Origin of the sequence: Telmatospirillum sp. J64-1 (assembly GCF_006980715.1) — a bacterium.
Lineage (GTDB): Bacteria > Pseudomonadota > Alphaproteobacteria > Rhodospirillales > Magnetospirillaceae > Oleiliquidispirillum > Oleiliquidispirillum nitrogeniifigens.
On sequence record NZ_SBHN01000021.1, the window covers coordinates 57,672 to 107,797 of the forward strand.

The 50,126-nt window shown below is 66.2% G+C and carries 53 protein-coding genes (1 of these 53 only partly in view); 18 read left to right on the forward strand and 35 right to left on the reverse strand.

Features of this window, described 5'->3' with window-relative positions; genetic code table 11:
* Positions 1 to 657, forward strand: partial view of a PepSY domain-containing protein gene (locus tag EPD66_RS18205; RefSeq protein ID WP_142849940.1) — the end only. It extends 750 nt beyond the left edge of the window; 657 of the gene's 1,407 nt are visible here — the last part of the coding sequence; its start codon lies off the left edge, out of view; it ends in the stop codon at positions 655 to 657.
* A gap of 230 nt (positions 658 to 887) precedes the next feature.
* On the opposite strand, the gene EPD66_RS18210 is transcribed toward EPD66_RS18205, so the two are convergent.
* From EPD66_RS18210 to fsa, 3 genes are read right to left on the reverse strand one after another with little or no spacing between them, the layout of a single operon-like run.
* Positions 888 to 1,844 carry a tyrosine recombinase XerC gene (locus EPD66_RS18210; protein WP_142849941.1) on the reverse strand — a complete coding sequence of 319 codons (957 nt, stop codon included), beginning with the start codon at positions 1,842 to 1,844 and terminating at the stop codon, positions 888 to 890.
* Positions 1,823 to 2,545 carry a DUF484 family protein gene (locus tag EPD66_RS18215; RefSeq protein ID WP_142849942.1) on the reverse strand — a complete coding sequence of 241 codons (723 nt, stop codon included), beginning with the start codon at positions 2,543 to 2,545 and terminating at the stop codon, positions 1,823 to 1,825. Before EPD66_RS18215 ends, EPD66_RS18210 begins: the two co-directional genes overlap by 22 nt.
* A 5-nt stretch (positions 2,546 to 2,550) precedes the next feature.
* Positions 2,551 to 3,213 carry a fructose-6-phosphate aldolase gene (gene fsa / locus EPD66_RS18220; protein ID WP_142849943.1) on the reverse strand — a complete coding sequence of 221 codons (663 nt, stop codon included), beginning with the start codon at positions 3,211 to 3,213 and terminating at the stop codon, positions 2,551 to 2,553.
* A gap of 97 nt (positions 3,214 to 3,310) precedes the next feature.
* Between fsa and EPD66_RS18225 the strand changes: the two genes are divergently transcribed.
* From EPD66_RS18225 to EPD66_RS18250, 6 genes are all read left to right on the forward strand, one after another.
* Entirely contained in the window at positions 3,311 to 5,527 is a 2,217-nt protein-coding gene (locus EPD66_RS18225; RefSeq protein ID WP_142849944.1) for a primosomal protein N', read from the forward strand.
* Positions 5,528 to 5,822: 295 nt separating this feature from the next.
* On the forward strand, positions 5,823 to 6,377 hold the full coding sequence (locus EPD66_RS18230) for a F0F1 ATP synthase subunit delta (RefSeq protein ID WP_142849945.1): 555 nt from the start codon (positions 5,823 to 5,825) through the stop codon (positions 6,375 to 6,377).
* Positions 6,377 to 7,909 (forward strand): F0F1 ATP synthase subunit alpha, encoded by a 1,533-nt coding sequence (gene atpA, locus EPD66_RS18235; RefSeq protein ID WP_142849946.1) that lies wholly within the window; start codon positions 6,377 to 6,379, stop codon positions 7,907 to 7,909. The genes EPD66_RS18230 and atpA overlap by 1 nt, the downstream gene beginning before the upstream one ends.
* 30 nt (positions 7,910 to 7,939) lie before the next feature.
* Complete coding sequence (locus EPD66_RS18240) at positions 7,940 to 8,824, forward strand: F0F1 ATP synthase subunit gamma (RefSeq protein WP_142849947.1); 885 nt, start codon at positions 7,940 to 7,942, stop codon at positions 8,822 to 8,824.
* Between the two features lie 20 nt (positions 8,825 to 8,844).
* On the forward strand, positions 8,845 to 10,266 hold the full coding sequence (atpD, locus tag EPD66_RS18245; protein WP_142849948.1) for a F0F1 ATP synthase subunit beta: 1,422 nt from the start codon (positions 8,845 to 8,847) through the stop codon (positions 10,264 to 10,266).
* A 15-nt stretch (positions 10,267 to 10,281) separates the two neighbouring features.
* Positions 10,282 to 10,704 carry a F0F1 ATP synthase subunit epsilon gene (locus tag EPD66_RS18250; RefSeq protein WP_142849949.1) on the forward strand — a complete coding sequence of 141 codons (423 nt, stop codon included), beginning with the start codon at positions 10,282 to 10,284 and terminating at the stop codon, positions 10,702 to 10,704.
* 236 nt (positions 10,705 to 10,940) lie between these two features.
* Here the strand turns inward: EPD66_RS18250 and EPD66_RS18255 are convergent, their stop codons facing one another.
* Complete coding sequence (locus tag EPD66_RS18255; protein WP_142849950.1) at positions 10,941 to 11,366, reverse strand: flagellar FliJ family protein; 426 nt, start codon at positions 11,364 to 11,366, stop codon at positions 10,941 to 10,943.
* A 3-nt stretch (positions 11,367 to 11,369) separates the two neighbouring features.
* On the reverse strand, positions 11,370 to 12,698 hold the full coding sequence (gene fliI, locus EPD66_RS18260) for a flagellar protein export ATPase FliI (RefSeq protein ID WP_142849951.1): 1,329 nt from the start codon (positions 12,696 to 12,698) through the stop codon (positions 11,370 to 11,372).
* Between the two features lie 204 nt (positions 12,699 to 12,902).
* On the opposite strand from fliI, the gene ctrA reads away from it, so the two are divergent.
* Positions 12,903 to 13,592 (forward strand): response regulator transcription factor CtrA, encoded by a 690-nt coding sequence (gene ctrA / locus EPD66_RS18265; RefSeq protein WP_142849952.1) that lies wholly within the window; start codon positions 12,903 to 12,905, stop codon positions 13,590 to 13,592.
* Positions 13,593 to 13,662: 70 nt separating this feature from the next.
* Here the strand turns inward: ctrA and EPD66_RS18270 are convergent, their stop codons facing one another.
* The 6 genes from EPD66_RS18270 to EPD66_RS18295 all read right to left on the reverse strand — a co-directional run bounded on the left by EPD66_RS18270 (position 13,663) and on the right by EPD66_RS18295 (position 20,184).
* Positions 13,663 to 14,550, reverse strand: a complete 888-nt coding sequence (locus tag EPD66_RS18270; RefSeq protein ID WP_142849953.1) for a protein-glutamate O-methyltransferase CheR — start codon at positions 14,548 to 14,550, stop codon at positions 13,663 to 13,665.
* 4 nt (positions 14,551 to 14,554) lie between these two features.
* The gene (locus EPD66_RS18275; RefSeq protein WP_255448566.1) at positions 14,555 to 15,730 is read right to left on the reverse strand and encodes a chemotaxis response regulator protein-glutamate methylesterase; all 1,176 of its coding nucleotides are present in this window, start codon (positions 15,728 to 15,730) and stop codon (positions 14,555 to 14,557) included.
* Positions 15,731 to 15,758: 28 nt separating this feature from the next.
* Entirely contained in the window at positions 15,759 to 16,124 is a 366-nt protein-coding gene (locus tag EPD66_RS18280; RefSeq protein WP_142849954.1) for a PleD family two-component system response regulator, read from the reverse strand.
* Between the two features lie 77 nt (positions 16,125 to 16,201).
* The gene (locus EPD66_RS18285) at positions 16,202 to 16,687 is read right to left on the reverse strand and encodes a chemotaxis protein CheW (protein WP_142849955.1); all 486 of its coding nucleotides are present in this window, start codon (positions 16,685 to 16,687) and stop codon (positions 16,202 to 16,204) included.
* Positions 16,684 to 19,437 carry a chemotaxis protein CheW gene (locus EPD66_RS18290; RefSeq protein ID WP_142849956.1) on the reverse strand — a complete coding sequence of 918 codons (2,754 nt, stop codon included), beginning with the start codon at positions 19,435 to 19,437 and terminating at the stop codon, positions 16,684 to 16,686. The genes EPD66_RS18285 and EPD66_RS18290 overlap by 4 nt, the downstream gene beginning before the upstream one ends.
* A 120-nt stretch (positions 19,438 to 19,557) precedes the next feature.
* On the reverse strand, positions 19,558 to 20,184 hold the full coding sequence (locus EPD66_RS18295) for a histidine phosphotransferase family protein (protein WP_185961493.1): 627 nt from the start codon (positions 20,182 to 20,184) through the stop codon (positions 19,558 to 19,560).
* A gap of 135 nt (positions 20,185 to 20,319) precedes the next feature.
* Between EPD66_RS18295 and EPD66_RS18300 the strand changes: the two genes are divergently transcribed.
* Complete coding sequence (locus EPD66_RS18300; RefSeq protein ID WP_142849958.1) at positions 20,320 to 20,511, forward strand: DUF3553 domain-containing protein; 192 nt, start codon at positions 20,320 to 20,322, stop codon at positions 20,509 to 20,511.
* A 95-nt stretch (positions 20,512 to 20,606) separates the two neighbouring features.
* A complete protein-coding gene (locus EPD66_RS18305) occupies positions 20,607 to 20,996 on the forward strand; it encodes a winged helix-turn-helix domain-containing protein (RefSeq protein ID WP_370511897.1) in 390 nt (129 codons plus the stop codon).
* 6 nt (positions 20,997 to 21,002) lie between these two features.
* Here EPD66_RS18305 and EPD66_RS18310 read toward each other — a convergent pair whose 3' ends face one another.
* Positions 21,003 to 23,042, reverse strand: a complete 2,040-nt coding sequence (locus EPD66_RS18310) for an adenylate/guanylate cyclase domain-containing protein (RefSeq protein WP_185961494.1) — start codon at positions 23,040 to 23,042, stop codon at positions 21,003 to 21,005.
* A gap of 209 nt (positions 23,043 to 23,251) precedes the next feature.
* On the opposite strand from EPD66_RS18310, the gene moaA reads away from it, so the two are divergent.
* From moaA to EPD66_RS18325, 3 genes are all read left to right on the forward strand, one after another.
* Positions 23,252 to 24,241 (forward strand): GTP 3',8-cyclase MoaA, encoded by a 990-nt coding sequence (moaA, locus tag EPD66_RS18315; protein WP_221931026.1) that lies wholly within the window; start codon positions 23,252 to 23,254, stop codon positions 24,239 to 24,241.
* Positions 24,242 to 24,331: 90 nt separating this feature from the next.
* Positions 24,332 to 25,099: an NAD kinase gene (locus tag EPD66_RS18320; protein WP_142849961.1), complete on the forward strand. Its 768-nt coding sequence runs from the start codon at positions 24,332 to 24,334 to the stop codon at positions 25,097 to 25,099.
* Complete coding sequence (locus EPD66_RS18325; RefSeq protein ID WP_255448567.1) at positions 25,096 to 26,157, forward strand: AbrB family transcriptional regulator; 1,062 nt, start codon at positions 25,096 to 25,098, stop codon at positions 26,155 to 26,157. The genes EPD66_RS18320 and EPD66_RS18325 overlap by 4 nt, the downstream gene beginning before the upstream one ends.
* 169 nt (positions 26,158 to 26,326) lie before the next feature.
* Here EPD66_RS18325 and EPD66_RS18330 read toward each other — a convergent pair whose 3' ends face one another.
* From EPD66_RS18330 to EPD66_RS18340, 3 genes are read right to left on the reverse strand one after another with little or no spacing between them, the layout of a single operon-like run.
* Positions 26,327 to 27,196 carry a TIGR01459 family HAD-type hydrolase gene (locus EPD66_RS18330; RefSeq protein ID WP_255448568.1) on the reverse strand — a complete coding sequence of 290 codons (870 nt, stop codon included), beginning with the start codon at positions 27,194 to 27,196 and terminating at the stop codon, positions 26,327 to 26,329.
* Positions 27,197 to 27,207: 11 nt separating this feature from the next.
* Positions 27,208 to 28,302, reverse strand: coding sequence for a quinone-dependent dihydroorotate dehydrogenase (locus tag EPD66_RS18335; RefSeq protein ID WP_142849962.1), 1,095 nt, complete (start codon positions 28,300 to 28,302; stop codon positions 27,208 to 27,210).
* Positions 28,268 to 28,642 carry a DUF952 domain-containing protein gene (locus tag EPD66_RS18340; RefSeq protein WP_255448569.1) on the reverse strand — a complete coding sequence of 125 codons (375 nt, stop codon included), beginning with the start codon at positions 28,640 to 28,642 and terminating at the stop codon, positions 28,268 to 28,270. The genes EPD66_RS18335 and EPD66_RS18340 overlap by 35 nt, the downstream gene beginning before the upstream one ends.
* 121 nt (positions 28,643 to 28,763) lie before the next feature.
* On the opposite strand from EPD66_RS18340, the gene EPD66_RS18345 reads away from it, so the two are divergent.
* Positions 28,764 to 29,318 (forward strand): tetratricopeptide repeat protein, encoded by a 555-nt coding sequence (locus tag EPD66_RS18345; RefSeq protein WP_142849963.1) that lies wholly within the window; start codon positions 28,764 to 28,766, stop codon positions 29,316 to 29,318.
* Here the strand turns inward: EPD66_RS18345 and EPD66_RS18350 are convergent.
* From EPD66_RS18350 to EPD66_RS18400, 11 genes are all read right to left on the reverse strand, one after another.
* On the reverse strand, positions 29,313 to 30,188 hold the full coding sequence (locus tag EPD66_RS18350; RefSeq protein WP_142849964.1) for a peptidoglycan-binding domain-containing protein: 876 nt from the start codon (positions 30,186 to 30,188) through the stop codon (positions 29,313 to 29,315). The genes EPD66_RS18345 and EPD66_RS18350 overlap by 6 nt on opposite strands.
* Before the next feature lie 14 nt (positions 30,189 to 30,202).
* Complete coding sequence (locus EPD66_RS18355; protein ID WP_142849965.1) at positions 30,203 to 30,682, reverse strand: 3TM-type holin; 480 nt, start codon at positions 30,680 to 30,682, stop codon at positions 30,203 to 30,205.
* Positions 30,683 to 30,687: 5 nt separating this feature from the next.
* Entirely contained in the window at positions 30,688 to 31,137 is a 450-nt protein-coding gene (locus EPD66_RS18360; protein WP_255448570.1) for a cell wall hydrolase, read from the reverse strand.
* The gene (locus EPD66_RS18365) at positions 31,134 to 31,439 is read right to left on the reverse strand and encodes a hypothetical protein (protein WP_142849966.1); all 306 of its coding nucleotides are present in this window, start codon (positions 31,437 to 31,439) and stop codon (positions 31,134 to 31,136) included. Before EPD66_RS18365 ends, EPD66_RS18360 begins: the two co-directional genes overlap by 4 nt.
* Positions 31,440 to 31,473: 34 nt before the next feature.
* A complete protein-coding gene (gene terL, locus EPD66_RS18370) occupies positions 31,474 to 32,952 on the reverse strand; it encodes a phage terminase large subunit (protein ID WP_142849967.1) in 1,479 nt (492 codons plus the stop codon).
* Positions 32,949 to 33,251 carry a hypothetical protein gene (locus tag EPD66_RS18375; protein ID WP_142849968.1) on the reverse strand — a complete coding sequence of 101 codons (303 nt, stop codon included), beginning with the start codon at positions 33,249 to 33,251 and terminating at the stop codon, positions 32,949 to 32,951. The genes terL and EPD66_RS18375 overlap by 4 nt, the downstream gene beginning before the upstream one ends.
* A 9-nt stretch (positions 33,252 to 33,260) precedes the next feature.
* Complete coding sequence (locus tag EPD66_RS18380; RefSeq protein WP_142849969.1) at positions 33,261 to 33,680, reverse strand: hypothetical protein; 420 nt, start codon at positions 33,678 to 33,680, stop codon at positions 33,261 to 33,263.
* Complete coding sequence (locus EPD66_RS18385; protein ID WP_142849970.1) at positions 33,680 to 35,596, reverse strand: hypothetical protein; 1,917 nt, start codon at positions 35,594 to 35,596, stop codon at positions 33,680 to 33,682. The genes EPD66_RS18380 and EPD66_RS18385 overlap by 1 nt, the downstream gene beginning before the upstream one ends.
* On the reverse strand, positions 35,593 to 36,162 hold the full coding sequence (locus EPD66_RS18390) for a hypothetical protein (RefSeq protein ID WP_142849971.1): 570 nt from the start codon (positions 36,160 to 36,162) through the stop codon (positions 35,593 to 35,595). Before EPD66_RS18390 ends, EPD66_RS18385 begins: the two co-directional genes overlap by 4 nt.
* A gap of 217 nt (positions 36,163 to 36,379) precedes the next feature.
* Positions 36,380 to 36,649: a hypothetical protein gene (locus EPD66_RS18395; protein ID WP_142849972.1), complete on the reverse strand. Its 270-nt coding sequence runs from the start codon at positions 36,647 to 36,649 to the stop codon at positions 36,380 to 36,382.
* Between the two features lie 38 nt (positions 36,650 to 36,687).
* Complete coding sequence (locus EPD66_RS18400) at positions 36,688 to 37,506, reverse strand: phage capsid protein (protein WP_142849973.1); 819 nt, start codon at positions 37,504 to 37,506, stop codon at positions 36,688 to 36,690.
* Positions 37,507 to 37,729: 223 nt separating this feature from the next.
* Here EPD66_RS18400 and EPD66_RS18405 point away from each other — a divergent pair, with 223 nt between their 5' ends.
* Both EPD66_RS18405 and EPD66_RS18410 read left to right on the forward strand, forming a co-directional pair.
* Positions 37,730 to 38,449 (forward strand): chemotaxis protein, encoded by a 720-nt coding sequence (locus EPD66_RS18405; RefSeq protein WP_142849974.1) that lies wholly within the window; start codon positions 37,730 to 37,732, stop codon positions 38,447 to 38,449.
* A gap of 26 nt (positions 38,450 to 38,475) precedes the next feature.
* Positions 38,476 to 39,237, forward strand: coding sequence for an MBL fold metallo-hydrolase (locus EPD66_RS18410; protein ID WP_142849975.1), 762 nt, complete (start codon positions 38,476 to 38,478; stop codon positions 39,235 to 39,237).
* Between the two features lie 88 nt (positions 39,238 to 39,325).
* Here the strand turns inward: EPD66_RS18410 and EPD66_RS18415 are convergent, their stop codons facing one another.
* The 6 genes from EPD66_RS18415 to EPD66_RS18440 form a co-directional block, all read right to left on the reverse strand.
* Positions 39,326 to 39,874, reverse strand: coding sequence for a hypothetical protein (locus EPD66_RS18415; RefSeq protein WP_142849976.1), 549 nt, complete (start codon positions 39,872 to 39,874; stop codon positions 39,326 to 39,328).
* Between the two features lie 221 nt (positions 39,875 to 40,095).
* Entirely contained in the window at positions 40,096 to 40,365 is a 270-nt protein-coding gene (locus tag EPD66_RS18420) for a hypothetical protein (RefSeq protein WP_142849977.1), read from the reverse strand.
* The gene (locus EPD66_RS18425; RefSeq protein WP_255448571.1) at positions 40,352 to 41,935 is read right to left on the reverse strand and encodes a portal protein; all 1,584 of its coding nucleotides are present in this window, start codon (positions 41,933 to 41,935) and stop codon (positions 40,352 to 40,354) included. Before EPD66_RS18425 ends, EPD66_RS18420 begins: the two co-directional genes overlap by 14 nt.
* Positions 41,936 to 41,937: 2 nt before the next feature.
* The gene (locus EPD66_RS18430; protein WP_142849979.1) at positions 41,938 to 42,147 is read right to left on the reverse strand and encodes a hypothetical protein; all 210 of its coding nucleotides are present in this window, start codon (positions 42,145 to 42,147) and stop codon (positions 41,938 to 41,940) included.
* A 99-nt stretch (positions 42,148 to 42,246) separates the two neighbouring features.
* Positions 42,247 to 42,720 carry a hypothetical protein gene (locus EPD66_RS18435; RefSeq protein ID WP_185961496.1) on the reverse strand — a complete coding sequence of 158 codons (474 nt, stop codon included), beginning with the start codon at positions 42,718 to 42,720 and terminating at the stop codon, positions 42,247 to 42,249.
* Positions 42,717 to 43,082 carry a hypothetical protein gene (locus tag EPD66_RS18440; RefSeq protein ID WP_142849980.1) on the reverse strand — a complete coding sequence of 122 codons (366 nt, stop codon included), beginning with the start codon at positions 43,080 to 43,082 and terminating at the stop codon, positions 42,717 to 42,719. Before EPD66_RS18440 ends, EPD66_RS18435 begins: the two co-directional genes overlap by 4 nt.
* A gap of 125 nt (positions 43,083 to 43,207) precedes the next feature.
* Here EPD66_RS18440 and EPD66_RS18445 point away from each other — a divergent pair, with 125 nt between their 5' ends.
* Positions 43,208 to 43,840, forward strand: a complete 633-nt coding sequence (locus EPD66_RS18445; protein ID WP_142849995.1) for a helix-turn-helix transcriptional regulator — start codon at positions 43,208 to 43,210, stop codon at positions 43,838 to 43,840.
* Positions 43,841 to 44,089: 249 nt separating this feature from the next.
* On the opposite strand, the gene EPD66_RS18450 is transcribed toward EPD66_RS18445, so the two are convergent.
* From EPD66_RS18450 to EPD66_RS18460, 3 genes are all read right to left on the reverse strand, one after another.
* Positions 44,090 to 44,707 (reverse strand): GDSL-type esterase/lipase family protein, encoded by a 618-nt coding sequence (locus EPD66_RS18450; RefSeq protein WP_185961497.1) that lies wholly within the window; start codon positions 44,705 to 44,707, stop codon positions 44,090 to 44,092.
* Entirely contained in the window at positions 44,697 to 46,286 is a 1,590-nt protein-coding gene (locus EPD66_RS18455) for a lysine--tRNA ligase (protein WP_142849982.1), read from the reverse strand. The genes EPD66_RS18450 and EPD66_RS18455 overlap by 11 nt, the downstream gene beginning before the upstream one ends.
* 154 nt (positions 46,287 to 46,440) lie before the next feature.
* Positions 46,441 to 47,064: an EF-hand domain-containing protein gene (locus EPD66_RS18460; RefSeq protein ID WP_142849983.1), complete on the reverse strand. Its 624-nt coding sequence runs from the start codon at positions 47,062 to 47,064 to the stop codon at positions 46,441 to 46,443.
* 131 nt (positions 47,065 to 47,195) lie between these two features.
* On the opposite strand from EPD66_RS18460, the gene EPD66_RS18465 reads away from it, so the two are divergent.
* Positions 47,196 to 49,961 carry an ATP-dependent DNA helicase gene (locus tag EPD66_RS18465; RefSeq protein ID WP_142849984.1) on the forward strand — a complete coding sequence of 922 codons (2,766 nt, stop codon included), beginning with the start codon at positions 47,196 to 47,198 and terminating at the stop codon, positions 49,959 to 49,961.
* Positions 49,962 to 50,126 lie beyond the last annotated feature (165 nt).

Below are 50,126 nucleotides of genomic sequence, written 5' to 3' on the forward strand. Positions count from 1 at the left end.
CCGTCCGTCTCGCTCGCCCTGGACGAAGGAAACGCCGCCAGCGGCCATGCCCACCACGATCATGAGCCCTCGGCGGCAGAAGCCGGAGCCGGTCCGGCGGCGGCCCATATCGCGCAACTGGATCGCATCCATGCCGTCTCGCGCGCGGCGGGGCTGGATTCGGCCATGCTCGAAATCCGCCCTCCCCGCTCCAGCGGTCAGGCCTGGCTGGTGCGGGAATATGATCGCTCCTGGCCGACGCAGGTGGATACCATCGCCATCGACCCGCGCAGCATGACGGTCACCAGCCGCGCCGATTTCGAGACCTTCCCCCTGGTCGCCAAGCTGATCCGCTGGGGGATCGACCTGCATATGGGCATCCTGTTCGGTGTCCCCAGCCAGATCCTCATGGCGGCGCTCGGCACCGCGCTCAGTGTCACGATCCTCTATGGCTACCGCATCTGGTGGCAGAGACGCCCCGCCCCCGGCGCGCCGCCGCAGACCCTGATCCAGAGATGGTCCCGGCTGTCGCTGCCGCTGAAATCGCTGACGGTGCTGGTCTCCCTCGCCCTGGGATGGGCCCTGCCCCTGGTCGGCGGCAGCCTCGCTCTGTTCCTGCTGATCGATCTCGCGCGCTGGCGCATGGCCGTCCGTCAGCCTGAGAAAGGAGGCTCCTAGAGCATCAGGCCCCTTTTAAGACCGTGATGCAGTTTTTCCACGTCAGGCTGTAACCTCAGCGTCACCCCCGCGAAAGCGGGGGTCCATGCTGGAGCTCATGGAGATGTCAGCCGCCAGATATGGATGAAGCGGCTCCATGGGCTCCCGCTTTCGCGGGAGTGACGAGGAAAATTGGCCGCAGCCTCAACGGCCACAAGTCTCAGAATGCGTCACATTTGACGCACGCTGCCTTATTCCTTGGCCCGGGCGCGGGGATGGGCCTCGTCGTAGACGGCGGTCAGCTTGGCGGCATCCACCTCGGTATAGCGCTGCGTCGTGCTGAGCGAGGCATGGCCGAGCAATTCCTGGATGGTGCGCAAGTCACCGCCGCCGGCCAGGAGATGGGTGGCGAAGCTGTGGCGCAGGGCGTGGGGCGTGGCGGTTTCCGGCAGGCCCAGCAGGTCGCGCAGGCGGCGCATCTGGCGCTGGACCACGCCGGGATTGAGGCGGGCGCCGCGCGCGCCGAGGAAAAGCGGGCTGTCGTCATCGCCGGGAAAGGGACAGAGGCGCAGATAATCCTCGACCGCCTCGCGCACCACCGGCAGGACCGGCACCACGCGCTGCTTCCGCCCCTTGCCGGTGATGATCATGCTTTGCGCGGTGGGACGAGTGCCGCGCGTCAGGTCCAGCGCCTCGCCGATACGCAGGCCGCAGCCATAGAGCAGGGTGAACAGGGCGACGTCGCGGGCGGCCAGCCAGGGCTCGTCATGCAGCTCGCCGACCGTGTGCAGCGCCTCCAGCGCCTCGTCCTCCTTCAGCGGCTTGGGCACGGAACGCGGCGGGCGCGGCGCGCGCACGGCCTCGACCGCCGGATTATGGACCTTGCCCAGCCGGTCGAGGAACCGGAAGAAGCTGCGCAGGGTGGACATGCCGCGCGCCACGGAACTGCGCGAGATCCCCTCGCCCGAGCGGCGGGCGAGGAAGGCGCGGAAGTCGGCGGGCGTCAGGGCGGACAGGTCTTCCAGGCGCGGCGTCTCGCCCAGATGCTCGGCCAGGAATGTCAGGAAGGCCGCCAGGTCACGGCCATAGCCGTCGAGCGTATGGGACGAGGCGCGGCGCTCGTCGGCCAGCCAGGTCCGCCAGGACTCGACAGCCTCCAGCAGCGCCCCGTCGGCGACGAAATGGATCACTCCCCGTTCTCGAGCCATCGTCCCAAAGTCCGTTCGACGATCCGTGCCAGGAAGCACAGCAATTCCGAGCCCTGCCCGGCATGGAAGCTGCCCTCCTCGCGCGAGCCCAGGGCCAGCAGCCCCACCGGGGCCCGGCTGCAGGGCGCCAGCCGGACGAAGGCCGCCGAGGCCACGGTTGCCGCCGCTTCGCCGAAGACGTCGCCGTCGCCGCCGCCATCGGGCAGCAGCAGGACGGAACGCCCCGGCAGTCCCATGATGCGGTCCACCGCCCCCACGGGCAGCAGCTTCAGCCCCGGCACGGCCAGTTCGGGAATGGCCCGCTCGCCCACTTCCACGGCCAGCGACACCATGTCCACGTCCAGCAGCTGGGGCAAGTCGTGGCCCAGCATCTCGGCCACCTGTTCCAGCCCTTCGGCGGCCAGTACCGCCAGGGCCGCCCGGTGGATGCGCGACAGGCTGGCCATGCTGTCCCGCGTCGTGGCGATCAGCCCCTCGGCGCAGCCGCGCATCTCGTCGAGCTGGTCGCGCAGCCGCTCGATCATGAAGGCCTGCATGTCGGCCACGCCCTCGCCCTGCGGGCGGCTGGGCGCCGCCAACAGGGACAAGAGCTGCGGATGACGTTGCAGAAAATCCGGGTGCCGGCTCAGATAGTCCAGCACCTCGTCCTCGGACGGCCCGCCGTTCAGGTCCGAACGGCGGTCGCCAGCATCATGCTTCATACGGATCAGGACCCCAGGATCGACTGGCCGGTCTTTTCCCAATCGGCGATGAACGCGGCCAGACCTTTGTCGGTCAGCGGATGTTCATACATCTGACGGACCACCTTGGGCGGCATGGTGACGACGTCCGCGCCCAGCTTGGCGGCCTGGACCACATGGACCGGATGGCGCACGGACGCGACCAGCACTTCGGTGGTGAAATGCGGATAGTTGTTGTAGATCTGGACGATATCGGCGATCAGCGCCATGCCCTCGGTGGAGATGTCGTCGAAACGCCCGACGAAGGGCGAAACGAAGGTGGCCCCCGCCTTGGCCGCCAGGATCGCCTGACCGGCCGAGAAGCACAGCGTGACGTTGACCTGTGTGCCTTCCTTCGACAGCTCGCGGCAGACGCGTAGGCCCGCCGGCGTCAGCGGCACCTTGACGCAGACATTGTCGGCCAGCTTGGCCAGCAGGCGGCCTTCCTTGAGCATCGTCTCGTAATCGGTGGCGGCGACCTCGGCGCTGATCGGGCCGGGGACGAGGTCGCAGATCTCGCGCACCACGTCCAGGAAGTTACGGCCGGTCTTGGCGATGATGGAGGGATTGGTGGTGACGCCATCCACCATGCCGGCTTCGGCCAGGCTGCGGATTTCCCCAAGGTCGGCCGTATCGACGAAGAATTTCATGGAGCAAGTCTTCCAAACGTTTCCAATTGGGAGGTTGACGCAGCAAAGCGCACGGGCCCGCTGGCCTGCGGCGCGCGCGGCGGCTAGAGTGTAGCCCATGCCTTCACACCTTGCCAGTTCAGAGCCCCTCTACCTCCCCTTCGTATCGGGCGAACGGGTTGCCGTTCTGCTGCCTTTGCCGCTGTCCGCACCTTATGACTATACCGTTCCGCCGGGCATGAATCTGGGCTATGGCGATTTCGTCGTCGTCCCCCTGAGCGGACGCGAGGTGGTGGGCGTGGTCTGGGCGCCCGGCGAGGGCTCCATCGACGCCAAGCGCCTGAAGCCGGTACGCCGCCGCCTGGACGTGCCACCGATGCCCGAGCCCCTGCGCAAGCTGGTGGATTGGGTCGCCGCCTATACCCTGGCGCTGCCCGGCACGGTGCTGAAGATGGCGATGAGCGTGCCCGCCGCCCTGGAACCGGCGCGTCCCGTCCTCGGCGTCAAACCGGCGGCGGAACCGGCCAGCCTGGGCCTGCGCATGACGCCCGCACGCATGAAGGTGCTGGAAGCCGCCGCCCGCTCCGCCCCCATCGCCGCCTCGGAACTGGCCAAGCAGGCCGGGGTGGGACCAGCGGTGGTCCGCGGGCTGGTCGAGGCCGGGGCGCTGGAACAGGTGCCGCTGGACCCGGTCGCCGAGTCGCAGCCCGACTGGCACCGTCCCGGCCCCACCCTGTCCGCCGCCCAGCGTGAAGCGGCGGCCGACATGGTGGCGCGGGTGCAGGGGCGCAGCTTCTCGGCGGTGGTGCTGGAAGGCGTCACCGGCTCGGGCAAGACCGAGGTCTATTTCGAGGCCATGGCCGCCGCCCTGGAACAGGGCCAGCAGGTGCTGGTCCTGCTGCCGGAAATCGCCCTGGGGGCGCAATGGCTGGAACGCTTCGCCCGCCGCTTCGGCGCACCGCCGCTGCAATGGCATTCCGATCTGGGCCAGGCCCAGCGCCGCGAGACCTGGCGGGCGGTCGCCGAGGGACGCGGCAAGGTGGTCGTCGGCGCCCGCTCGGCGCTGTTCCTGCCCTTCCCCGATTTGGGCCTGATCATCGTCGACGAAGAACATGAATCCTCCTTCAAGCAGGAGGAAGGCGTCATCTATCATGCCCGCGACATGGCGGTGGTGCGTGGCCATCTGGGCGGCCATCCGGTGGTCCTGGCTTCGGCCACGCCGTCGCTGGAGACACTTTATAATGTGCGGGCGGGAAAATACCGCCATCTGCACCTGCCCGAACGCCATGGCGGGGCGGGCATGCCGGACCTGTCCATCATCGACATGCGCAAGCATCCGCCGCCGCGCGGGCAGTGGATCTCGCCGGTCCTGGCCGAGGCGGTGGAACAGACCCTGGCGGCGGGCGAGCAGGCCATGCTGTTCCTGAACCGGCGCGGCTATGCCCCGCTGACCCTGTGCCGCACCTGCGGCCACCGCCTGCAATGCCCCAATTGCACCGCCTGGCTGGTCGAACACCGGCTGCTGGGACGGCTGCAATGCCACCATTGCGGCCACAGCCAGCCCTCGCCCAAGGAATGCCCGTCCTGCGGGGATGAAGACAGCATGGTCCCCTGCGGCCCGGGCGTCGAACGTCTGGCCGAGGAAGTGGCGCACCGCTTCCCCGACACACGCTGGGCGGTGATGGCCAGCGACACGATCACCAGCCCGGCCCAGGGGGCGGAGCTGGTACGGCAGGTCACCGAGCACGAGATCGACCTGCTGATCGGCACCCAGATCGTCGCCAAGGGCTATCACTTTCCCATGCTGACCCTGGTCGGCGTGGTGGACGGCGATCTCGGCCTGTCGGGGGGCGACCTGCGCGCCGCCGAACGCACCTATCAGCTGCTGTCCCAGGTGGCGGGCCGCGCGGGCCGCGCCGAACGTCCGGGCCGGGTGCTGCTGCAAAGCTTCGAGCCCGATCATCCGGTGATGCAGGCCCTGGCGCGCGGCGACCACGAAGGCTTCATCCGCGAGGAGACCGAGCAGCGCCGCGCCGCCGGCATGCCGCCCTTCGGCCGCCTCGCCGCCCTGATCGTCTCGGGCGCCGACGAAGCGCGGGTCGAACGCATGGCCCGCGCCCTGGGCCGGGCCGCGCCCCACGGGCCGGGTCTGGACGTTCTCGGCCCCGCTCCGGCGCCCATGGCGCTGCTGCGCGGACGCCACCGCCGCCGCCTGCTGCTCAAGACGTCCCGCGACGTCGCCATCCAGACCGTGCTGCGGCGCTGGCTGGCCGGGGTGGAGCAGGACCCGGCGGTGCGCGTGCAAGTGGATGTCGACCCTTTTTCCTTCCTCTAAAGTCGAGGTCACTCACCCAAATGGGTGGGGTGCGGATAACCCCTCGACCTGGGCTCTGGCCTATGGCATATGCGCGGTGGAAGCAGCCTTCTCCCAGGCCCTTGACAAGGGTCAAATGACTAGGCGTCTTGCGAAATTTGGCACCGGCCCTGCTTGCAACCTCTACCCCGATATGCTAGTTAACCCACGCGCCAAGGGGGGCGGCCTGCCGCCGGCGCCGAAAACGCGTGTAATAACAAAATCTTCTGTTATTACCGCTGAAGCTCGTTACGGCTACTTCTGAGGGACCGTCCCGGTGTCATCCGAACCGACAGGCGCTATCGCCGAACGCTACGCCGCCGCGCTTTTCGAATTGGCCGAGACCCAAGGGTCGCTCGACCAGATCGCGGCAGACCTCAAGGCTCTCAAGGCCATGCTCGCCAGCAGCGCGGACCTGCGCCGCGCTCTCACCAGCCCGGTCATCAGCCGGGCCGATCAGGAAAAGGCTATCGCCGCCCTGGCCGCCAAGGCCGGCTTCCAGGATCTGACGCAGCGTTTCCTCGGCCTCGTCGCCAAGAATCGCCGTCTTTCCGCCCTGGAAGGCATGATCCGGGCCTATCTCGACCGACTCTCCGCCCGCCGCGGCGAGGTCGTCGCTCAAGTGGCCTCGGCCACCGAACTTAACGAATCCCAACGGACCGCCCTCGCCGCCTCTTTGAAGAAGGTTGTCGGTGGCAACGTCTCGCTCGATGTCAGTGTCGACCCGGCCCTGCTCGGCGGCATGGTGGTCAAGGTTGGCTCCCGTATGGTTGACAGCTCGCTTCGCACGAAGCTGCAACGGCTTCAGCTCGCTATGAAAGGGGTTGGGTGATGGAAATCCGCGCCGCGGAAATCTCCGCTATCCTTAAGGAACAGATCGCCAATTTCGGCACCGAGGCGGAAGTCGCCGAGGTCGGCCAGGTTCTCTCGGTCGGCGACGGCATCGCCCGTATCCATGGTCTGGACAAGGTCCAGGCCGGCGAGATGGTCGAGTTTCCCGGCGGCATCAAGGGCATGGCGCTGAACCTCGAAACCGACAATGTCGGTGTCGTGATCTTCGGCAGCGACCAGGGCATCAAGGAAGGCGACACCGTCAAGCGGACCGGCGCCATCGTTGAAGTGCCGGTCGGTCCGGAACTGCTCGGCCGCGTCGTCGACGCGCTGGGCAATCCCATCGACGGCAAGGGTCCGCTGAACGCGACCCGCACCTCGCGCGTCGAAGTCAAGGCCCCGGGCATCATCCCGCGCAAGTCGGTGCACGAGCCCATGCAGACCGGCATCAAGGCCATCGACGCCCTGATCCCGATCGGCCGCGGCCAGCGCGAACTGGTGATCGGTGACCGTCAGACCGGCAAGACCGCCGTCCTGGTCGACACCATCATCAACCAGAAGAATTTCAACGACCAGACCACCGACGAGAAGCAGAAGATGTTCTGCATCTACGTCGCCGTCGGTCAGAAGCGTTCGACCGTCGCCCAGATCGTCAAGCAGCTGGAAGACTACGGCGCGATGGAATACTCCATCGTCGTGGCCGCCACCGCCTCCGAGCCGGCCCCGCTGCAGTTCCTGGCGCCCTATGCCGGTGCCGCCATGGGCGAATACTTCCGCGACAACGGCATGCATGCCGTCATCATCTATGACGATCTGTCGAAGCAGGCCGTGGCTTATCGCCAGATGTCGCTGCTGCTCCGCCGTCCGCCGGGCCGTGAAGCCTATCCGGGCGACGTGTTCTACCTGCACTCCCGCCTGCTGGAACGCGCGGCCAAGATGAACGACGAGCATGGCGCCGGTTCGCTGACCGCCCTGCCGGTCATCGAAACCCAGGCCAACGACGTCTCGGCCTACATTCCGACCAACGTGATCTCGATCACCGACGGCCAGATCTTCCTGGAAACCGACCTGTTCTATAAGGGCATCCGCCCCGCCGTGAACGTCGGCCTGTCGGTGTCGCGCGTCGGCTCCGCCGCCCAGATCAAGGCGATGAAGCAGGTCGCCGGCTCGATTAAGCTGGAACTGGCCCAGTATCGCGAAATGGCCGCCTTCGCGCAGTTCGCCTCCGACCTCGACCCCTCGACCCAGCGCCTGCTGGCTCGCGGCACCCGTCTGACCGAGCTGCTGAAGCAGAAGCAGTTCGCGCCAATGCCGGTCGAAGAGCAGGTCGTGTCGATCTATAGCGGCGTGAAGGGCTATCTCGACAAGCTGCCGGTCAACCAGATCCAGCGCTTCGAATCCTCGCTGCTGTCGGACATGAAGTCCCGCCAGCCGGAAATTCTCGAAGGGATCCGCAGCGCCAAGGCGCTGACCCCCGAGATCGAGGAAAAGCTCAAGGCCTTCCTCGACGGCTTCGTCAAGACCTTCGCCTAAGGCCGCCGGCCCACGACCGAGAGTTAACGCATGCCCAGCCTCAAGGACCTAAGGCTACGGATCACGAGCGTCAAATCGACGCGCAAGATCACGTCGGCCATGAAAATGGTCGCAGCGTCGAAGCTGCGGCGCGCGCAGATGGCTGCCGAGGCCGCCCGGCCTTACGCCGAGCGCATGGAGCGCATGCTTGGTGCCCTGGCCGGCTCGCTTGCCGGCCAGCAAGGCGCGCCGAGGATGCTCGCCGGGACCGGTCAGGACGACGTCCATCTGGTGGTCGTCGTCTCTTCCGACCGCGGCCTGTGCGGTGGTTTCAACAGCTCCATCGTCCGTGATGTGCGCCGGCTGATCGCCGACCTGCAGCGCCAGGGCAAGACCGTCAAGGTCCTGACCGTGGGCCGCAAGGGACGCGACAACCTGCGCCGCGATCATGCCAAGCTGATCACGGAATCGGTCGAGGGCATCGGCCGCAAGGGCGTGTCCTTTGCCGATGCCGACCAGATCGCCGCCAAGATCACGTCGATGTTCGAAGCCGGCGAATTCGACGTCTGCACCATCGTCTACAACCGCTTCCGCTCCGCGATTTCGCAGGAAGTTACCCGGCAGCAGCTGGTTCCGTTCCCGGTTCCGGCCGTCTCCGAGGAGAAGGGCGGCGAGGTCAAGGCGCTCTACGAGTTCGAACCTTCCGAGGAAGGCATTCTCGACGAGCTTCTGCCCCGCAACATGGCCGTGCAGGTGTTCCGCGCCCTGCTGGAAAGCAGCGCCAGCGAACAGGGCGCCCGCATGACCGCCATGGATAACGCCACCCGCAACGCGGGCGAAATGATCGACCGTCTGACCATCCAGTACAACCGTTCGCGTCAGGCGCAGATCACCAAGGAACTGATCGAAATCATCTCCGGCGCCGAAGCGCTGTGACGGGTAACTAGGAGCACGCCATGAGCAACAACAACGTCGGCACGATTACCCAGGTTCTGGGCGCTGTCGTAGACGTGCGCTTCGATGCCGGTCTGCCGGCCATCCTTTCCGCCCTGCACACCCAGAACCAGGGCAAGACCCTCGTTCTCGAAGTGGCGCAGCATCTGGGCGAGAACACCGTCCGCACCATCGCCATGGACTCGACGGACGGCCTGACCCGCGGCCAGGAAGTGGTCGACACCGGCGCGCCGATCCAGGTGCCGGTCGGCCCCGAGACCCTGGGCCGCATCCTGAACGTCATCGGCGAGCCGATCGACGAGCGCGGCCCGATCAATGCCAAGCAGACGGCTTCGATCCACGCCGATGCGCCGGAATTCACCGAGCAGTCCACCGAAGCCGAGATCCTGGTCACCGGCATCAAGGTCATCGACCTGCTGGCTCCCTACGTGAAGGGCGGTAAGATCGGCCTGTTCGGCGGCGCCGGCGTCGGCAAGACCGTGACCATTCAGGAACTGATCAACAACATCGCCAAGGCCCATGGCGGCGTGTCCGTCTTCGCCGGCGTCGGCGAGCGTACCCGCGAGGGCAACGACCTTTACCACGAGATGATCGATTCCGGCGTCATCAAGCTGGACGGCGAAGGCTCGAAGGTCGCCCTGATCTACGGCCAGATGAACGAACCGCCGGGCGCCCGTGCCCGCGTCGCCCTGACCGGCCTGACCGTCGCCGAATACTTCCGCGACCAGGAAGGCCAGGACGTGCTGTTCTTCGTCGACAACATCTTCCGCTTCACCCAGGCGGGTTCGGAAGTGTCGGCGCTGCTGGGCCGTATCCCCTCGGCCGTGGGCTATCAGCCGACCCTGTCGACCGACATGGGCGCGATGCAGGAACGCATCACCTCGACCAAGAAGGGTTCGATCACCTCGGTGCAGGCCATCTACGTCCCCGCCGACGACTTGACCGACCCCGCTCCGGCCACCTCCTTCGCCCACTTGGACGCCACCACGGTGCTCAACCGTGCCATCGCCGAGCAGGCCATCTTCCCGGCGGTCGACCCGCTCGACTCCACCAGCCGTGCGCTTGATCCGCGCATCGTCGGTGAAGAGCACTACACCGTCGCCCGCCGCGTCCAGGAAGTGCTGCAGACCTACAAGTCGCTGCAGGACATCATCGCCATCCTGGGCATGGACGAACTGTCGGAAGAAGACAAGCTGATCGTGGCCCGCGCCCGCAAGATCCAGCGCTTCCTGTCCCAGCCCTTCCACGTCGCCGAAGTCTTCACCGGCACGCCGGGCAAGCTGGTTTCCCTGGAAGACACCATCAAGGGCTTCAAGGGCATCGTCGACGGCGAATACGACCATCTCCCCGAAGCCGCCTTCTACATGGTCGGCACCATCGAGGAAGCGGTCGAGAAGGCCAAGAAGCTGGCCGAGGCCGCCTGAGAAAGGCACTGAACCATGGCTGAGACGCTCCAGTTCGAATTGGTATCGCCGGAAAAGCTCCTGGTGTCGGAACCGGCCGAAATGGTCACCGTTCCCGGCAGCGAGGGCGATTTCGGCGCCCTGCCCCGTCACTCGCCGATGATCGCCACGCTGCGGCCCGGCATCATCGACATCTACGAAGGCGGTAATATCCGCAACCGCATCTTCGTCGCGGGCGGTTTCGCCGAAGTGAACGAAGAGCGCTGCACCGTCCTCGCCGAAGAAGCCGTGCCGGTTTCCGAGCTGAAGGCCGAAGACGCCGCAGCTCGCCTGAAGGCCGCCGAAGAGGCGCTTCAGGCCGCCGAAACCGACCAGGCCCGCGCCCAGGCGAAGCGGGCCCACGATGTCGCCGTCGCCATGCAGGCCGCCCTCTCGGGCGGTCAGCCCGCAGCACACTGACATCACGGTGATGTGCTGAAAAAGCAGGGCCGGTTCCGCAAGGAACCGGCCCTGTTGCTTTATACCGTGCCCCCTATGGGACAGCCCCTTCCCCCCCGCATCAAAAGCCTTTGTGTCTTAGTGTCTTGGTGGCCCTCTGCGGCTGAAGAAACCACCAAGGCACCAAGGACGCCAAGAAGCCGAATCCGATCAGGATAAAGCTATTTCAATAGCTTGGGCCGAAGCCCCCCTCGCCATCATTCCTTGTTGCGCAGATAGCTGTTCTGCGCGATCTCGTCGAGGAATTGCTGTTCCCGCTGGTCTTCCTCGCGGCGGCGGTGCTCGTCGCGGGATTTCTGGGCCAGCTCATAGGTCTTCTGCTGGCGGTAGGCTTCGGCCAGGGCTTCCTGGGCCTCGGCGATTTGGCGGGAGAGTTCCTCCATCGCCTGCTCGGCCTCGCTGCGGCGCTGGCGCCAATGCTGGAGGTAATGGGTGAAGGTCGGACCGGCGGCGAGCACGTCCTGCGCCGCCTGCTTCCGCTCCTGCACGACTTCCTCGTCCAGGGCGGCGATATAGGCCTGGATCTCCTCTTCGCGGCTGAGCAAGGCTCCCAGGGCGCGGCGCGCCTCGTCCACTTCCCAGCGGGAGAGGCGAAGCAGCGAATGGAGGTCCTTCCGCGCCACCGCTTACATTCCCAGGATCTGGGCCAGCTGGATGTAGCAGCTGGCGAGATCGGCGCCATCCTCGTCCTTGCGCTGGGCCAGGAAGGCCTCGATCTGGGGATAGTAGTGGATCGCCTCGTCCACCGCCGGATCGCTGCCCCGGCGATAGGCGCCCAGGCGGATCAGTTCGGCCATGTCCTCGTAGGTCGAGATCAGTTGGCGGGCGCGGCTGACGATCCGGTTTTCCTCGTCGCTGTTGCAGCCCGGCATGGTGCGCGAGACGCTGCGCAGGATGTTGACGGCGGGATAGCGGCCACGCTCGGCGATGGCGCGGTCCAGAACGATATGGCCGTCCAGGATTGAGCGCACGGCATCGGCGATGGGTTCGTTATGGTCGTCGCCATCGACCAGCACCGTGAACAGGCCGGTGATGTTGCCCTTGCCGCCCGGCCCCGGCCCGGCGCGTTCCAGCAGGCGGGGCAGTTCGGCAAAGACGGTCGGCGTATAGCCCTTGCTGGCCGGCGGTTCCCCCACCGACAGGCTGATCTCGCGCTGGGCCATGGCGAAGCGGGTCACGCTGTCCATCATGCACAGCACGTTCAGGCCGAGATCACGGAAATATTCGGCCACGGTCAGGGTGACATAGGCCGCCTGGCGGCGCATCAGCGGCGATTCGTCGGAGGTGGAGACCACCACCACGCTCTTCGCCATGCCTTCGGGGCCGAGATCGTCCTCGATGAATTCGCGCGCCTCGCGGCCGCGCTCGCCGATCAGGCCGATGACATTGACGTCCGCCGAGGTCTGGCGCGCCATCATCGACAGCAGCGAGGATTTTCCCACGCCGGACCCGGCGAAGATGCCCATGCGCTGGCCCTGGCAGCAGGTCAGGAAGGCATTGACCGCCCGCACGCCCAGATCCACCTTGCCTGCCACGCGGCCACGGCCATGGGCCGGCGGCGGCTGGTTGCGTACCGGATAGGCGCGGGGACCCGTCTCCAGCAGCCCCTGCCCGTCGATCGGCTCGCCCATGGCGTCGATGACCCGGCCCAGCCAGGAGCGTTCGGGATAGAGCACCGCTTCGCCGTCGCAGACCTCGGTGCGGCAACCCAGGCCGATGCCGTCGATCGAGGAATAGGGCATCAGCAGCGCCCGTCCGTCGCGGAAGCCCACCACCTCGCAGGTCACCCGCCGCTCGCCGCGCGCCACGATCTGGCAGCGATCCCCCACCGACAGGCTGCGTTGCACGCCACCGGCCTCGACCAGCATGCCCTGCACGCCGCTGACGCGGCCGAACACCCGATGCCCGGGAAGCCGGTCGATCTCGTTGAGGAGGTTACGAATCTGAATGCTCATCCCTGCCCCTCAGCCAAGTCATTCCCGCCGCCCATCCAGAACAAGTCTGGAACATCAAAGGAACAGCCTGGAACTTATCCTTAATTGTGTGTGAACCAAGCGCTTCACGGGTTGCGACCAAGAGCATACCCACATATGGTTACCACGACGTCAATACTTACTCCTGCACTAGTTACCACGTCGTCAATAGAACGGGTATCTCCTATGCGAATTCTCATGGTCGAGGACGATCAGATGGTCGCCAAAGGCGTCGAGCTGATGCTGCGGAATGAGGGCATGGTCGTCGATTCCACCAGCCTCGGCGAAGACGGGCTGGAAATCGGCAAGATCTATGACTACGACCTCATCCTCCTCGACCTCATGCTGCCCGATATTGACGGCTACGAGGTCCTGCGCCGCCTGCGCGCCTCGCGCGTCGATACGCCGGTGCTGATCCTTTCCGGCCTCACCGAGCCGGAAAAGAAGGTCAAGGGACTGGGCTTCGGGGCCGACGACTACCTGACCAAGCCCTTCGACCGCGCCGAGCTGGTGGCCCGCATCCAGGCCATCGTCCGCCGCTCCAAGGGCCATGCCCATTCGGTCATCCGCACCGGCAGCCTGACGGTCAACCTGGACAACCGCGCCGTGGACGTGGCCGGCGTGCCGCTGCACCTGACCGCCAAGGAATACGGCATCATCGAATTGCTGTCCCTGCGCAAGGGCCAGACCCTGACTAAGGAACAATTCCTCAACCACCTCTATGGCGGCATCGACGAGCCGGAGCTGAAGATCATCGACGTCTTCATCTGCAAGCTGCGCAAGAAGCTCGCCAACGCCACCGGCGGCGAGAATTATATCGAGACGGTCTGGGGCCGCGGCTATGTGCTGCGCGATCCCGAAAACGACGTGAACTGACCCACCCTCCTTCACCCAAAGAAAAAGGCGGCCCCGAAAGCCGCCTTTTTCTTTATCCGCCTCGCCCCGGTCAGCGCCCGGCGGGGGCCGCGGGCTTGTAGGGCGCGGCGGTCGCCGTCGCCAGCCCTTGCGGGGCCTTGCCGATGCCGGCTCGGTTGACGGCATAGATGCCGCGCTGGTTGGGGATGGGCTTGAAGGCCTCGGAGACGCCCAGCACCGTCTCGGCGCCGCCCAGATAGAGGATGCCGTCATCGGGCATCTGGCGGGCGATATTGTCGAGAACGCGGGTCTTGGTCGGCTGGTCGAAATAGATCAGCACGTTGCGGCAGAAGACGATGTCGAACTGCCCCAGCCCCTTGAGGTCGTTGAGCAGGTTCCATTCGCGGAACTGCACCATGGCGCGGATCGAGGCATCGATCTGCCAGCTTTCCTCGCGCTTCTGGAAATATTTCACCAGAAGCTGGATGGGCAGGCCGCGCTGCACCTCGAACTGGGAATACAGACCGGCCTTGGCCTTCTCCAGCATCTCGGTGGAGATGTCGGTGGCGACGATCTCGATCCGCCACCCCGCCAGCTTGGCCGATTGTTCCTTCAGGATCATGGCCAGGGAATAGGGTTCCTGGCCGCTGGAGGACGCCGCCGACCAGATGCGCAGGCTCTTCTTCGCCGCCCGCGCCTGCATCATCTGCGGCAGGACGATATCGCGGAACTGGTCGAAGGGCTTGATGTCGCGGAAGAAGAACGACTCGTTGGTCGTCATCGCTTCCGTCACCTCGCGCGCCAGGACCTCGTCGCGGTTGCGCAGGACGCCGATCAGCTCGGTCAGATCCTTCATGCCGCGCTTGCGCGCGATCGGCATCAGGCGCGAATCCAGCAGATAGGCCTTGTCGGGAGTCACGATCAGGCCGGAACGCTCCTTGAGCATCTTGGCGATGTAGTCGAAATCTTCCGGACGCATGATTCTAGCGCCTCATCGCCAGCTTTTGGATGTAAGGAGCAATCTCGGGCAAGGGCAGCACCGCGCTGCAGATGCCGGCGGTGGCCACGGCACCGGGCATGCCCCAGACCACACTGGTGGCTTCGTCCTGGGCGACGACGGTTCCGCCGGCGGCGACGATGGCCTGGCCGCCTTTCAGGCCGTCATGCCCCATGCCGGTCAGCACCAGGGACAGGACGCGCCGCCCCCAGGCGGCGGACACGCTGCGGAACATGGGATCGACCGAGGGACGGCAGAAATTTTCCGGCGGATTCTGGTTCAGCCGCAGGATCTTGTCCGTCCCCTTGGACTCGACGACCATGTGATAATCCCCGGGCGCCACATAGATGCGGCCGCCCTGGATCTTCTCCCCATCCTTGCCTTCGGCGGCGGGAATGCCGGAAATCCGGCTGATATGCTCGGCCAGGATGGTGGTGAAGGTGGCCGGCATGTGCTGGGTGATCAGGATCGGCTGGCGCAGGCCCTTCAGGCCCGACAGTACGGCGAACAGTGCCTGCGGGCCGCCGGTGGAACTGCCGATGGCCAGCACGTCCGGCGCATCGGAAGAGGGCTGGCGCAGGCTGATCGGGCCGGGGGGATGAATCGCCACCTTGCCCGGCGCGGCAGTGGTCGGGCGCGGCGCGGCCGGACGGGCGGCGGGCGCGGCACCGGACGGCGCGGAACGTTCGGCAACGGGCTGTCCAGCGGATGGGGCGGCGCGGTTGCCGCCCGTCGCCGTGCGATAGCGCTGGGCCAGGGCCTTGACCTTGCCGATCAGCTCCTGCTTGAAGTCCATGCCCCCGCCGGTCATCTCACGGGTGGAAGTTGGCTTGGGAATATAGTCCGCAGCCCCGGCCTCGAGCGCCCGCATGCTGATATCGGCATTCTTCAGGGTCAGGGTCGAGGCCATGATGATCTGCAGGTTGCGATTCACCTGCAACAGCTTGGGCAAGGCCGTCATGCCGTCCATGATCGGCATTTCGATATCGAGGAGAACCACCTCGACGCTGTGCCGCTCCAGCGCATTGAGCGCCATCTGGCCGTTGCCGACCGAAGCGACCACCGAAATGCCGGGGTCTTCTTCAAGCATGCGGGTAATCAATCCGCGCACCACGGCGGAATCGTCAACCACCATGACGCGGACAGGATCAGAGGAGGCCATTTTTACCGTGCCGGTGCCAATCATTCGCCTAGAGCAGTCCGACCTGAGCGAATTTCGTCTGCAGGATCTCGCTGTCGAAGGGCTTCATGATGTATTCGTTGGCCCCGGCCGAAATGGCTTCTTGAATATGTTCGATATCGTTTTCCGTGGTGCAGAAGACCACGACGGGCTTGCCGCCCTCGGGCAGCTTGCGCAGCTCGCGCAGGAAGTCGATGCCGTTCATCACCGGCATGTTCCAATCCAGCAGAACCGCATCGGGCATCGCCTTCTTGCAGGCATCCAGCGCTACCTGGCCGTCTTCCGCCTCGACGGTCGCAAAGCTCAGCTCAGTGAGGATTTTCTTGGCCACCATACGGATGACCTTGGAATCGTCTACGATCAGACAGGACTTCATGCCGACACTTCGCTCGCTTCGGATGGATGGGCGAGAAAGGCGGGCGCCGTTTTGCCGGGCCCGCCAGACATCGTTTCTCAGGCTTCCTGCCTGGTAAATTCCAAAAGCCGCATCACGTCAAGCACGACGAGCAGCTTGCCCTGAAGGCGGAAGATACCGGCCGAGAATTCCCGCCACAGCGGATCGAGGGTCGGCGGATTGCGCTCGAAACCGGCGGAAGGCAGGCTCAGCACCTCGCCCACGGAATCGACCATCAGGCTGTAGAGCTCGCCACCCAGTTCCACCACCACGCTCATCGGCTGCTCGCCCTCGGGACGGGGGGCGAGGCCGAGGCGCAGGCGCACGTCGATGGCGGTGACGATGCGGCCGCGCAGGTTGAGCGATCCGGCAACCTCCCGCGGCGCGAGCGGAATGCGGGTGATCTTCTGGGCGCCGAGGACATCCTGGACGGTCAGCACCGGAATACCGAAAAGCTGACCCTCGATAAACATGGTCACGTAATCCTGGGTCTCGGCGGCCAGGACTTCCTGGGAATCACGTCCACGGGCAACGATCTGGTTCATGCGGCACCTTCAGCGGCAGCAAGCGTCTGCATCAGCGTCTCGAGCAGGGCGTCACGGTCGAACTTGGCGACATAGTCGTTGAAGCCGACCTGACGGCCCCGTTCGAAATCCCGTTCCGTGGCGTGCGAGGACAGCGCCACCATCGGCACCTGCCGCCAGGGGCCTTCGCTGCGGACGGCGGTCGCGAAGTCGAAGCCGCTCAGGCCCGGCATTTCGATATCGCTGATGATGATATCGAATTCCCGGCCGGTATCGCGCAGGGCCAGGGCCTTGTCGGCGCTGTCCACGGCGGTGACGTCATAACCGGCGACCGACAGAAGCGGCGTCAGCAGGTTGCGGAAGAACGGGCTGTCGTCGACCAGCAGCACCCGGCGCTGGGACCCGTCCTCGTTGTCGAAGGAGGGCTCTTCCTGCGTGCCGAACCAGTCGCCGAAAGCCTGGGTCAGGTAGTAGCCGGCATCGATCAGATCGGTGGCCTTGCCCGAGATGACGGCGGTGCCGATCAGGCCCGGCTGGTCCACCGCCAGTTCGACCTTCAGATGCTCCTCGACGATATCGACGATTTCCTCGACCACCAGACCCATGCTGCGGTCGCGGTCGGAGAAGACCAGGACCGGCTGGCGGCCTTCCTTGCCGAGATCCATATGCGGGTCGATGGCGACCAGCGGCATGAGATGGCCGCGATACTGCACCACCGGCTTGCCGTGGGAATGCTCGATCTGCGCCAGGTCGATCTCTTCCAGGCGGGCCACCAGGGCCAGCGGCACGGCCTTGAGGTCGTCGCCGGTGCCGTCGCGGAAGACCAGCAGCGAGGTACGCTCGTTGGCATCCACGCGGGCGGCCTTGGAATCGGCGGCCTGGGTGGCGCCGGCCATGCCCGCCTCGCCCGTCGCCGAGGCGATGCCATTGGGATCGAGGATCATGATCACCGAGCCGTCGCCCAGGATCGTGTTGCCCGAGAACATGGTGATGTGGCGCAGGATCGGCGCCACCGGCTTGACCACGATTTCCTCGGTATCGAAGACGCGGTCGACGATGATGCCGAAGGTGTAGGTGCCGACCTGGGTGATGACGATGAAGGTCTCGGACCGTTCGTCCTCGCCCTCTTCCAGGCGCAGCAGCTTCTTGAGCGACACCAGCGGCAGCAGGCGGTCGCGCAGGCGCAGGACCGGGGCGCTGTTGATGACCTCGATCTTGTGTTCGGAATTGGGCGTGACGCGCACCAGTTCCAGCACGCTGATCTGCGGAATGGCGAAGCGTTCGTTCGAGCATTCCACGATCAGGGCCGAGACGATGGCGAGCGTCAGCGGGATCTTGATGGTGAAGGTCGAACCCTTGCCCAGGGCCGTCTTCAGCTCGATGGTGCCGCCGATCTTCTCGATATTCGAGCGCACCACGTCCATGCCGACGCCGCGCCCAGAGACCGAGGTGACCTTTTCGGCGGTGGACAGGCCGGCGCGGAAGATGAACTGGGCGATCTGCTGCTCGGTCATCGCGTCGGCCTCGGCCTCGCTGACCAGGCCATTGGCGATGGCCTTGGCGCGGATCTTGGCGAGGTTCAGACCGCGTCCGTCATCGGAAATCTCGATGATGATGTGACCGCCCTCGTGATAGGCGTTCAGCACGACCTTGCCGACTTCGGGCTTGCCTGCGGCGCGCCGTTCCTCCGGCCCTTCCAGGCCATGGTCGGCGGAGTTGCGCACCATATGGGTCAGCGGGTCCTTGATCAGTTCCAGCACCTGACGGTCGAGTTCGGTCTCGGCGCCGATCATCTGGAGGTCGATCTTCTTGCCCATTTCCAGCGACAGGTCGCGGACGATACGCGGCAGCTTGGCCCAGGCATTGCCGATGGGCTGCATGCGCGTCTTCATCACGCCTTCCTGCAGGTCGGTGGTGATGTGGCTCAGGCGCTGCAGCGGCGTGGCGAATTCGCTGTCATCCTTGCCGCGCACCATCTGCAGAAGCTGGTTGCGGGTCAGCACCAGTTCCGAAACCAGCGTCATCAGGTTTTCGAGCAGCTCGACATTGACGCGGATGGACTGGTTGGCGACCGATTCCTTGGCTTCGCCGACCGGAGCGGCGGAGGCGGCCGGAGCCTTGGCCTCGGCCTTCGGCGCAGCGGGAACGGCGGCGGGCTTTTCCTCGACCGGCTGGACGGCGGTGGCCGGGGCAGGCGCCGGAGTGGAGGGGACGGAAGCGGGCACGGACGGCGCGGCGGGCTTGTCGTTCTTGCCCAGCAGCTCGGCGAATTCCGCTTCCAGCTCGGCGGCGACCGGCCAAGACGGCGCGTCGTCGGCGGGATTGTCCGCCTCGCCGGGACCGGGCGGAGCCGGGGGCGCATCGCTTTCGCCGGAGGAAGCCGCCGGGGCGGCCCGGCCCTCGGCCATGGCGTTCAGGCGCTCGATCAGGTCGGCGTCATTGCCCTCGGGCTCGGCTTCGGTCTGTTCGAGATGGCCCAGGATCTCCTTGATGCGGTCGATCGAATTGAGGATCAACGTCACCGCATCCGGGGTCACCTCAAGGTCACCATCGCGGAACTTGCCCAACACGTTCTCGGCTGCGTGGGCAACCGTTTCCAGACGCGGCAACCCGAGAAAACCGCAGGTTCCCTTGATGGTATGCACCAAGCGGAAGATGTTCTGCAGAATTTTCGGGTCGTTGGGATTCTGCTCGAGATTGACGAGTTCCACGTCGAGAGTCGCCAAACTCTCGGCGGTCTCTGTCAAAAATTCGCTCAGCAAGTCGTCCATCTCGACGCTCCAGTTTGACCCGCACAATGAAACCGGCCTGAGGCCAGCCTATCTTAGAATAGCTTACCTAATTGATAGCACGTCCCCACGCCCATCGGAAGTAGTGCCCTACGCAAATGATCATAGATCTTTAGTCCTGATCGTCAGGGTCAGGCGATCCGGCTCGGAAACGGCGGCCAGTTTCCTCCCCAGCCGCGCGGCCAGCAGCGCCGTCAGGCGGCCTTGCGCAGCGCGGGCGCTCTCGACCTTGGCTTCCCCGGCGGCGGCGATCGCCTCGCCCACGCGCAGGTTGGGGCCTTCCACCAGCATCTCGAAATCCCCGGAAACATCGCCCGACAGCGAGACCCGTCCGCCGCGCGGCAGGCAATCGCGGGCCAGGACGCCGAGATTGAGGATCAGCCGCCCGAGATCGGCGGGCACCTCCTGATCGGGCCGCAGGTCCGGCCAGTCCAGGACGATGCCGCCCGCGCCGGAACCATCCCCCAGCCAGCCGCGCAGCTTGCCGGCCAGCGTTCCGCAGCCCGCGGGCTGGGTTCCGGGGCCGAAGGCATCCCGCAGATATTTCAGGCGCAGCGCCGCCGACCGGGCGCTGGCGGCCAGAAGCTCCAGGCTTTCCGCATCCCCCTCGCCGCCTTCGCCCAGCAGTTCGGCACCGGCGGAGACCGCCCCCAGCGGGCCGGACAGGTCGTGGCAAAGCCTAGCGCAGAGCAATTCGGCCAGGTTGAGGATGTCGTCCGCATCGGACATGGCTGTGTTTTCCCTGGATGCTTTCTGCTTTTCCCCCCAAGTTACAGGCATCACACAGATGGGGGAAACCCTTTTCGCCCGATGCTTTGCCATCGGGCCAAGGCATTCCACCCTAACGTTGCAGGAGTCCCCGTCATGCTGCACGACCTCGTCCCGGGAACCATCGTCCGTCATCCCGCCCAGCCGGATTGGGGGCTGGGCCAGGTGCAATCGGCCATCGGCAATCGCGTCACCGTCAATTTCGAACATGCCGGCAAGCAGACCATCAATATCGAGGTGGTCAGCCTGGACGTGGTCGAGGAAGCGCGTCCGCCCGCCTCCTTCTGACCTTCGGCCTTTCCCGCCCCTTCTTTCCCGGCATTGACAAGCCCTCCGCCTCGCCGCCTTTATGGGGGAACGGCATCAAGCAGGACGACCTTTGAGTGAAGAGCGACGCCAAACCCATGATCCGGCTGCTGATCGGCGAAGTAACCGCGCTCGGTCCGGGCAAGGCGGCGCTGCTGGAAGCCATCGGCCGTAGCGGCTCGATCTCCGGGGCGGCGCGCGAGATGGGCATGAGCTATCGCCGGGCCTGGCTGCTGGTGGACCGCATCAACGCCGCCTTCCGCGACCCCATGGTCGAGACGGCGGCGGGCGGCAAGGGCGGCGGCGGCGCCACCCTCACCCCCCATGGCCGCGAAGTCCTGGCCCGCTACCGCGCCCTGGAAGAAAAGGCCCGCCGCGCCATCGACGAGGACCTGCGCGACTTCGCGCAATTCCTGCGCCCCGACCCGCCGACCTGCGACGCGCCGGAAAGCGAGGAATGCGACTGAGGCCGGTCAGGACGGGGCACGGCCCGACGGCGGAGCGTCGTCCCGCTTGCGGATATGATAGACCGGCTGGCGCCCGTAATTCTTAGCGAGGGACAGCGATCCCAGATATTCGCAGGTAAAGCGCCGGGCATAGCTCCGCCCGGTCGAATCGGCGAAATGGCGGGCCGAGTTCTCCTCGCTTTTCAGCATGCCGACGAATTGCTGCGAGGCATAGATATGGCCCGGCAGGGAAATCGGCTCGATCCGCGCGGCGCGGCTGACATGGCTGCCATAAACGATGGTCCGGCCCGAAAGCGGATGAACCCCCTCGAAGACCGGCCCGGCATGAAGCCCGACCCGCAATTGGATTCGCCGCGACAGGCCGCTCTCCCCCGGCTCCATCGCCTCGATGGCCTCCAGCAGGGCGAAGGCGTAATCCAGCATGTCCTGGCTGCTATCCATCACCGCATAGAGCGCGTCGCCCCAGGATTCGAGCAGGCGCAGCGGTTTGTGGCGCCCCTCCATCTTGGCCCGCACGCCCTCCAGCCCCCGCCACAGCGCAGGCAGATCGGCCTCCGACAGCTTGCTGTAGCCGACGATATCGGCGAACAGCATGGTACGGATCACCCGCTCGGGTTCCAGCGCCTGCGGCTTCGGCGGCGGACGGACGGAAGGCTGGAACAAGGCCGGGGCGGATGGCGGCGCCGAGGCCCGTGCCTCGCGCAATTCCTCCAAGTCGATCACATGCAGCCGCGTGATGTCGGGCCAGGCATCCATGAAGTCGGCCACCGTTCCGGCGCCGCTTTCCGCCAGATAGTCCAGCGTCACCATCAGATGCGGCTCCGACAGATGGAACTCGCCCTGCAACTGCGCCATCCCTTCGATCAGGTAATTGTTGAAGCGGAACAGCACGTCATGACCGAGATAGCGCTCTTCCGTGGCGAAACTGACGGAAGTGGCAAGACGCAGGGCGTTGCGGAACCGCCTTTCCCAGCGCGGTCCCGCATAGGCGACGCGATGGGCGACGAAATCCTCCACGGCGAAGGGCAGGGAAATATGCACCTCCGCCCCCCGGTTCAGCATCGCCTCGATGAACAGCAAGTCCGATCCGGCGCCGGCGGAGCAATAGCCGACCTCGGCATCCAGGTCGTCCAGGCGCTGCGCGATGACGGATGCCAGATCGGCCTCGATTTCCGGCGGGAAGCACGGTTCCGTCATGCCCGGATGATCGAGCGATTGTCCGCCGAAGATCACGGTGCGGGGCGGGCGCAGCAAAGAGCGCACGGGAGCGGGAATCGCATATCCCGCCTGCGCCAGCGTTTCCAGATGACGCAGGATGCGGACGATGCTGGGATAATGGCGGGGATGAAGGGTGACGGCGCGGCGGAAGGCATCCTCGCTCAGGCCCGCATCGCCCAGCAGGATCGCCGCCTGCCCCAGGATCAGCAGCCGCTCGCGGTCCATGTCTTCGCCGCCTTGGCACAAAGCGGCGACCTCCGCCGCCCGTTTCCGCGCCTGCTCCCCTTCGCCGCGCAGCGCCGCCAGCGATGCGGCGGCCAAGCCGTCGTCGGCCCGTCCGCTCAGCGCGAAGGCCTCGTCCGCCAGATCATAGGCATGGGCGAGGATCGTTTCGCCGCCGACACGCGCCCAGATTTCCGTATGAAGCTGGACCGCAAGGCGCAAAGTTTCCTGATCATCGAGCTGACCCAGGTCGCCGCGCACCCCCTGACGGATCTCGGCCAGCAAGGCATCGGCGGCTTCGGTCTTGCCGGCAACGACGGCCTGGATGGCCTGGACCAGCCTGCGGGAACGGATCGTCCGCGTGGCAAGGCGCCCTTCCAGCGGATCGAGCAGGCGCAGGGCCTCCTCCACCGCTCCGCCTCGCAGCAGCGCCAGGACGCCCAGGAGAGACAGAGGCAAACTGTCGGGATAGGTGGCGATGGCCTCGCGATAGCTGTCGAAGGCAAGGAAATACTGGCCCTCGGCGATCTGCTCGCGCAGTTCCGCGACCCAGCCCTCCTCATTGCCCGGGCGATCCGGCACGCGGCTGCGAAAAGGCATTTTCATGGAAGGGCAGGCTCCGCCGGTTGACCGAAAGAAGGCATCCTCGGCGAAAACGCCATCCCGATCAATTCCGGCAGGACACAGCGAATTTCCGGTATTCGCCATGCGACCATGGTACGAGGCTTTTTCAGGACGATTCTTAGCCCAAATATGGTATCAATCGCTATATTCACGAAGAAACAACGATGCCCAGAGAGGGAGCAGGACCAGACATGATCGATCCTTTCGGCCGAAGCGTCACCTATCTGCGCGTCTCGGTGACCGATCGCTGCGATCTGCGCTGCGTCTATTGCATGGCCGAGGACATGACCTTCCTGCCCAAGGCCGACATCCTCAGCCTGGAAGAGCTGGAAAGGCTGTGCAACGCCTTCATCCGGCTGGGTGTCCGGAAGCTGCGTCTGACCGGGGGCGAACCGCTGGTCCGGCGCAATATCATGAGCCTGATCCGCAATCTGGGCGCCCAGATCGGCAAGGGCGGGCTGGAAGAGCTGACGCTGACCACCAACGGCACGCAACTCGCCAAATATGCCGACGAGCTGTTCGCGGCCGGAGTGCGCCGGATCAACGTCTCGCTGGATACGCTGGACCCGGCCAAGTTCAAGTCCATCACCCGCTGGGGCGACATCGCCAAGGTGATGGACGGCCTGATGGCGGCCAAGGCGGCGGGGCTGAAGGTCAAGCTGAACACCGTGGCGCTGAAGGGCGTCAACGAGGACGAATACGACCGGCTGCTGGAGTTCTGCGGCGAGCACGGCTTCGACCTGACGCTGATCGAGACCATGCCGCTGGGCGACATCGACGGCGACCGCACCGACCAGTACCTGCCGCTGTCCCAGGTCCGCGCCCAGTTGGAGCAACGCTGGACCCTGCGCGAGTCCAGCCACCGCACCGGCGGCCCGGCGCGCTATGTCGAGGTGGCCGAAACCGGCCAGCGCCTGGGCTTCATCACGCCCATGACGCATAACTTCTGCGAAAGCTGCAACCGCGTGCGCGTCACCTGCACCGGCACGCTTTACATGTGCCTGGGCCAGGAGGATGCCGCCGACCTGCGCGCGCCCCTGCGCGCCAGCGAAAGCGACGAGCTGATCACCCAGGCGGTGCTCGACGCCATCGCCCGCAAGCCCAAGGGTCACGACTTCGTCATCGACCGCACCCTCAACAAACCCGCGGTGGCGCGCCATATGAGTGTCACCGGCGGTTAAGGCGCCGAAAGCCGCCACCTCCTCCCGGGGGGACTGGCGCGGCTGCCGGGCTGTGTTATCCTCACCGGCCTCCGTCACCTCGAGTGGGTCATGAAATTCGAGACCGTCGCCTTCGTCGCCGCCGATGGCCAACCCGCCCAGACCGCCCTCAACCGCCTGCGCCATCGCTATGGCCACACGCCGCCGGAAAAGGCCGACGTGATCGTGGCGCTGGGCGGCGACGGCTTCATGCTGGAATGCCTGCATCGCCATATCGACCGCAAGGTGCCCATCTACGGCATGAACCGGGGCACGGTGGGCTTCCTGATGAACGTCTATTCCGAGGAAGGGCTGATGGAACGGCTGGAGCGCGCCGAGGCGGTGCAACTGCATCCTTTGCGCATGCAGACCCTCACCATGAACGGCGAGGAGCACGAGGCGCTTGCCATCAACGAGGTCTCGCTGCTGCGTGAAACCCGCCAGGCCGCCAAGATCCGCATCAGCATCGACGGCAAGATGCGGATGGAGGAACTGGTCTGCGACGGCGTGCTGGTGGCGACGCCGGCCGGCTCGACCGCCTACAACCTGTCCGCCCACGGCCCCATCGTCCCCATGGGGGCGGGCGTCCTGGCGCTGACCCCGATTTCCGCCTTCCGCCCCCGCCGCTGGCGCGGTGCGCTGCTGTCCCACAAGGTGACGGTGGAATTCTCCATCCTGGAAGGGGCCAAGCGCCCGGTTTCGGCGGTGGCCGATTACACCGAAGTCCGCGACGTCGCGCGGGTGACCGTGCGCGAGGCGCGCGACAAGGCCCTGTCCCTGCTCTTCGACCCCGAGCATAACCTGGAGGAGCGAATCATCGCTGAGCAATTCCTGCCATGACCATGGAAAAATTACGTCTTTGGTCCTTCACCCTCGTCCTTGGCGGGATCGGCGGTTTCCTCTTCCATCTGGCGACCATGCCCCTGGCCTGGATGATGGGGGCCATGTGCATCACCACCGCTGCTGCCCTGGGCGGGCTGAAGGTCGCCGTCTCGCCGCGCCTGCGCATGGTGATGATCAGCGTGCTGGGCCTGATGCTGGGGTCGACCTTCACCCCCGAGATCGCCGAGCAGGCCGGGCAGTGGATCCTGTCGCTCTCGGGCCTGGTCCTCTACGTGCTCGTCTCGACCGGGCTGGTGATGCTCTATCTGCACCGGGTCGCGGGATGGGGGCCGGTGACCTCCTATTTCTCGGCGGCGCCGGGCGGCCTGAACGAGATGGTGCTGACCGGTGGGGCCATGGGCGGCGACGACCGTACCATCGCCCTCAACCATGCCCTACGAATCCTGCTGATCGTCTTCCTGGTGCCCATCGGCTTCCGCCTGTTCGGCGGCTATGAAGGCGGCCAGATGACCCAGGCGATGGGCAGCATCTTCGGCCTGTCCTGGCAGGATGCCGCCTTCCTGGGCGTCAGCGCCGTGATCGGCGTGACGGCGGCGCAGATCGTACGCCTGCCTGCGGCGGCGCTGACCGGGCCGATGATCCTTTCGGCTGCCTTCCACATCGCCGGACTGACCGATTCCCATCCGCCTGCCGAAATGGTCGCCATCGCCCAGGTGGTGACGGGGGCGGCGATCGGCAGCCGTTTCGCGGGCGTGAAATTCTCCCAGATCCTCGACACCTTCCGCATCGCCACCGGCGCCACGACGATCCTGCTGGTCCTCAGCTTCCTCTTCACCGCTCTGCTGGTCTGGCTGGGCGAACTGCCCTTCATCGCCCTGCTGCTGGCCTTCGTGCCCGGCGGGCTGGCGGAAATGTGCCTGATTTCCCTGGCGCTGGGGGCCGACGTCGCCTTCGTCTCGACCCACCACTTCGCCCGCATCGTCCTGGTGGTACTCCTCGCGCCGACCCTGTTCCGCCTGCTGGGACCCCGGCTGGGGATGGTGGAGAAGGGATAGGGGCACCTGTATGTCGGCGCATGCTTCGAGACGCCGCTGACGCGGCTCCTCAGCATGAGGTTTATCAAGTTATTGAAATAGCCTCATCTTGAGGAGGCCGCGAAGCGGCCGTCTCGAAAGGTGAAGGCGGGCCAAAGGGTGCTCACGCAAGCCCTCCGCCCCCGCCCCCCTACCAGACGAAGGCAGGCAGGGCGCCGGTCGGCGTCTGGCCGTGGCGGGCGGCGGCTTCGCAGAGGCGGACGGGCTCGACCATCTGGCCGAAGGTGACGCCCAGTTCCTCGCCATGGATGCCGCCGGTGACCAGCAGGGAATCGATGCCGGACGCGTTGGCCCCGGCGATATCGGTATGGAAGGCATCGCCCACCGCCAGGATGCGCGAGCGATCCTCGATCCCCAGCATTTCCAGGCACAGGTCATAGATCGCCGGATCGGGCTTGCCGCGCCAGACGACGTCCCCGCCCATATCCTCATAGGCCTTCGCCAGGGCACCGGCGCAGATGACGCGCCGCCCCTCGCGGATCACCACGAGGTCGGGATTGGCGCAGATCATCGGCAGCTTGCGCGCGATGCCCCGGCGCATCACCGGCATGTAATCCTCGACCGTGTCCTCCAGCCCCCAGGGGCCGGTATTGAGCAGGAAGTCCGCACTTTCCACGTCCACCTGCTGCAGGTCCAGGCCGTCGAAGATGCTCCTGTCGCGCTCCGGGCCGATATGGTGGCAGCGCTGGCCCAGCCCGGCGAAGAAGGGATCGCGGCGGCGGATCAGTTCCATATGCACCGCCTCGCCCGAGGACATGACATCGTCGTAGGAGGAACGCGGAATGCCCATCGCCTCCATGGCCGCCGTCAGCGCATAGCCGCGCCGGGGCGCGTTGGACAGCAGCACAACCTTCTTGCCCGCCTGCTTCAGCGCCAACAGGGTTTCCGGCGCGCCCGGATAGGGCTTGGCGCCGTCATGGATCACCCCCCACAAATCGAGGATGAAGCCGTCATAGTCGCGGGCGACGGCCGACAGGCCGTTCAGAACGGGAATGGTCACCTTGCTATCCTTCAGCGATGATCGGCGCCGATGGCCTGGGAAATCGTCTCGAAGCCATCGCGTTTCAGGGCCTGGGCCAGTTCGGCCTTGATGCGCGTCACCAGGCCCGGCCCGGCATAGACCAGGGCGGAATAGAGCTGCACCAGGCTGGCGCCTGCGCGGATCTTGGCATAAGCCTCGGCCCCCGAAGAGATGCCCCCGACCCCGACCATGGTCAAGCGCCCGTCGGTCAGGCGGTACATGTCGCCCAGCACCTGGGTGGACAGGGCGAAGAGCGGCCTGCCGCTCAAGCCCCCCGTCTCCTTGGCCAAAGGCGAGGAAACATTGGGGCGGGTGATGGTGGTGTTGCTGACGATCATGCCGTCCAGACGGCCTTCCAGCGCCACCTGGGCGATGTCGCGCTTGTCTTCCTCGGTCAGGTCGGGGGCGATCTTCAGCAGCAGCGGCGGCGTGTTCTCGCGCACCGCCGCGTCCAGGGCGCGCCGCACCCGGCCGATCAGTTCGGCCAGCGGCTCGCGGCCCTGCAAGGCCCGCAGGCCGGGCGTGTTGGGCGAAGAGACATTGACGACGATGTAATCGGCCAGGGGCGCCAGGGCGGCAACGCCCTTTTCGTAATCCGAGGCGGCGTCCTCGGTTTCCTTGTTCTTGCCCAGATTGGCCCCGACGATGCCCACCCGCTTGCGCGCCTTCAGCCGCGCGGCCACCGCATCCAGGCCTTCATTGTTGAAGCCCATACGGTTGAGCACCGCCCCGTCCTCGCTCAGGCGGAACAGGCGCGGCTTGGGGTTGCCGGGCTGGGGCCGGGGCGTCACCGAGCCGATCTCGACGAAGCCGAAGCCCTGGGCCAACATGGCATCCGGCACTTCGGCATTCTTGTCGAAACCGGCGGCCAAGCCCACCGGATTGGCGAAATCGCGCCCCCACAGGCGCTGCGCCAGGACCGGGTCGTCCCCTTTCGGCTGGCCGGGCACCAGGCCCATCTTCAGGGCACGCAAGGTCAGGCCGTGAGCGGCCTCGGGATCCAGCATCCGCACCAGCGGGCCGGCCAGTCGAAAATAATCCACCGCCAGGTTACTCCACGTCGAAGGGGAAGACGTGGCGTCCATCCTCGTCCAGCGGCAGATCCTCCACCGCCGTCACCATCTCGATGGGCAAGGGTCCATAGAGATGGGGAAACAACTGGCCGCCACGCGCCTCTTCCCAGCGCAAAGCCTCGCCCAGGTCGTTGGCATCCACCGTCAGCAGAACCAGATCCCCCTGCCCGGCGCGGTGCTTGGCCGCGCTGCCAGCGATCTGCTCTTCCGTCGAGAAATGGATGAATCCCTCGGTGTCCTGGGACGAGCCGTTATAGACGCCCGCGCGCGCGGCAGCCTGCCACTCCTCGCGCCGGCACATGTGATAGATGAGTCGCGGCGCTTGCCGCTCTCTGCGATCCGCTTCTGCCATGGCGCGGACCCTAGCCCAAGCGGGGGAAAAAATACAGGGGGAGGATAAGGCGGGACGGCTTCCCCTCACGCTCAAGGGGCGCTAATGTGAAACTATGAAACCAAGGATTGTCATTGCTGTCTTGTTCCTGCTTTTCGCTCCCCCCGCGTGGGGAGACGAGGACGCGCAGGCACAGGTCTTTGCAGAGGCGAGGGAACTGTACAGCAACCTTCATTATGAGCAGGCGCTTCAACTGCTTTGGCCCCTGGCGGAAGCAGGCTATCCGCCTGCACAACAATTGATCGGCTATACCTACATTTTCGGAAACGGGAACGTCCCGAGCGATCAATGCCTGGCCGTGGAATGGATGGAAAAAGCGGCCCGGGCAGGCGATGCCCGCGCCCAATGGTATATCGCCAGTTTCTACAAAATCGGCGCCCCCGTCTGGCCTGATAAAGGGCTGCACTATTTATGGCTTCTGGAATCGGCGAAAAACGGATACGAGGAGTCGATCAGAACACTGGATCAGGCCGCAGCACAGCTTCCAGAATTCCAACGGAAGAAAATGGAGGAATATGCCAAATCCTGGAACCCACAGACAGACTCCCCCATAACCATCCTGCGCATGCCCTATATTCCTGTTATCAGTCATATTTTCTTTGTCTTTACAGGCGCCGTCCCTTGTTCGGGGCTATAAATTTCTTCGGCGTTTCCTCTCATCCTCTCTCCGAAACCCCTGCCATTTCCTCAGTCCCAATTCCCCCATTCCGGCCATCCCGGAAGCCACCGAGCCGACGATTCCCATCTGGCGCGTAATTTGAGGCCCCTTTATGCCGGCGGCTCCGGAAAGCGCTCCGCCGACCGTGATGCTGTCCCCAACGCCCTGATGACCAAGCGCGGCGGCGAGTTCCGCATCCGACATCAGTTCCGGCGCCCAATCGGGATTGGTCCGGTAATCGATCAGCTTCTGCTTCACGGCCTTGGCCATTTCCGGCGCTTCTTTTTCCAGTCCTTGCGCCGCCTGCCAAGCCGCATCCCATGCCTTCTTCTTCTCTTCCGAAGGCGCGTCACGCAGGCTGCGCATGGATTCGAGCGTCACTTCCCCAACTTTTCCAGCCCCAGCCAAGACCGAAGGCGGTATCTTGAATTCCGCGCCTAATTTCTCGTCAGGATCATCAGGACTCAAAGGACGGGGCGGCATCGGCATCGAGATCTTCGAGCTTCCGTCCTGCTGTGCGGCCATCGCCGAAACAAGTGTCTTTCCCGATGCCTCCCGCGCCTCGGCCGAGACCGGCGGCATGGGCGAGGACAAGACTCTAGCGATCTTCTCTTCCGTGGGGCCGCCGGGGCGCATCAGCCCATCGACCTTGAGGCCCTGCTTTTTCTGAAAATCCTTGATGGCCTTGAACATGTCATTGTCCGGCCAAGGCGTCAGCCCCCATTCCAGCGGCTGGTAGTGCCCCAGCCGGGTCAAGGCATTCTTGGCCGCCAGAACATCGTCAGGCTCGACATTATAGGAGGTGCCGATGGTCCTGCGCAGGCGGAAGCCATTGGATGCGTCACTCATGATCTCTGCTCCTCCTATTTCAGCAGCGTCTTGTCCTGGCTGCGCTTGACCACGGAAATGCCCAGCACGCCCAGGGCGATGCCCCAGATGGGCGAGGTATTGACCAGGGCTGTGATGATGGAAGGCGCCTGGGCGGGATCGGCGATGATGGCCCAGGCGATGGCGGTCATGGTCACCGTCCAGGTCAGGGCCATGGCATAGCCGAAGGTGGGGCGCCAGCGCCGGACGTAAGGGTCGTTCACCCCCAGTTCCGTGCGGAAGGTGGCGTTGATCTCGGCCAAGACGGTGCTGTCCAGTTCGGTGAGGCGCTCCAGATGGCGGTTGGCCTCGGCCAGTTGGGCGGGCGTGATGTCCTTCCTGTCCAGCGCCGCCTGCACCTCCCTGACCGCCTCGGCGGCCCCCTTGGCCGTCGGATTGTCGATCCCCGCAAGCGCGCCACCCACGAATTTCAGCAGCAGGGGCAGGCCGATCTGGGCCAGAAGGACCGGGATCATGGGCGTTACTCCACGTCGTTATAGAAAAAGTGATTGCCGATCTCGGCGCAGGGGGCCTTGCCGCGCGCCCAGGCGGGAGAGACCGATTTGGCGTGGTAATGGGTCGCGCCCCGGGTCGGGTCTTCCAGCCCGCCATGCACGGCACGGGTGGCGATGCGCAGGCAGGTGCGGAACTGGGCGTTTTCCTCGCCCACCGCCTCCAGCTTGGGGCGGTTGGGGTCGTTGGCGTTCCAGCAGGAGAATTGCCAGGCCTTCAGGCAGACCTCGCTGACCGTCCGGCCCCACCAATAGCCGCCCCGGCGCTGGGCGCGGGCCACGCGGTTCAGCACCACAGCGGCCACGGCCTCCTTGCCGCGCACAGATTCGCCGCGCGCCTCGCCCCAAAGGGTGCGGGCCAGGATGTCGATCTCGCGGCCGTTTTCGGCGGAAAAAGGGGGAAGCATCTGCATCGTCATGCCCGCCCCCCGGCGCCCGCCGCGTCCAGCTTGGATTCGATACGCACCAGATGTTCGGTCAGGCGCCGTTCGACATCCTTGAGGTAAGCCATCGAGGGATAGCTCTGCGCCACTTCCAGCTTGTAGGCGGCCAACGCCTCGCGGGTCTTGTTCAGGCCGCTTTCGGCGAAACGGCGGGTTTCCTCCATGGCCTTGTCCTGGTCCTGGCGGCCGCGCCAGTTCATCCAGAACAGACCGGCCAGGGCCGGCAGCTCGACGGCGGTGATCCACCACATCAGGTCGAGACTCCAATGACCTTGCATGTCATGCCTCCCATACAAAACGTGAACAAATTGGTCAGAGGTCGAATTCCGTTTCCGCCCTCAGCACGCCACCGCCCGGCCGCCAGTCCTTGCGGGCCGCCGTCACCGCGACGCGGTTCAGGCGGACGGGTTCGGACAACAGGCAGCCGGAGACGGCGTCCAGCCCGTCATCGCGGCATTTGCCGCCCGGCTGCCATTCGCGCATCTCGCCGATGAAGGGCGTGGCCCAGACGCTGCGATGGGCGGCGATGGCATTGGCCGCCAAGGGGGCGTCGAAGGCCTTGATGATGCGCAGGTCCTTGGCCTGTCTCGAATGCGCCTCGATCACCGTACAGGGGGTGGCCGTCGCGGCCAGTTCGCGGCGCAGCAGGCCGGGCAGGAAGCGCCCGATGCCGTTGGTTTCCACCGTCACGGCGGGCAGGTGGAACTCGCGCAGGAAAGCGGCGACCTGGCGGCAGAGCTGGGTCGCCTCGTCCTCCGCCAGGGCCGGGTCGTGGGCGAGATAGCGGATGCGATGCAGCCAATAGCCGCCGTCCTGGTCGGTGAACAGCGCGGCGATGACGCTGGAATCGCCCTTGCCCGGCGCGCCATAGGCCGGGTCCCACCAGCAGGAGGCCGAGACCAGCCTCCGCCCGTCGAGGAACATCACCGGGCGGCCATTGCCTTCGCGGTAATCCAGTTCGGCGTCGTAGAGCCTCAGCCGGTCGGGGTCCAGCCGCCCTTCGGCGATATTGACCGGACGCAGCATCATCTGGCTGTCGAACTTGTTCGGCCCGGTGCGGCGTCGGATCGCTTCGATGCGCGCATCGGGAAAGCGCTCGGGCCATGCGCTGCGCCCGTCCGGCCCCAGAAGCGGCAGTTCCAGCCGCTCGAAACCGTCGAGGAAGGGACGTTCCTCGCCCGCCTCCAGCCGCGCCTCTCGGGCATAGAGGGTATAGAAGCTGTGCGGCGTGCCGACATAGAGCTGCAAACCGCCCGGCACCAGCACATACTCGATCTCGCCCAGCCGCGCCCGCAGGTCCGCGCGCTTGGGCGCGGTGTCGCAGGTATTGGGCACTTCCACGTCGTCGCAGATCACCACATCGGCGCGCGAGCCGGTGACATTGGCGCCGATGCCTTTCGCCAGCATCGAGGGATCGCGCAATTCGCTGGGGCGGTTGACGGTGAACTGGTCCGACGCCCAATGATCCCGCCGCGCCGGTTTCAGTGCCTTGGTCAAAGGATGGCGCTCGATCACGCGCTTGACGTTGCGCACCATCTTCTTGGCCAGGGCGAAATCGGCGGCCAGAACCATGATGCGCAGATCCGGGATGCATAGCAGCAGCCAGGCGCAGAACAGGCCGACGATGGTGGACTTGCCGCTGCTGCGGAACGCCATCAGCAGCAAGTCCCGCCGCCCCGCGCGCCAGCTCTCCTCGAGCCAGCGGGCGATACGGCGGTGATGGCGGGGGGTGGTCAGGTTCTGGGTCCGGTTCCAGACCCACAGGAATTCGGCAAAGCTCGGCGCGGTCATGGCTCCTCTTCTTCCAGATCGAGGGCGGCGCGGGCCTGGGCCAGCAGGCTTTCGGCCTCACTCTCCCCGCCGCCCCCGGCCGCCTCGCCGCCGGAAAGGGCGGCCCAGCGGGCCAGCTTGACCAGCAGGTCGAGATGGGCCAGGGCCGCACGGCAGGCGGCGTGATGGGCGGCGAAGCCCTTGGCGTCCAAAGGGGCCTCCTGGGCGGCGAAATCGTCATAGCTGGCGGCGGCCTGTTCGAGGCGCCGGGCGAGATGCGGGCGCAGATGGGCCTTCAGCCCTTCCAGATCGGCGGTCATGGCGGGACCTCAGCGCATCAGGCCGCCGGTCAGGCTCATCAGCCCCCGCTCGCGCGCCTGGGACAGGTCCAGCAGGTTGCGCTGGCGGGCCAGGGCCGCCTGGGTCTGCGACCGCCGGGCAGCCTGGGAAAAGCCCTGGGCGGCCAGTTCCTCTTCCTCCTCGGCCTCTTCGAGCAGGCTGCGCAGGACGTTGTAGGAAGAGCCGCTATCCGAGCCGATCCCCATGGCGCCGAAACGGGCCCGCTGACGCGCCGTCTCAGCGGCCAGGGCCTGCATCCGGGCCTTGCTGTCGGCTTGGCGCTGCGCCTCGATCTGCTGCATCTGGGCGTCCTGCTGCGCCTGGACGGCGCGGTTCTGGGCCTTCACCTGCTGTTGCTGCTGCTGGAGTTGCAGGGCCATGGTGGCCGCTGCGATCGCGACTTGGGCCATCAGCTCACCTTCATCTGGGTTGTCACGGACAGGATGGTGCAGGGCAAGGGCGTGTCCTGGCCGACACGCCACAAGGGCGCCACGGCCTGGCGCTGCCAGCCCAGGGCACGGACGGGCACGTCGCCGGTGATGCGCGGCAACGGCCCGTCCAGCAGCCCTTCCTCGCCCATGCGACGCAGCGGCAGTTCGGTCGCGCCGCGCCCGGTATCGACGGTCAGGGCCGAGGTTTCGAGCAGGCGGAAGACCACCTGGACCAGCCGAAGCTGGGTGGGACGGCCCGGCCCCCCGGCGGACTCGACGGCGGGCGGCAGGGGCCAGACCTCGTGGCGGAAGGGCAGGCCGATCTCGACCTCCCGCACCGGCTGGTCCAGGGTGATGGCGCCGCCCGAGACCACCGCCTCGCCCATGTCCGAGCCGTCGCCGACCACCCGCACCCGCCGCCCTTCCAGATGCTCCAGCCCCTGCCAGCGGTCGGTCGGCACGGCGACGCGGCCGGTCAGGGCGGAATCGGTGTTCAGCGCGGCCTCGAAACGCTCGACCAGGAAAACCGGCAGGCCATAGCGCCCCACCCGTTCGACCAGCAGATAGACCTCTTCCGCCAGGCAGGCGATGGAACGCACGCCGCCATCGGTCTGAAGCAGGCTCCAGGCGGTCACCGCCTCTGCGCGGTAATTGGTGACGGTGGCGATCGCCCCGTCCTCGCGCACCACATGCAGCAGGCGGCTGGGGGCGTCGTAATCGATCTCGACGGGGCGCAGCATCAAATGACGCGCCAGCATGGACAGGTCGGTCGCCTGATAGGCCTGCTCGACATCGGTATAGAGGAATTCCCGCAACTCCCCGCCCGCCCGCGAGACGAAGATCGTCGCGCCGTCCACGTCGCAAGGCGGCACCGTGCGGTCCAAGGGCGAGCCGACCCGCGTCTGGCGGCGCAATTGCAGATTCATCGGCGTCAGGGGCTCGCCGCTGACCGTCCATTCCGCCCCCGAGGTGAAGACCTGCAGGTGGCGCCCGGAAAAGACGGCGCGGATGGCGTTGACCTGATCCGAGAGAATGGGGAACTCGATGGCTTCGTCATCCAGCCCCGTGCCCTGGTCGAAATTGAACAGATCGGCCGATTTCGACAGCCACAGCCGGTTGGGCAGGGAATGGGAGCCGCCGATCACCAGCCGGTCCTGATGGAAGCACACGGAAACCGGCCAGCCCCGCCGCTCGGAAAAGGCCTGTTCCTCCCAATCCGTTGTCGCCTCGGTGCCGGACAATTCTTCCTGGGCCGTCACCATGGCCTCGCGCGCGGAGAGCAGGCTGTCGATGACCACCTGCTTGCCGCCGATCCGCAGCCGCGTCCCCACCATCGCCTCGGTGAAGACATCCGCCGAGGCCTCGACCTTGAAACTGCCCGTCGTCGCGGCCGGAGTCAGCGTCGCCTCTTCTGCGGCGAATTTGTGGAAAGGCTGGTGGCTTACCCCGTCCCTGGCGGCAAATTGCCAGGGAAGGATGCTCCAGTCGCTATGCGAGGTGCGGGTGATCTTCTGCGGCGGGACCTGCGGATGGACCACCAGCAGCGTGTCGGCGCTCTGCGTCCAGTTAATCTGGCCCAGCTGCGCCGCCGACCAGGGCGTATCGAACTCGGCCCGAACCGCACCGCCCGCCAGCACCTCCGCCTTGCCCTCGGTCAGCACCAGCAGATAGGTCTGTTCGGTATTGAATTCGAAGGCGATCAGCCGCCCCGGCCCCTTGGCGGTATGGATGTAGCGCAAGCCGGAACGGCGGGTGACGCCGCCGGTGGGATGGATGAAGACGTTGCGCAGGCGCTGCGCCCCATTCTGCCAGGCGCGCAGATCGGCCCGCCCCAGCATCTCCGGCGCCAGTTCGCCAGCGGTGAAGTTGGTCTTGACCTGATCGACGCGACTCATGACCGCACCTCGACCAGCGGAAAGGAATTCAGCCGCGCCGGTTCGTCCTGCTGGGAATCCACCAGCCGGGCGCGACGCAATTCCTCCTCGGCCAGCTTGTGCAGCATCTCCGCCCGCGCCGTGCTCTCGGTCAGCGGAATGCAGAATTCGGCCGCCAGCCGGGTGATCAGCGCTTGGCTGAAGAATGGCGGGAAATCCTCTTCCTTGGGGCGGAACAGATAAGTCAGGACCACCGCATCGGCATTGCAATGCAGGCGTTGCTCGGCCAGGCGATAGCTCAACCCCTGCCCGCGCCCGCCGATCCCCGCCGACAGGGCGCGCAGGAAATCGGGCGGCAACTGGAAGGCGTTCCGGAAATCGGCCAAAGGCGGTGCCGCCAGCCGCGCCAGGCTGGTCAGGGCGGTGGCGAAGCGCCAGGGATGGGAAGACAGCAGCGCATCCCGGGTGGAGGGATAGAGATTGGCGGCGATCTCGGCCTCGGCGGTCCCCTCGCCGAAGGACGTGATGGTGCCGGCGCCGATCTTCAGAAGCGCCCGCGCGCAAAGGGCGATGCTCGACAAGGCCATGGAGGTCTCCAAGAAGTCTGAAGGTTCTTTTGGGCTCCGCCCAAACCCGCCAAGGACCTCGGCCCTTGGCCCCCTTTCCCTTTCTCGTCACTCCCGCGACAGCGGGAGGCCATGTCGGCCCCGGAAGGCGCAGCGACAGGCATGACGAATAGAAGGAAGGAGGTCCAGGGGCCCGAGGCTCCTGGCGGGTGCAGGGCGGCGCCCTGTCTTCACGGACTCAGCGGCTGTTGGTGGCGCCGATGACGCTCATATCGGCCACGTCGACCACGCCGCCCGCATTGGCCGAGACCACCAGCAGGCCGATGCCCGGCGCCGTTGCCGTGGCGGTATTGGCCATGATCAGGTCGCCCGCGCGCAGCATGTCGGCGGCCTCGTTGAAATAGCCGCTGGCATCGACGGCATCGGCGCTGTCGGTGGTGGTGTAATGCCACAGGGTGAAGCCGTTGGCATAGGCCAACACGCTCAGATCCCGGCTCTTGTAAGCCATTGCTCGATCTCCTTTTGTTCTCAGAATTCCTTGGCAAATCAGGCTTCCAGGCAGCGCAGGGCGACCACGCCCGCCGGGTCGATCAGCACCGCGCCTTGCGACATCATGTTGTTGACGAAATGGCTGGCGCGGTCGCCGTGCCAGCTGATATCCGACTGCACATCGGCGCCCGAAGCATGGCCCAGGGCGGTCTTGTGGTACCAATAGCAATGGCGCACGCCGCCGCTCTTGGTCAGGCCGGAATGGGGCATGAACAGGGTGCCCAGCCAACGCTTGGCCTGGCTGCCCTTCCAGGGCAGATCGTCCTCGCCGACATAATCGGCATTGGCGAATTCCTCGATCTGCATCAGCTCGGACCATTGCTTCCAGCCGACCACGGCATAGCGTTCGCCGTCATCGGGCACGTCGGCGTCGCCCAGCATCTCGAAGGCGGTCAGGATCTTGGCCTTGGTCAGGCCGTCCGTGGCCGCGCCCGCGTAATTGGTGGAGGTGTCGAGCTGGTTGATGATCAACTCGTCGGTCTTGCGGCCCAGCGCATAGGCTCCGGCCTTGACCACCACGGCGCGTTCGTCGTGGTTGGTCTTGATCTCGTCCAGCCGGTCGATCCAGTCGCCGGCATAATAATCGTAAAGCTGGCACTCCACCGGGCTGTGGTCGAGGTTCATGACGGGCACCTTGCCGTGGCGCGACTTGGTGCTGGCGGTGCCCTTGCCGACCTTCTGGAAGGTGGTCGAGGCGCCGATGACGTTGTTCTTCGAACGCACCGTGTTGCGCAGCTTCGACCCCGTCTGCTGGTAGGCGAGGTGAACGTCGGCCTGGAAATGCTTGATGAAGGACTGGTCGATGCTCGTCGACATGCTGGCTCTCTTTCCTGTGGTTGAATGCGAAAAAGGCCGCTGCCGCAGGGGCTGCGGCGCGGCCGGAGAGGAAGGAGGGCAGGAGACGCCGGGGGCTCCCACCCCTTCGGGATAAGCCGAAGGTTGAGGAGGAATGCAAAAATCTGCTGCCCTCCCCGCCGAAAGTTCCTATGATCACCGCCCGGCCCCGACCGGGGCCACAGGTGAGTCAAGCGGTGAAGCGATGACAGAGACGACCATCAGCAAGAGGCAGGCTTCGGCGACCGCCGGTCGAATCGAAGTGGCGGCGGGAGCGCTTTTTGCCGATTGCCTTGGGGCCTTCCATGCCTTCGGAGAATTGCCGGAACTGGCGGAAAACCTGCGCATCCTGTCCCTGAATGCGGAACTGGCGGCCGGGCGCGCGGGCGAGAAGGGGCGCGCCGTGCGGGCGCTGACCCAATACACCCGCGAACTGGTCAACCGCCTGGCCCATATCCAGAGCGAGATGTCGCGCCTCGAAGCCACCACCTATGGCCAAAGCGCCGCCACCTTGCGCGAACTCTACCGCCTGCGCCTGCTGGAAAGCACCGCCCGCGCCGTGGCCGAGACCCAGGGCGAGTATTATCAATCGGGCCGGGAAGCGGTCGAAAAGGCGCGGCGCCAGACCATCACCTATCTCGCCGAAACGCTGAGCGAGATGAACGGCAGCGTCGAACGCCTCGCCTCGCGCACCCGCGTGGTCGCCGAAGTGGTGGCCCAGTCCGACAGCATCGCCACCAATATCGCCATCGAAGCGGCGGCGGCGGGCGTCCATGAAAAGGAATTCCGCACCGTTGCCGACACCATGCGCACTTATGTCGAAGACCTGCGCCACATGATCGAAGCCGCGGGCCAATCCGTGGCCGATGCCGCCAACAAGGGGCACCAGCTTCAGCGCATGGGCTTCGGCGCCCTCTCCGCCTGACCGACTATTCCGGGGACGTTTTTTCCATGAAGTGTACCACGCTGTTCCACCGCGAGGACTATCGTTGGCTGGCCTTCGGCCAGGACCCCAGCCGCCCGGACAATGTGATCGACACCAATCAGGTCGTTGTCGTGTCCGGCAATTCGGTCATGCTGCTAGACCCGGGCGGGATGGAAGTCTTCCCACCCATGATGGCCGCCCTGACCCGCGAAGTGCGGATCGACCAGATCAAGCACGTCTTCTTCTCGCACCAGGACCCCGACGTCTGTTCGTCCCTGCCCCTGTGGCGCCAGGTCTGCCCCGGCGACATGAAGGTCTACGTGCCCTGGATGTGGGCCGGTTTCGTCAGCCATTTCGACCGCGACGCCCGTCTGGAAAAGATTCCCGACGAAGGCATGGACGTCACGATGGGCGATGCCCGGCTGCGCATCCTGCCCGCCCATTACCTGCATTCGCCGGGCAATTACCATGTCTACGACCCGGCGGCGAAGGTGCTGTTCTCGGGCGATGTCGGCGCCGCCCTGGTGCCGCCGCAATCGCGCCGCGACAGCCTGTTCGTCCACGACTTCAGCAGCCACGTCCAGTTCATGGAAGCCTTCCACAAGCGCTGGATGGGCTCGGCCCGCGCCCGCGATGCCTGGATCGACATGGTGTCGCGCCTGGAAATCGACGTGCTGGCTCCCCAGCATGGCCTGATCTTCCGCGGCGACGATGTGAAACGCTTCCTCGAATGGTTCAGCGCGCTCGACATCGGCTCCGGCCTTGCCGCCATGCGTCGGGGCCGCTAAGGCCGCCGCACCCGTTCCCATGCCGTCACCCCCGCGCAAGCGGGGGTCCTTCTTGGGGAAAATCCCGGATTCCCGGGCACGTCCCGGACTACTTCCCCGGATAGAGGCGCTTGAACCCCGCTTCGATCCGGGCGATGACCGCCGGGTCGCGATCCCGCCAATAGCGCGGGTCCTTCATGGCCTGCTTCAGTTCCGCCTCGCTCAGCGCCTCCTCGCGCGGCGCTCCGGTCCGGCCCAGAGACGGCTCTCCGCCCGCCTGCATCAGCTTGTGCAGGGTCATCACGCCGTCATAGCTGACGGCCAGGGCATCCACCACCGGATCGGGCAGGTTGGCCCGCGCCCAGCTGCGGATCTGACGCACCGTCTCATTCCACTTGGCCTCGCCGCCGAAATGCTCGACCAGACGCTGGCGATGCTGCTCGCCTTCCGCCCGCGCCCGCATCTCGCCGACCACCGGCCCCAGATATTCCTCGGCCAGGTCATAGACCAGCTGCGCCTGTTCCGGCGAGAATCCCGCCTCCTGCAGGCGCCGCTCCACCTCCGGGTCCGGCTCCAGCCATTCCGCGCGCGGCGCGGCGGCTTGCGGCTCCGGCACTGCATTCTCTTCCTGCGGCTGGGACGTCTCGTTCTCATCCATGACAGTCTCTCCTTTGTCCAATTTCCGAAGGCTTTCCCTTGTGCTCCGCCCAAACCCGTAAAGGGGCGCGGCCCCTTTGATCCCATTTCTTGTTCCGTCACTCCCGCGAAAGCGGGAGTCCATCTCGACCCAGAAAGACGCTGCGGCGGCATGGATTCCCGCTTTCGCGGGAATGACGAGAAATCAGTGGGTTCCAAGGGCCCAGGCTCTTTGCGGATCCCCTAGCCCCGCCCCCGCTGGACGAGGGCGATGATATGGGCGGCCAAGTGCCTCTGGCCTTCCAGGTGCCGCAAGGCGGCGTCGCTGGCATCGGGGCCCAGGCAACGGTCCAGGGTCATGGCCCGCAGATGGGCCAGGGTGCGCTCGCCATCCGTTCCGGCGAAGCAGCGGGCGAAGACGGACTCGATATCGCCGGGGGCGACGGCCTGCGGGCCGTCGTCGGGAGCGGCGGGGGCGGAGAACCAGTCCCAGCCGGTGTCATTCCGTCGCATGCAGGATCTCCTCCTCGACCATCCCGGCCAGGGCGGCGAGGCCCTCCTCCACCGCCTCGGGCGTCAGTCCGCCCGGGACATCCAGGGCCGGATCGGGCGCCATGCGGATGACCTCTTCGGGCACGCCGAATGCCCGGCCCAGCCAGCGGGCCGCGGCGGGGATATCGACGGCGGACTGGCCTTCCGGCCCCATGGCCGCGACGGCGCTCAGCCAGGACAGGGTGTTCTGCGCATCGCGCTGGGCCTGCTGGCGGGCCAGGGGCGAGCGGTATTGCAGCTCGACCAGGCGGCCATCGACGGCGATATCGGGAATTTCGCCCCGGCGGCGCAGAATGGCGATGGCGCGCATGACCAGCGGGGTGAGCAATTCCGATTGCAGGCGGCCATAGGTCGCCCCCAGCACGCGGGCCATCTCGGCGGCGCGTTCCAGCACCTCGGTCGCCGTCATGCGCGGCGCCGTCACCTGCCCCAGCCGGTCCACCAGCAAGGCATGGCGGATGCGGGCGCGCAGGTCGTCGAGCACCAGCTGCGACACGTCGAAACGCCCCGGCGCCTCCAGCGGCTTCAGCCCCGCCGAGCCCACCGCCTTGGGGATGATGGTGCCGGGCAGCAGCTTGACATTGGCCGGATTCAGCACGCCGTCGTCATCGGCCTGCCAGATGCCGGTAACGGCGATGGTGGCGTTCTTCAGCACCAGTTCCACCACCTTGTTGGCGGTCTTGATGTCGGGCAGCGCCTTCATCACCGGCGAGCGTCCATAGGCCTCGCCGGGGGCCTTCAGCCAGCGAAAATTGATGAAGGGCGGCTGGGCGAAGCGGCCCTCTGCCAGCACCTTTCCCTCGTCCTCGGCCTCCAGCACGGCGCGCCAGACATAAAAGCCGCCCTCGGGAATCACCGCCTCGACCACGGGCAGGCGGAAATCCGGCTCCTCGGCGCCACGGCGCAGGATCTCGGGCGACAAGGCGGCATCGGGAAAGCGGGCCTTCAGTCCCTCCAGGTCGTATTCGCTGCGCCGGTAGGTCACGCCCAACCGGCCGTCATTGTCTTCCTCCAGCACCACCTGGGCCAGCGGCACGGCGGTGAAGCGGAAGGCGCTGGCCTCGCCCGGCGGCGCTTCCTCGAACAGCAGGCAGGCGGTACCGGCGGTGACCACGTCCAGATAGCATTGATGCATTTCGACGGCGAAATTCGAGCGGTCGAAATGGGATTGCAGGATCAGCGCCGCCTTCTCCAGCGGCTCGGCCACCATCTGGCGCTCTGCCGGCGTCAGGTCGGGACCGGGCGTCAGGCCGAACCATTGCGCCCAGGGCGGCGTCAGTTCGGCCAGCAGGCTTGCCGCCAGCTGGTCCACCGCATCGGGCGCGGTGCCGTCGAACAGGCGGTCCGCCTTCTTCTCGCCGGGAGTGGAATTGCGCAACACGCCGTCGCGAAGCGGCAGGGCATAGTCGTAGCATTCCTGCCAATGGCTTTCCCAGGTCGCGCGGCGCTGCTTGGCGCGGCGGTAGCGGGCCAGCAGGCGCGGCCCGGCATCCCCCTCGCCCCGGCCGCCATCATCGGGCGAAATCACCATGCTCATTCTCCCAGCAGGTTCTTGCCGCCCAGCGGGGCCAGCGGATCGGTCACGCCGCGCGCCGAGGTGGCGATGGTGGACAGCCGCCCGCGTCGGCGGCGGGCCATTTCCTCCAGGCGGCGCTGACGCTCTTCCTCCTGGCTGGTATCGGCGGGGGGCGGCGCGACGACGACCGGCGCCGACGGCTTCGGCGTTCTGAAAACAGAGCCCATGAACACGCGTCTCCTCACTCTGGTCCGCCGGACAAAGAAAAACCCGCCGGGGGAAACCCCTCCGGCGGGTTGCGGACGCAAATCTGGCGTTGATGTCTCCTATCTATCAGCCCCGCCCTCGTGAGTCAATGATTTTTTTCCTATTATTGAGGAGAAAAGAGCTTCACACCCTGCTTTCCTTCCTCCCCCGGTACAATCGGCAGTGGCGGCGCAAAGATGGCGATAGAGCTGCCAGGGCGTCAGCACCAGGGGCGCCTGGATGCCCAGCACCCTCTTAACCGCCTCGACGCAGCTATAGATCCCCAGCCTCGGGCGGCGCGAATCCGCCGGGAACAGACGGGTTTCCACCACCACATGCCCGCGCTCCTCGTACCAGCGCCGCAGGTCGAAGGCGGGCGGGATGTCCAGACGCAGGATTTCCGTGCGATGGACCAGCGGCTCATAGGCCAGCCATCCCGACTCGTCCTCCAGCAGCAGGAAGCAATGGCGGAAGCCGGGCCGCAGCCAGCGCAGCCAGACCAGCCCCGTCTCGCCGGAAAACACCACCAGCGCCCGGCACCAGGACGTGTTCATTGCACGATCCCCTTGCCGCGCAGCACGGTCGCCAGCCGGTCCAACGCCTCGCCCCACAGCCGCGCGGCCGTTTCCTCGTCTCCCGCCCAGGGATCGGGCGGCGACTGGCGGCTGCCGAAACGGCCCAGCACCCCCAGATGCCCCCGGTCCAGCATGTTGCGACGATAGAGGCCGTCGACGGCGCGGTAGATGTCGTCCGGTTCGCAGGGGCGTCCCACATTCCCGGCATCGGCGGTGTAGCGCGCGCCCTCCAGCCGGGCGATCTGGCAGCGCGCATACCACAGCCAAGCCTCTTCGGCGCTGGCGAAGGGCTCCGCCGGGCGATCGCTGAACCGGGGCGGAAAACGGCGTTCCTGGGACATCGGCACCCCCGCGAATGTGAACAAATGAAGAACAATTTATTGCCACAACCGCAAGGTGACGGTCAACAGAAAATGACTTTGTTCCTAGTGCGCCTTGCGCCGGAATGGAAGACAATGTTCCCATGATGCTCAAACACGGGGAAATCTGGGCAGCCATCGACCGGCTGGCCCAAGAGAACGGGCTGACCGCTTCCGGTCTGGCCCGAAGGGCCGGGCTCGACCCCACCACCTTCAACCGCAGCAAGCGCGTCACCCGTGAAGGCAAGGCCCGCTGGCCCAGCACCGAGAGCATCGCCAAGATCCTGGACGCCACCGGCACCACCTTCCCCGTCTTCGTTTCCTTCATCGGCGTGGAACCGGGGCAGAGGCCGCACCGCACGGTGCCGCTGATCGGCCTGGCCCAGGCCGGTGACCGGGGTTTCTTCGACGATGCCGGCTATCCCGTCGGCCAGGGCTGGGATGAAATCCCCCTGCCCGATGTCGCCGACCCCCATGCCTATGCCCTGGAGATCGCAGGCAATTCCATGGAGCCGGTCTATCGCGACGGCGACATCATCATCGTTTCGCCCGCCGCCTCGCTGCGCAGGGGCGACCGTGTGGTGCTGCGCACCCGCGAGGGCGAGGTAATGGCCAAGCAGCTCCTGCGCCGCACCGCCAAGCGGGTCGAACTGCAATCGCTCAACAGCGAACACCCCGACCGCAGCTTCGCCGCCGAAGAGGTGGAGTGGATCGCCCGCATCATCTGGGCGAGCCAGTAAGGCGCAAGGCGCTGTCCGAGGATTTTATTCTCCACAGCGATTCCGGATTATAGTCCCATCTCTTGAGCGCTTATTCATGCTTCGAGACGCCCCTGCGGGGCTCCTCAGCATGAGGTTTGTCTTTTTGAAATATAAAGGAAATTAGCCTCACCCTGAGGAGCCGCGAAGCGGCATCTCGAAGGGCGAGACGGGCCGGAAGTCTTCGAAGAGAACGATGGTCCGGGCAAAACCCAAGGAAACCGCCTCTTCTTACATCCGGCTTCCGCCGGTCAGCTGACGCCATGCCGTCCAGCCGCAGACGATTCCCGCGAACTCGCCATAGCCGAAACGCCGAGGATGAAAGCCGTCATCCTCCCGCGCCTCGCGCAGCCAGCTCGGGGCTTGAGATAAAGGGGTATGGACATCCAGAAAAGGAATGTCCAGGCTGCGGCAGACCTCGCCATATCCCGCCGACAGCGCCGCGACACGATGGTCGCGGAAAGCATCGGGAACGGGCGGCGGGCCGACCATCAGGACGGTGGTCTCGCGCTGGACGCGGCGCAATATCTGCCGGGTATTGTCCAGGCTTTCGCCATGCGAGATGGGCTGATGGCCACTCTCCTCCTGGCGGGTATCGTTGACGCCGAAGCTGAAGACCACCGCCTTGCGCCACGGCCCGGCCAGGCGCAGGCCGATCTCGCCTTCGCAGCGGCGCAGCAATTGGCGGGTGGTCTCGCCGCGAATGCCCAGGTTATAGCCGGTCAGGTCGACGCCGCGCGAGCGGGTAGCGGCGCAGACGCGCCCCACCCAGCCCAGATTTTCCTCGTCGCCCACGCCCAGGACATAGGAATCGCCCAGGAAGCAGACGCGGATGTCCTCAGGCGGCAAGGTCTTCGCCGGCAATCGCCCGCTTCAGCAGGTCGATGGTCTCGTTCACCCCGTACAGGGCGATGAACGACCCCATGCGCGGCCCCTGCTCCTGGCCCAGCAGCACCTCGTAGAGGGTCTTGAACCAGGTCTTCAGGTCCTCGAAGGGATGGCGCTTGCCGACTTCGAAAACGATGTCCTGCAGGGCTTCCGCCGTCGCCTCGCCCGAGAAGTTCTCCAATTCCCCGGCGAGATCGGCCAGGGCGGCGACCTCCATCTCGGTGGCCTTGCGGTACTTCTTGTTGGGCCGCACGAAATCCCGGTAATAGGCGATGGCATAGCCCACCAGCTTGTCCAGAATCGGCGCCTTCTCGGGCGTCGCGCCGGGGGCGTAGCGGCTGATGAAATGCCACAGCACCGCCTTGTCCTCGGTATGGCAGACGCTGACCAGGTTCAGCAGGATCGAGAAGCTGAGATGGGCTTCCTCGCGCGGCGGCTTGCCGTTATGGATGTGCCAGGCCGGGTTGTTGAGCTGGTCCTTCGGCTCCTGGTTCGGGAACTTCTCGATATAGGTCAGCCAGTCGTCCACATTGCGCGGGATGACGTCGAAATACAGCCGCTTGGCGCGCTTGGGCTGCTGATACATGAACAGCGCCAAGCTTTCCGGCGGGGCATAGCGCAGCCAGTCCTCGACCGACAGGCCGTTGCCCTTGGACTTGGAAATCTTCTGGCCCTGGTCGTCCAAGAACAGTTCGTAGGACAAGTTCTGCGGCGGCGTGCCGCCCAGGATGCGGCAGATCTTGCCCGACAGCTGGACCGAGGGGATCAGGTCCTTGCCGGACATCTCGTAATCCACGCCCAGGGCATACCAGCGCATGGCCCAGTCGGCCTTCCATTGCAGCTTCACATGGCCGCCGGTGACCGGCGTCTCGACTAGGCTGCCGTCCTCGTCGCGATAGACGATGGTGCCCGCATCCAGCTTGCGCTCGACCACCGGCACCTGCAGCACCCGCCCGGTCTTGGCGCAGACCGGCAGGAAGGGGCTGTAAGTCTGCTGGCGCTCCTCGCCCAGGGTCGGCAGCATCACCGCCATGATCTCGTCATAGCATTCCAGGATGCGCAGCGCCGCCTGGTCGAAGCCGCCGGACTTGTAGACCTCGGTCGCGCTCTTGAACTCGTAGTCGAAGCCGAAGCTGTCGAGGAAGGCGCGCAGCCGGGCATTGTTGTGATGGCCGAAGCTTTCATGGGTGCCGAAAGGATCGGGCACCTGGGTCAGCGGCTTGCCCAGATGCTGGGCCACCAGATCCTTGTTGGGGATGTTGTCCGGCACCTTGCGCAGCCCGTCCATGTCGTCCGAGAAGCAGAACATGCGCGTCGGGATATCGGGCGCCAGCAACTCGAAGGCGCGCCGCACCATGGTCGTGCGCACCACTTCGCCGAAGGTGCCGATATGCGGCAGGCCGGACGGGCCGTAGCCCGTCTCGAACAGCACATAGCCTTTCTCCGGTTTCTCGCCTTTCAACCGCTCATCCAGCAACTGACGGGCTTCCTGGAAGGGCCAAGCGGAAGAGGTACGGGCAAGGTCGCGAAGATCGGACATGGGAACACGAATCCTATAGGATGCGGGAAAGCGGCAACCCTATTCGCCGCGCCCTCCGGCGTCAACTAGCGCTCAGGGCTGAAGGCCGCATCCGTCCCCCGTTCCGCCCGCCAGGAAAGGCCCCGCACGGGCTTTGCGCGGGGCTTCGCAAGAATTACCGGCAATCCCGCCTTGCCACCGGCACCGGCAGCGACCCACCATTGGACGGCACCATCACCTGGCAGGGCTGGGCGGGAGCGCGGCGGGCGGTATCCTGGACCGGGGCGGGGGACGGGCGGTCGCGCCGTTCCACCGTACGCGGCGCGGCGAATTCGGGACGCAATTCGGTGAGCGCGATCTGGCCGTTGCCGGTCCGGTCCCAGATCGCCATCGTCCCGGGCGGCAGATTGACCGGGAATTCCTCCATGGTCAGCACCTCGTCTCCGTTGAGGTCCCAGGCCTGGAAATAGGACAAGGCAGTCTCGCCCCCATGCGGCGCGAATTCCTGGAAGGTCAACTGCCCGTCGCCATTGCGGTCGAGCAGCAGGAACATGGTCGCGCCGACGCCGGTATTGGTCAGATCACCCAAGGTGATATAGCCGTTCCCGGCAGCATCGATGCGATTGAAATGGCGCAAGGCGACCTGTCCCTGGCCCGAGGGTTCGAGCAATCCGTCGCCGCCACGCGCATAGGGGACCGAAGGCTCGATCCCGCCCTGCTGCGGCGACCGTTCCTGCGCCTGGACCCCGAACGGCAAGGCCGCCATCAACAGAACCGCGGCAATCGGCACAACACGCATGGAAACCTCCGTACAGACTTTCCTATATATCTAAGGAGGAGGCGATCTTTTGCCCCTGCAAAAACGGCCAAATCCGTACGAAGAAGTCTAGTTCTTCCGGCGCGGCCACAGCATCTCTATACTGCGCCGCCATGACCCAGCCCCCTGCCCCGTCGCCTTCGCAGACCAGCCGCATCCTCCTTCCCCACGCTCCTGCTTTGGTGGTGGCGGCACGGCGGGCCGTGCTCATCACCACGGACGGCGAGATCGAAGAGCTTTCCCCGAAAGAAGCCTTTGCGCGCGTGACGCTGGAGCCCCCCCTGCTGGTCCACGCCCCTGCCGTCACGGCACGGCTGGACACCACGCCCTTTCCGGCCTTCGACCTGCTCGAACTCTTCGCCTTCGTCCGCCCGGCCAGCTTCTGCCTGCCCACCCCGCGCGGTCTGGCCGAGGCCATGGGGATCAGTGTCGCCCCGGGTCACGAGGCCGAGGCGGAAAGCCTGTTCGACATCACCCGCCTGCTGCTCGAGGAACTGGCCCGGTCCCAGACATTGATGAGTGCCCCGCGCCGCAACGATGTGCGCGGCATTGCCTGGACCATGGCACGGGCCGACTGGTCCTGGGGGCCGTCGGTGCTGGCGGCGCTGGGCGTGGAGGGCAATACCAAGGGCAATGCCGCGCTGAAGGTCTGGGAACGCCTGCCGGAATGGTCGGAACATGCCCCCGAGCCGCCGGCCGGCAACATCCCCGTCGATCCCGCCGAGGCCCGCCGCCGCCTGTCCGAGATCCTGGGCCATGCGGCCGAGCAGCGCCCCCAGCAGGCCGATTACGCCTCCGCCGTGGCGGCCGCCTTCGCCCCCCGCGATGCGGCGGGCGCGCCCAACATGGTGCTGGCCGAGGCCGGAACCGGCACCGGCAAGACGCTGGGCTATGTCGCCCCGGCCAGCCTGTGGGCGGAAAAGAACGGCGCCCCGGTCTGGATCAGCACCTATACCCGCAACCTTCAGCGCCAGCTCGATGCCGAACTCGACCGCCTGTTTCCCGATGCCGCCGAGAAGGCGCGCAAGGTGGTCATCCGCAAGGGCCGCGAGAATTATCTCTGCCTGCTGAATTACGAAGAAGCGGTGATGCGCAATCGCGGCCAGGATGCCGTCGCGCTGGGGCTGATGGCGCGCTGGACGCTGGCGACGCGGGATGGCGACCTCACCGGCGGCGACCTGCCCGGCTGGCTGCCCGATCTGCTGGGCCGGGCGCGCAGCCTGGGGCTCGCCGACCGGCGCGGCGAATGCATCTATTCCGCCTGTCCCCATTACACCAAATGCTTCATCGAGCGCGCGGTGCGCCGCGCCCGCCGGGCCGAGATCGTGGTCGCCAACCATGCCCTGGTCATGGTCCAGGCGGCGCTGGGCGGGCTGGACGATGCCACCACCCCCACCCGCTATGTCTTCGATGAAGGCCACCACGTCTTCGACGCCGCCGACAGCGCCTTCTCGGCCCATCTCACCGGCGCCGAGACCGCCGAATTGCGCCGCTGGCTGCTGGGTGCGGAAGGCGACGGCTCGCGTTCCCGCGCCCGCGGCCTGAAGCGCCGGGCCGAGGATATCGTCGGCCATTCCGACGAAGCCGCCGAGGCCCTGGACGCCGCCCTGCATGCCGCGCGCTGCCTGCCCGGCCCGTCCTGGCATCTGCGCGTCACCGAGGGCGATCCCGTCGGACCGGCCGAGCGTTTCCTCGCCCTGGTACGCCAGCAGGTCTATGCCCGCGCGCCCAGCCAGGACGGCCCCTACAGTATCGAGACCGACGTCCAGCCGCCCATTCCCGGCTTGGAGGAAGCCGCGCTGGAACTGGACGAAGCGCTGAACCGCCTCGTCCAGCCGCTGTTCACCCTGGGGCGCAGCCTGACGGACCTGCTCGACGACGAGGCCTCGGAACTGGACAGCGCCACCCGCCAGCGCATCGAAGGCGTCTGCCGCTCCATCGAACGCCGCGCCATCATTCCCCTGAAGGGCTGGCGCGCCATGCTCGGCCATGTCACCGGCACGGCGAACGAGGACTTCGTGGACTGGTTCAGCGTCGAACGCATCGGCGGGCGGGACGCCGACATGGGGATGCACCGCCACTGGGTCGACCCCACCCGCCCCTTCGCCCAGGCCGTCTGCGAACCCGCCCACGGCCTGCTCGTCACCTCGGCCACGCTCCGCGACGGTTCGGGCGATGTGGAACGCGACTGGTGGGCCGCCGAACGCCGCAGCGGCGCCAGCCACCTGCCCGTCCCGGCCCTGCGCGCCACCGTCCCCTCGCCCTTCGACTATCCCAGCACGACCCGCGTCTTCGTCGTCGCGGATGTGCGCAAGGACGACATGGCCCAGGTCGCGGCGGCCTATCGCGAGCTTTTCCTGGCTTCCGGCGGCGGCGGTCTGGGGCTTTTCACCGCGATCTCGCGGCTGCGCGCCGTCCATGGCCGGATCAGTGCCCCGCTCGACGATGCGGGCCTGCCGCTCTATGCCCAGCATGTGGACAACATGGACGTCTCGACCATGGTGGACATCTTCCGCGCCGAGGAAAATGCCTGCCTGCTGGGCACCGACGCAGTGCGCGACGGCGTGGACGTGCCAGGCCGTTCCTTGCGCCTGATCGTCTTCGACCGCGTTCCCTGGCCCCGCCCCGACATCCTGCACAAGGCCCGCCGCGCGGCCTTCGGCGGCAAGGCCTATGACGACATGATCACCCGCCTGCGCCTGAAACAGGCCTTCGGGCGGCTGGTCCGCCGGGCGGGCGATGCGGGCGTCTTCGTCCTGCTCGACCCCATGATGCCCACGCGCCTGATGGGCGCCTTCCCCGAAGGCGTCCAGGTGCGCCGGGTCGGGCTGGCCGAGGCCGTCGCCGAAACGAAAGCCTTCCTCGGGCGGGAGGAATGACGGGGAGGCTGCGCCTCTTCATGCTTCGAGACGACCCTGCGGGGCTCCTCACCCTGGAGACCTTTGCGCGGGGGAGGATCGGCCTTTTAGGTGGCAAATCGAGGCTGCTTTGCCCTTAACAAAACCGCCGCCAGAGCTTGATCTCTGGCGGCGGTCTACGTTTTG

Excerpts from the sequence above, each read along its gene's own strand:
- EPD66_RS18380 (WP_142849969.1), bottom strand. The coding sequence starts at position 33,680 with ATGGCCCAAGTCGCGATCGCAGCGGCCACCATGGCCCTGCAACTCCAG.
- EPD66_RS18390 (WP_142849971.1), bottom strand. The coding sequence starts at position 36,162 with ATGGCCTTGTCGAGCATCGCCCTTTGCGCGCGGGCGCTTCTGAAGATC.
- EPD66_RS18270 (WP_142849953.1), bottom strand. The coding sequence starts at position 14,550 with ATGCGTCCGGAAGATTTCGACTACATCGCCAAGATGCTCAAGGAGCGT.
- EPD66_RS18430 (WP_142849979.1), bottom strand. The coding sequence starts at position 42,147 with ATGGGCTCTGTTTTCAGAACGCCGAAGCCGTCGGCGCCGGTCGTCGTC.
- terL (WP_142849967.1), bottom strand. The coding sequence starts at position 32,952 with ATGACCGCGCCGAGCTTTGCCGAATTCCTGTGGGTCTGGAACCGGACC.
- fsa (WP_142849943.1), bottom strand. The coding sequence starts at position 3,213 with ATGAAATTCTTCGTCGATACGGCCGACCTTGGGGAAATCCGCAGCCTG.
- EPD66_RS18225 (WP_142849944.1), top strand. The coding sequence starts at position 3,311 with ATGCCTTCACACCTTGCCAGTTCAGAGCCCCTCTACCTCCCCTTCGTA.
- ctrA (WP_142849952.1), top strand. The coding sequence starts at position 12,903 with ATGCGAATTCTCATGGTCGAGGACGATCAGATGGTCGCCAAAGGCGTC.
- EPD66_RS18210 (WP_142849941.1), bottom strand. The coding sequence starts at position 1,844 with ATGGCTCGAGAACGGGGAGTGATCCATTTCGTCGCCGACGGGGCGCTG.
- EPD66_RS18415 (WP_142849976.1), bottom strand. The coding sequence starts at position 39,874 with ATGGATGAGAACGAGACGTCCCAGCCGCAGGAAGAGAATGCAGTGCCG.
- moaA (WP_221931026.1), top strand. The coding sequence starts at position 23,252 with ATGATCGATCCTTTCGGCCGAAGCGTCACCTATCTGCGCGTCTCGGTG.
- EPD66_RS18435 (WP_185961496.1), bottom strand. The coding sequence starts at position 42,720 with ATGAACACGTCCTGGTGCCGGGCGCTGGTGGTGTTTTCCGGCGAGACG.
- EPD66_RS18365 (WP_142849966.1), bottom strand. The coding sequence starts at position 31,439 with ATGCAAGGTCATTGGAGTCTCGACCTGATGTGGTGGATCACCGCCGTC.
- EPD66_RS18410 (WP_142849975.1), top strand. The coding sequence starts at position 38,476 with ATGAAGTGTACCACGCTGTTCCACCGCGAGGACTATCGTTGGCTGGCC.
- EPD66_RS18215 (WP_142849942.1), bottom strand. The coding sequence starts at position 2,545 with ATGAAGCATGATGCTGGCGACCGCCGTTCGGACCTGAACGGCGGGCCG.
- EPD66_RS18455 (WP_142849982.1), bottom strand. The coding sequence starts at position 46,286 with ATGTCCGATCTTCGCGACCTTGCCCGTACCTCTTCCGCTTGGCCCTTC.
- EPD66_RS18440 (WP_142849980.1), bottom strand. The coding sequence starts at position 43,082 with ATGTCCCAGGAACGCCGTTTTCCGCCCCGGTTCAGCGATCGCCCGGCG.
- EPD66_RS18300 (WP_142849958.1), top strand. The coding sequence starts at position 20,320 with ATGCTGCACGACCTCGTCCCGGGAACCATCGTCCGTCATCCCGCCCAG.
- EPD66_RS18325 (WP_255448567.1), top strand. The coding sequence starts at position 25,096 with ATGACCATGGAAAAATTACGTCTTTGGTCCTTCACCCTCGTCCTTGGC.
- EPD66_RS18445 (WP_142849995.1), top strand. The coding sequence starts at position 43,208 with ATGCTCAAACACGGGGAAATCTGGGCAGCCATCGACCGGCTGGCCCAA.
- EPD66_RS18385 (WP_142849970.1), bottom strand. The coding sequence starts at position 35,596 with ATGAGTCGCGTCGATCAGGTCAAGACCAACTTCACCGCTGGCGAACTG.
- EPD66_RS18465 (WP_142849984.1), top strand. The coding sequence starts at position 47,196 with ATGACCCAGCCCCCTGCCCCGTCGCCTTCGCAGACCAGCCGCATCCTC.
- fliI (WP_142849951.1), bottom strand. The coding sequence starts at position 12,698 with ATGAGCATTCAGATTCGTAACCTCCTCAACGAGATCGACCGGCTTCCC.
- EPD66_RS18290 (WP_142849956.1), bottom strand. The coding sequence starts at position 19,437 with ATGGACGACTTGCTGAGCGAATTTTTGACAGAGACCGCCGAGAGTTTG.
- EPD66_RS18420 (WP_142849977.1), bottom strand. The coding sequence starts at position 40,365 with ATGCGACGGAATGACACCGGCTGGGACTGGTTCTCCGCCCCCGCCGCT.
- EPD66_RS18240 (WP_142849947.1), top strand. The coding sequence starts at position 7,940 with ATGCCCAGCCTCAAGGACCTAAGGCTACGGATCACGAGCGTCAAATCG.
- EPD66_RS18395 (WP_142849972.1), bottom strand. The coding sequence starts at position 36,649 with ATGGCTTACAAGAGCCGGGATCTGAGCGTGTTGGCCTATGCCAACGGC.
- EPD66_RS18400 (WP_142849973.1), bottom strand. The coding sequence starts at position 37,506 with ATGTCGACGAGCATCGACCAGTCCTTCATCAAGCATTTCCAGGCCGAC.
- EPD66_RS18280 (WP_142849954.1), bottom strand. The coding sequence starts at position 16,124 with ATGAAGTCCTGTCTGATCGTAGACGATTCCAAGGTCATCCGTATGGTG.
- EPD66_RS18350 (WP_142849964.1), bottom strand. The coding sequence starts at position 30,188 with ATGAGTGACGCATCCAATGGCTTCCGCCTGCGCAGGACCATCGGCACC.
- EPD66_RS18460 (WP_142849983.1), bottom strand. The coding sequence starts at position 47,064 with ATGCGTGTTGTGCCGATTGCCGCGGTTCTGTTGATGGCGGCCTTGCCG.
- EPD66_RS18310 (WP_185961494.1), bottom strand. The coding sequence starts at position 23,042 with ATGAAAATGCCTTTTCGCAGCCGCGTGCCGGATCGCCCGGGCAATGAG.
- EPD66_RS18285 (WP_142849955.1), bottom strand. The coding sequence starts at position 16,687 with ATGAACCAGATCGTTGCCCGTGGACGTGATTCCCAGGAAGTCCTGGCC.
- EPD66_RS18360 (WP_255448570.1), bottom strand. The coding sequence starts at position 31,137 with ATGACGATGCAGATGCTTCCCCCTTTTTCCGCCGAAAACGGCCGCGAG.
- atpA (WP_142849946.1), top strand. The coding sequence starts at position 6,377 with ATGGAAATCCGCGCCGCGGAAATCTCCGCTATCCTTAAGGAACAGATC.
- EPD66_RS18340 (WP_255448569.1), bottom strand. The coding sequence starts at position 28,642 with ATGGCAGAAGCGGATCGCAGAGAGCGGCAAGCGCCGCGACTCATCTAT.
- EPD66_RS18295 (WP_185961493.1), bottom strand. The coding sequence starts at position 20,184 with ATGTCCGATGCGGACGACATCCTCAACCTGGCCGAATTGCTCTGCGCT.
- atpD (WP_142849948.1), top strand. The coding sequence starts at position 8,845 with ATGAGCAACAACAACGTCGGCACGATTACCCAGGTTCTGGGCGCTGTC.
- EPD66_RS18375 (WP_142849968.1), bottom strand. The coding sequence starts at position 33,251 with ATGACCGCCGATCTGGAAGGGCTGAAGGCCCATCTGCGCCCGCATCTC.
- EPD66_RS18275 (WP_255448566.1), bottom strand. The coding sequence starts at position 15,730 with ATGGCCTCCTCTGATCCTGTCCGCGTCATGGTGGTTGACGATTCCGCC.
- EPD66_RS18425 (WP_255448571.1), bottom strand. The coding sequence starts at position 41,935 with ATGGTGATTTCGCCCGATGATGGCGGCCGGGGCGAGGGGGATGCCGGG.
- EPD66_RS18320 (WP_142849961.1), top strand. The coding sequence starts at position 24,332 with ATGAAATTCGAGACCGTCGCCTTCGTCGCCGCCGATGGCCAACCCGCC.
- EPD66_RS18250 (WP_142849949.1), top strand. The coding sequence starts at position 10,282 with ATGGCTGAGACGCTCCAGTTCGAATTGGTATCGCCGGAAAAGCTCCTG.
- EPD66_RS18405 (WP_142849974.1), top strand. The coding sequence starts at position 37,730 with ATGACAGAGACGACCATCAGCAAGAGGCAGGCTTCGGCGACCGCCGGT.
- EPD66_RS18335 (WP_142849962.1), bottom strand. The coding sequence starts at position 28,302 with ATGGACGCCACGTCTTCCCCTTCGACGTGGAGTAACCTGGCGGTGGAT.
- EPD66_RS18355 (WP_142849965.1), bottom strand. The coding sequence starts at position 30,682 with ATGATCCCGGTCCTTCTGGCCCAGATCGGCCTGCCCCTGCTGCTGAAA.